Source organism: Saccharopolyspora sp. NPDC002376, from assembly GCF_053593195.1.
The window spans coordinates 114223-158554 of sequence record NZ_JBSFBZ010000008.1 but is presented as its reverse complement, the minus strand read 5'-3'; the positions used below and the strand labels follow the sequence as shown (position 1 = coordinate 158554).

The 44332-nt window shown below is 68.9% G+C and carries 43 protein-coding genes and 1 pseudogene (1 of these 44 cut by a window edge); 26 read left to right on the top strand and 18 right to left on the bottom strand.

Annotated elements, in window-relative coordinates:
• The first annotated feature begins 245 nt into the window (after positions 1–245).
• Positions 246–584 (top strand): helix-turn-helix domain-containing protein, encoded by a 339-nt coding sequence (locus tag ACWCO2_RS08945; RefSeq protein ID WP_450127146.1) that lies wholly within the window; start codon positions 246–248, stop codon positions 582–584.
• Positions 585–593: 9 nt separating this feature from the next.
• Here the strand turns inward: ACWCO2_RS08945 and ACWCO2_RS08940 are convergent, their stop codons facing one another.
• Together ACWCO2_RS08940 and ACWCO2_RS08935 are read right to left on the bottom strand one after the other, a co-directional pair.
• A complete protein-coding gene (locus tag ACWCO2_RS08940; protein WP_450127145.1) occupies positions 594–1184 on the bottom strand; it encodes a ClpP family protease in 591 nt (196 codons plus the stop codon).
• On the bottom strand, positions 1181–1807 hold the full coding sequence (locus ACWCO2_RS08935; protein ID WP_450127144.1) for a ClpP family protease: 627 nt from the start codon (positions 1805–1807) through the stop codon (positions 1181–1183). The genes ACWCO2_RS08940 and ACWCO2_RS08935 overlap by 4 nt, the downstream gene beginning before the upstream one ends.
• Positions 1808–2027: 220 nt before the next feature.
• On the opposite strand from ACWCO2_RS08935, the gene lspA reads away from it, so the two are divergent.
• Genes lspA through ACWCO2_RS08920 form a run of 3 tightly spaced genes read left to right on the top strand, consistent with a single transcriptional unit; the run spans position 2028 to position 3976 of the window.
• Positions 2028–2702 (top strand): signal peptidase II, encoded by a 675-nt coding sequence (gene lspA / locus ACWCO2_RS08930; protein ID WP_450127143.1) that lies wholly within the window; start codon positions 2028–2030, stop codon positions 2700–2702.
• A gap of 41 nt (positions 2703–2743) precedes the next feature.
• Positions 2744–3628, top strand: coding sequence for an RluA family pseudouridine synthase (locus ACWCO2_RS08925; protein ID WP_450127154.1), 885 nt, complete (start codon positions 2744–2746; stop codon positions 3626–3628).
• A 45-nt stretch (positions 3629–3673) separates the two neighbouring features.
• Entirely contained in the window at positions 3674–3976 is a 303-nt protein-coding gene (locus ACWCO2_RS08920; protein ID WP_450127142.1) for a hypothetical protein, read from the top strand.
• Positions 3977–4205: 229 nt separating this feature from the next.
• On the opposite strand, the gene ACWCO2_RS08915 is transcribed toward ACWCO2_RS08920, so the two are convergent.
• The 4 genes from ACWCO2_RS08915 to ACWCO2_RS08900 form a co-directional block, all read right to left on the bottom strand.
• Positions 4206–5585, bottom strand: coding sequence for an NAD(P)(+) transhydrogenase (Re/Si-specific) subunit beta (locus tag ACWCO2_RS08915; protein WP_450127141.1), 1380 nt, complete (start codon positions 5583–5585; stop codon positions 4206–4208).
• The gene (locus ACWCO2_RS08910) at positions 5582–5887 is read right to left on the bottom strand and encodes an NAD(P) transhydrogenase subunit alpha (protein ID WP_270947017.1); all 306 of its coding nucleotides are present in this window, start codon (positions 5885–5887) and stop codon (positions 5582–5584) included. The genes ACWCO2_RS08915 and ACWCO2_RS08910 overlap by 4 nt, the downstream gene beginning before the upstream one ends.
• 57 nt (positions 5888–5944) lie before the next feature.
• Positions 5945–7057 carry a Re/Si-specific NAD(P)(+) transhydrogenase subunit alpha gene (locus ACWCO2_RS08905; RefSeq protein ID WP_450127140.1) on the bottom strand — a complete coding sequence of 371 codons (1113 nt, stop codon included), beginning with the start codon at positions 7055–7057 and terminating at the stop codon, positions 5945–5947.
• 191 nt (positions 7058–7248) lie between these two features.
• Complete coding sequence (locus ACWCO2_RS08900) at positions 7249–8223, bottom strand: AsnC family protein (RefSeq protein ID WP_450127139.1); 975 nt, start codon at positions 8221–8223, stop codon at positions 7249–7251.
• A 173-nt stretch (positions 8224–8396) separates the two neighbouring features.
• Here ACWCO2_RS08900 and dnaE point away from each other — a divergent pair, with 173 nt between their 5' ends.
• Entirely contained in the window at positions 8397–11981 is a 3585-nt protein-coding gene (gene dnaE / locus ACWCO2_RS08895) for a DNA polymerase III subunit alpha (RefSeq protein WP_450127138.1), read from the top strand.
• A gap of 39 nt (positions 11982–12020) precedes the next feature.
• Here the strand turns inward: dnaE and ACWCO2_RS08890 are convergent.
• Positions 12021–12239 (bottom strand): annotated as a pseudogene (locus ACWCO2_RS08890) (multicopper oxidase domain-containing protein); the annotation flags it as partial.
• A gap of 310 nt (positions 12240–12549) precedes the next feature.
• On the opposite strand from ACWCO2_RS08890, the gene ACWCO2_RS08885 reads away from it, so the two are divergent.
• Entirely contained in the window at positions 12550–13776 is a 1227-nt protein-coding gene (locus tag ACWCO2_RS08885) for a cytochrome P450 family protein (protein ID WP_450127137.1), read from the top strand.
• Here the strand turns inward: ACWCO2_RS08885 and ACWCO2_RS08880 are convergent.
• Positions 13773–15266 carry a potassium/proton antiporter gene (locus tag ACWCO2_RS08880; RefSeq protein ID WP_450127153.1) on the bottom strand — a complete coding sequence of 498 codons (1494 nt, stop codon included), beginning with the start codon at positions 15264–15266 and terminating at the stop codon, positions 13773–13775. The genes ACWCO2_RS08885 and ACWCO2_RS08880 overlap by 4 nt on opposite strands.
• A gap of 1211 nt (positions 15267–16477) precedes the next feature.
• Here ACWCO2_RS08880 and ACWCO2_RS08875 point away from each other — a divergent pair.
• Positions 16478–16810: a hypothetical protein gene (locus tag ACWCO2_RS08875; RefSeq protein WP_450127136.1), complete on the top strand. Its 333-nt coding sequence runs from the start codon at positions 16478–16480 to the stop codon at positions 16808–16810.
• 13 nt (positions 16811–16823) lie between these two features.
• On the opposite strand, the gene ACWCO2_RS08870 is transcribed toward ACWCO2_RS08875, so the two are convergent.
• Positions 16824–17060: a zinc finger protein gene (locus tag ACWCO2_RS08870; RefSeq protein WP_450127135.1), complete on the bottom strand. Its 237-nt coding sequence runs from the start codon at positions 17058–17060 to the stop codon at positions 16824–16826.
• A gap of 179 nt (positions 17061–17239) precedes the next feature.
• On the opposite strand from ACWCO2_RS08870, the gene ACWCO2_RS08865 reads away from it, so the two are divergent.
• From ACWCO2_RS08865 to ACWCO2_RS08845, 5 genes are all read left to right on the top strand, one after another.
• Positions 17240–18088 (top strand): helix-turn-helix domain-containing protein, encoded by an 849-nt coding sequence (locus tag ACWCO2_RS08865; RefSeq protein ID WP_450127134.1) that lies wholly within the window; start codon positions 17240–17242, stop codon positions 18086–18088.
• A complete protein-coding gene (locus ACWCO2_RS08860) occupies positions 18085–18276 on the top strand; it encodes a DUF397 domain-containing protein (protein ID WP_450127133.1) in 192 nt (63 codons plus the stop codon). Before ACWCO2_RS08865 ends, ACWCO2_RS08860 begins: the two co-directional genes overlap by 4 nt.
• Before the next feature lie 189 nt (positions 18277–18465).
• The gene (locus tag ACWCO2_RS08855; RefSeq protein ID WP_450127132.1) at positions 18466–19644 is read left to right on the top strand and encodes a histidine kinase; all 1179 of its coding nucleotides are present in this window, start codon (positions 18466–18468) and stop codon (positions 19642–19644) included.
• Entirely contained in the window at positions 19641–20288 is a 648-nt protein-coding gene (locus tag ACWCO2_RS08850) for a response regulator transcription factor (protein ID WP_450127131.1), read from the top strand. Before ACWCO2_RS08855 ends, ACWCO2_RS08850 begins: the two co-directional genes overlap by 4 nt.
• A gap of 76 nt (positions 20289–20364) precedes the next feature.
• The gene (locus ACWCO2_RS08845; protein WP_450127130.1) at positions 20365–21297 is read left to right on the top strand and encodes a hypothetical protein; all 933 of its coding nucleotides are present in this window, start codon (positions 20365–20367) and stop codon (positions 21295–21297) included.
• Here the strand turns inward: ACWCO2_RS08845 and ACWCO2_RS08840 are convergent.
• Positions 21273–23264 carry an arabinofuranosyltransferase gene (locus tag ACWCO2_RS08840; protein ID WP_450127129.1) on the bottom strand — a complete coding sequence of 664 codons (1992 nt, stop codon included), beginning with the start codon at positions 23262–23264 and terminating at the stop codon, positions 21273–21275. The genes ACWCO2_RS08845 and ACWCO2_RS08840 overlap by 25 nt on opposite strands.
• A gap of 229 nt (positions 23265–23493) precedes the next feature.
• On the opposite strand from ACWCO2_RS08840, the gene ACWCO2_RS08835 reads away from it, so the two are divergent.
• A complete protein-coding gene (locus tag ACWCO2_RS08835; protein WP_450127128.1) occupies positions 23494–24117 on the top strand; it encodes a DUF2567 domain-containing protein in 624 nt (207 codons plus the stop codon).
• A 137-nt stretch (positions 24118–24254) separates the two neighbouring features.
• Here ACWCO2_RS08835 and ACWCO2_RS08830 read toward each other — a convergent pair whose 3' ends face one another.
• From ACWCO2_RS08830 to ACWCO2_RS08820, 3 genes are all read right to left on the bottom strand, one after another.
• Positions 24255–25247, bottom strand: a complete 993-nt coding sequence (locus ACWCO2_RS08830; RefSeq protein ID WP_450127127.1) for an EGFR-like transmembrane domain-containing protein — start codon at positions 25245–25247, stop codon at positions 24255–24257.
• Between the two features lie 250 nt (positions 25248–25497).
• Positions 25498–26175: an LON peptidase substrate-binding domain-containing protein gene (locus tag ACWCO2_RS08825; protein WP_450127152.1), complete on the bottom strand. Its 678-nt coding sequence runs from the start codon at positions 26173–26175 to the stop codon at positions 25498–25500.
• Positions 26176–26254: 79 nt separating this feature from the next.
• A complete protein-coding gene (locus ACWCO2_RS08820; RefSeq protein ID WP_450127151.1) occupies positions 26255–26905 on the bottom strand; it encodes an NUDIX hydrolase in 651 nt (216 codons plus the stop codon).
• A 152-nt stretch (positions 26906–27057) separates the two neighbouring features.
• Here ACWCO2_RS08820 and nadA point away from each other — a divergent pair, with 152 nt between their 5' ends.
• From nadA to nadC, 3 genes are read left to right on the top strand one after another with little or no spacing between them, the layout of a single operon-like run.
• Positions 27058–28074, top strand: a complete 1017-nt coding sequence (gene nadA, locus ACWCO2_RS08815) for a quinolinate synthase NadA (RefSeq protein ID WP_450127126.1) — start codon at positions 27058–27060, stop codon at positions 28072–28074.
• A complete protein-coding gene (locus ACWCO2_RS08810; protein ID WP_450127125.1) occupies positions 28071–29675 on the top strand; it encodes an L-aspartate oxidase in 1605 nt (534 codons plus the stop codon). Before nadA ends, ACWCO2_RS08810 begins: the two co-directional genes overlap by 4 nt.
• A complete protein-coding gene (gene nadC, locus ACWCO2_RS08805; RefSeq protein WP_450127124.1) occupies positions 29672–30520 on the top strand; it encodes a carboxylating nicotinate-nucleotide diphosphorylase in 849 nt (282 codons plus the stop codon). Before ACWCO2_RS08810 ends, nadC begins: the two co-directional genes overlap by 4 nt.
• Positions 30521–30596: 76 nt before the next feature.
• Here the strand turns inward: nadC and ACWCO2_RS08800 are convergent, their stop codons facing one another.
• On the bottom strand, positions 30597–31172 hold the full coding sequence (locus ACWCO2_RS08800; RefSeq protein ID WP_450127123.1) for a Uma2 family endonuclease: 576 nt from the start codon (positions 31170–31172) through the stop codon (positions 30597–30599).
• Positions 31173–31343: 171 nt separating this feature from the next.
• On the opposite strand from ACWCO2_RS08800, the gene ACWCO2_RS08795 reads away from it, so the two are divergent.
• Entirely contained in the window at positions 31344–32291 is a 948-nt protein-coding gene (locus tag ACWCO2_RS08795) for a CPBP family intramembrane glutamic endopeptidase (protein ID WP_450127122.1), read from the top strand.
• Positions 32292–32380: 89 nt separating this feature from the next.
• Here ACWCO2_RS08795 and ACWCO2_RS08790 read toward each other — a convergent pair whose 3' ends face one another.
• Positions 32381–33172: a carbon-nitrogen hydrolase family protein gene (locus ACWCO2_RS08790; RefSeq protein ID WP_450127121.1), complete on the bottom strand. Its 792-nt coding sequence runs from the start codon at positions 33170–33172 to the stop codon at positions 32381–32383.
• 61 nt (positions 33173–33233) lie between these two features.
• Between ACWCO2_RS08790 and ACWCO2_RS08785 the strand changes: the two genes are divergently transcribed.
• Positions 33234–33860 carry a GntR family transcriptional regulator gene (locus ACWCO2_RS08785; protein ID WP_450127120.1) on the top strand — a complete coding sequence of 209 codons (627 nt, stop codon included), beginning with the start codon at positions 33234–33236 and terminating at the stop codon, positions 33858–33860.
• A 178-nt stretch (positions 33861–34038) separates the two neighbouring features.
• Here the strand turns inward: ACWCO2_RS08785 and ACWCO2_RS08780 are convergent, their stop codons facing one another.
• On the bottom strand, positions 34039–35328 hold the full coding sequence (locus ACWCO2_RS08780) for an MFS transporter (protein ID WP_450127119.1): 1290 nt from the start codon (positions 35326–35328) through the stop codon (positions 34039–34041).
• A 100-nt stretch (positions 35329–35428) separates the two neighbouring features.
• Between ACWCO2_RS08780 and ACWCO2_RS08775 the strand changes: the two genes are divergently transcribed.
• From ACWCO2_RS08775 to ACWCO2_RS08745, 7 genes are all read left to right on the top strand, one after another.
• Positions 35429–36106, top strand: a complete 678-nt coding sequence (locus tag ACWCO2_RS08775; RefSeq protein ID WP_450127118.1) for a DUF2848 domain-containing protein — start codon at positions 35429–35431, stop codon at positions 36104–36106.
• Positions 36107–36255: 149 nt separating this feature from the next.
• On the top strand, positions 36256–37845 hold the full coding sequence (locus tag ACWCO2_RS08770; protein WP_450127117.1) for an ABC transporter substrate-binding protein: 1590 nt from the start codon (positions 36256–36258) through the stop codon (positions 37843–37845).
• Positions 37842–38816 (top strand): ABC transporter permease, encoded by a 975-nt coding sequence (locus tag ACWCO2_RS08765; protein WP_450127116.1) that lies wholly within the window; start codon positions 37842–37844, stop codon positions 38814–38816. Before ACWCO2_RS08770 ends, ACWCO2_RS08765 begins: the two co-directional genes overlap by 4 nt.
• Complete coding sequence (locus ACWCO2_RS08760) at positions 38809–39699, top strand: ABC transporter permease (RefSeq protein ID WP_450127115.1); 891 nt, start codon at positions 38809–38811, stop codon at positions 39697–39699. Before ACWCO2_RS08765 ends, ACWCO2_RS08760 begins: the two co-directional genes overlap by 8 nt.
• 199 nt (positions 39700–39898) lie before the next feature.
• Positions 39899–40831, top strand: a complete 933-nt coding sequence (locus ACWCO2_RS08755; RefSeq protein ID WP_450127114.1) for an ABC transporter ATP-binding protein — start codon at positions 39899–39901, stop codon at positions 40829–40831.
• Positions 40825–41469 carry an ABC transporter ATP-binding protein gene (locus ACWCO2_RS08750; RefSeq protein WP_450127113.1) on the top strand — a complete coding sequence of 215 codons (645 nt, stop codon included), beginning with the start codon at positions 40825–40827 and terminating at the stop codon, positions 41467–41469. Before ACWCO2_RS08755 ends, ACWCO2_RS08750 begins: the two co-directional genes overlap by 7 nt.
• A 67-nt stretch (positions 41470–41536) precedes the next feature.
• Positions 41537–41695 (top strand): hypothetical protein, encoded by a 159-nt coding sequence (locus tag ACWCO2_RS08745; protein ID WP_450127112.1) that lies wholly within the window; start codon positions 41537–41539, stop codon positions 41693–41695.
• A gap of 297 nt (positions 41696–41992) precedes the next feature.
• On the opposite strand, the gene ACWCO2_RS08740 is transcribed toward ACWCO2_RS08745, so the two are convergent.
• Complete coding sequence (locus ACWCO2_RS08740) at positions 41993–43264, bottom strand: hemolysin family protein (RefSeq protein WP_450127111.1); 1272 nt, start codon at positions 43262–43264, stop codon at positions 41993–41995.
• 121 nt (positions 43265–43385) lie between these two features.
• On the opposite strand from ACWCO2_RS08740, the gene ACWCO2_RS08735 reads away from it, so the two are divergent.
• Positions 43386–43772: a VOC family protein gene (locus ACWCO2_RS08735; RefSeq protein ID WP_450127110.1), complete on the top strand. Its 387-nt coding sequence runs from the start codon at positions 43386–43388 to the stop codon at positions 43770–43772.
• Positions 43773–43970: 198 nt separating this feature from the next.
• Here ACWCO2_RS08735 and ACWCO2_RS08730 read toward each other — a convergent pair whose 3' ends face one another.
• Positions 43971–44332 carry the 3' portion of a YqeB family protein gene (locus tag ACWCO2_RS08730; protein WP_450127109.1) on the bottom strand. 316 nt of this gene lie beyond the right edge of the window, so the window shows 362 of its 678 coding nt (coding positions 317–678); the start codon falls outside the window, past its right edge; its stop codon occupies positions 43971–43973.

Below are 44332 nucleotides of genomic sequence, written 5' to 3'. Positions count from 1 at the left end.
CCGCCAGCCCCCGCAAAACCGGCGACATCGTCCAAGCCGCACTCGTGCTCACCCACCACGAACACGGCTACACATAAACCACTGAGATCACCTCATTGGAAATTGGACGTCTGATTTCCATTGAAATTGCGGGCGGGAACCCCGGTCGGGTGTCGACAGTTGCGGTGAAGGAGCTGCGGGCCGGGGGAGTTCCGCTGGGAGCGGAACCTGTGACGCCTGGGAACGGGCAGTGTCAGGATGAGCAGATGGCCGACATTCTGCCGTTCCACAAGAAGCGCAGGCCGACGCCGGACAGCGAGCCGGAACCGTTGTGGCGTGAGGCGCTGGGCCGGAGTCTGCGCGCGGCGCGGGAGGAGCAGGGCGGCCGCCTCGTCGACGTCGCCGAGCGGGCCGGTATTTCTCCGCAGTACCTGTCGGAGATGGAACGCGGCCGCAAGGAGCCTTCGAGCGAGATGATCGCCGCGGTCACGGGTGCGCTGGGTGTCGGGCTGGCCGATCTGCTCACCGGTATCGCGGGCGATGTCCGGCGCGCAGGCCCCGCATTCGGTCGCCGTCCTGCGGGACCCGTGCTCATGGCCGCGTGAAACCCCGCCTCAGGCGCGGTGGTCGAGGACGCGGTCCGCGAGCCCGTAGTCGACGGCTCCCGCCGCGTCGAACACGCGGTCCCGGTCGGTGTCGTGCCGCAGGCCCTCGACGTCGCGACCGGTGTGCGCCGAGAGGATCTCCTCCAGCTGGGTGCGCACCCGCACCACCTCGTCGGCCTGGATGATGAGGTCCGGGATGGTGCCCCGGCCCTGCGCCGCGGGCTGGTGCAGCACCACCCGGGTGTGGGGCAGCACGGATCGACGCCCGGCCTCCCCCGCGGCCAGCAGCACCGCGCCGGCCGCAACCGCCTGGCCGACGCACGTCGTGGCCACCGGCGCCTTGATGTAGCGAATGGTGTCGTACAACGCGAGCATCGCGGACGGGTCGCCGCCCTCGGAATTGATGTACAGGTTGATCTCCCGGTCCGGGTTGTCGGCCTCCAGGTGCAGGAACTGGGCGATCAACGCGTTCGCCACCCCGGAATCGATCGCGGTGCCCAGGTAGACGATCCGCTCCGACAGCAGGTGCGAGTAGACGTCCATGATCCGCTCGCCACCCGTGTTGCGGGTGATGACGTTGGGAATGGTGTAGGTGCTCATGCGCGTGCTCCCGTCTCCGAGCCGATCCCCATCTGGTGCGTGCGCACCGGCACCACTTGGCCGAGGCTGTCGACGACGTGGTCGATGAAGCCGTACTCGCGTGCCTGCTCGGTGGTGAACCAGCGGTCGTGCAGCGAGTCGGTGAAGATCCGTTCGACCGGCTGGCCGGTGTCCTCCGCGATGAGCCCGAGCACCGTGTCCCGGGTGTGCCGCAGGTCGTCGGCCTGCACTTCCACTTCGACCGCCGAGCCGCTGATCCCGGACGACCCCTGGTGCATCAGGATCCGGGCGTGCGGAAGCGCGAACCGCTTGCCCGGTGTTCCCGCCGACAGCAGGAATTGTCCCGCGCTGCACGCGAGTCCCAGTGCGAGCGTGGCCACGTCGCACGGGACGAGCCGCATCACGTCCCGGATGGCGAGCATCGCCGGGACCGAGCCACCCGGCGAGTGGATCCACAGCGCGATGTCCTTGTTGGGATCTTCGCCGGCGAGGGACAGCAGCTGGGTGGTGAGCGCCGTCCCGTTGTCGTCGTCGAGCGCACCGTCGAGGACCAGTACCCGCTGGCTGAAGAACCGTTCCCGGAGCCGGTGGTCGAACAGCGGCTGCTTCTCGTTGTTCGTCATGCCCTGACGATCCCGCCGCCCCGGCGTCTTTCGCCGGTTTCTCTGCTGTGAGCAGATCAGCTCCCAGCAGTGCGCAATCGGCCGGTCCATTCGTGCGAGCACGGTTTCCATCGAAATTGCGGGTCGTTCCCGGCGGCGGAATCACAGTTCCAATTGAAACTGTGGCGAGGGCGGTGGGACTGCTGGAATCCGGTCGGGGGCGTTCAGGGACAATAAGAGTGTGAGCACCGAGCAGTCTTCTTCAGAGCGACCGTCCGAGGAACCGGCGGACCGCGAGAACGTCGACGCCGAACAGGCACCCGACGAGATCCCCGCCGCTGAGACCCCCGCCGACGCGCCCTCAGGCGAGACCGGCGAGAAGCCGCGCACGTCGCCCAAACTACTGGCGCTGGTGTTCGGGGTGGCAGTGGTCGCGCTGGGGCTCGACGTCCTCACCAAGATCATCGTGGTCGACGAGCTGGAGGGCGAACCGCCGGTCGAGGTGTTCGGCGGGCTGCTCTACCTCGACGTGCTGCGCAACCCGGGCGCCGCGTTCTCGCTGGCCAGCGGCATGACCTGGTTGCTCGCGCTGCTGGCCATCGCGGTGGTCGGCGCGATCATCTGGCTGGCGCCGAAGCTGCGCTCGCTGGGCTGGGCCATCGGTCTCGGCCTGATGCTCGGCGGTGCGTGCGGCAACCTCGCCGACCGCATCTTCCGCGCCCCTGGACCGCTGCAAGGCCACGTCGTGGACTTCCTGTCTCTGCTGGCCCCCGGCGGCGCGGTGTGGCCGGTGTTCAACATCGCTGACAGCTGCATCGTCGTCGGTGGTGTGCTGATCGTGCTGCTCTCGCTGTTCGGCCGCGACTACGACGGCACGGTGCACCGGCGAAAGAAGACGGCGGAGAACAACTCGTGAGCGATCTTCGAAACTTGCCGGTGCCCGAGGGGCTCGACGGCATGCGGGTGGACGCCGGACTGGCGAAGCTGCTGGGCCTGTCCCGCAACGCGGTGGCCACGCTGGCCGAATCCGGTGACGTGCTGCTCGACGGCAACCCCGTCGGCAAGTCCGACCGGCTCATGGCCGGATCGTGGCTGGAGGTGACGCTGCCCCCGGCGCAGCAGCCGCTGCAGGTCGTCGCGGTGCCGGTGGACGGGCTGAAGATCATCCACCAGGACGACGACATCGTGGTGGTCGACAAGCCGATCGGCGTCGCGGTGCACCCGAGCCCGGGCTGGGAAGGCCCGACGGTGGTCGGCGGACTGGCCGCGGCGGGCGTGAGCATCGCGACCTCCGGGGCCGCCGAGCGGCAGGGCGTCGTGCACCGGCTCGACGCGGGCACCACCGGGGTCATGGTCGTCGCCAAGAGCGAGCACGCGTACTCGGTGCTCAAGCGGGCGTTCAAGGAGCGCACCGTGGACAAGCGTTACCACGCGGTCGTGCAGGGGCACCCGGATCCCAGCCGCGGCACGATCGACGCGCCGATCGACCGGCACCCCCGCCACGACTACAAGTTCGCGGTGGTCACCGGCGGCAAGCCGAGCATCACGCACTACGAGACGGTGGAGGCGTTCCGCGCCGCCTCGCTGGTCGACGTGAAGCTGGAAACCGGCCGCACGCACCAGATCCGCGTGCACTTCTCGGCGATCAAGCACCCGTGCGTCGGCGACCTGACCTACGGCGCGGACCCGGTCCTGGCGCGTCGTCTGGCGATCACCAGGCAGTGGCTGCACGCTCGGAGCCTCTCGTTCGAGCACCCCGCCGGCGGTTGGGTGACCTTCGAGAGCGAATACCCGGACGACCTGCAGCACGCGCTCGACGAGCTCCGCGATCAGGACAGCTGAACCAGGTACCGTGGCGGAAAGCGAGCTACCTACGAAGGGGGCTTGATGGCACAGTCGAGATCGTTCGAAGGCTCGGATGCGCCGACGCCGCCCACCGGCATCCCGGTGATCGATCCGGCAGCGGACGCCAAAACCCCGGCCAGCGGGTTCAACAGCCTCGGTGACGTGATCAACGCTGAGGACGTGGGCGCAGCAGCGCCGTCGGTCCTCGGCGCGCCGGAACCGACGCACGCCTCAGGCGAGGCGGGGGACTGGCCGACGCTGGAGTACCGCAGCCGGAACCAGCCGGAGCGGCCCAAGCGGTCCAGCCCACTGGACTTCTTCCGCCGGGAGAAGAAGGAGAGCTGAGCTCCCGGGGCCTGATGTTCCGCAATTTCCATTGAGCCTTTTCATCCTGTCCGGCTGGTGACCGCGAAGCACGACCGACACCGCGCGTCGAGGGGCGCATGCGCCGCAGGCGCATAGCCCACCCTCGCAACTTGCACCGCCACCGGCACCGCTACGCAAAACGAGCCTGGAAAAACCTCATTGAAATCGCACGTCTGATTTCAATGGAAATTGCGGAGACCTGGCCGCTTCAGAGGGCTTTGAGCTCTTCGAACACTTCTCGGATCGAGGACTTGGCGTCGCCGAAGAGCATCGCCGTTCTCGGGTCCGCGTAGAGCGGGTTGTCGACTCCGGCGAAGCCTGCGCGCATCGAGCGCTTCAGCACGATCACCGTCTTGGCCTGGTCGACGTTGAGGATCGGCATGCCGTAGATCGGCGAGTTCGGGTCGGTGCGGGCCGCCGGGTTGGTGACGTCGTTGGCGCCGATCACCAGCGCGACGTCGGTGCGGGCGAACTCGTCGTTGATCTCGTCCATCTCCTTGAGCTGCTCGTAGGGCACGTCTGCCTCCGCGAGCAGCACGTTCATGTGACCGGGCATCCGACCCGCCACCGGGTGGATCGCGTAGGACACGCCGACACCCCTGTCCGCCAGCAGCTTCGCCATGTCCTGCACCGCGTGCTGGGCCTGCGCGACCGCCATGCCGTAGCCGGGCACCACGATCACCTGCCCCGCGTAGGCGAGCTGGATGGCCACGTCAGCGGCGCCGATCGAGCGCACCGTCCCGCTGCTGGTCGCCGGGGCTGCCGAGGTGGTTCCGCCGAAGCCGCCAGCGATGATCGACGGGATCGAGCGGTTCATCGCCTTGGCCATCTGGTCGGTCAGGATCGAACCGGAGGCCCCGACGAGCATCCCGGCGACGATCATCGCCGTGTTGCTCAGCGCCAGCCCGGCCGCCGCCGCCGACAGTCCGGTGAAGGCGTTGAGCAGCGACACCACCACCGGCATGTCGGCGCCGCCGATCGGCAGCACCACCGCGATCCCAGCCAGCCCCGCCAGCACCAGCACCGTCACCAGCAGCAGCTCAGCACCGCTGCCCAGACCGATCGCCACCGCGCACGCCACCGCACCGACCAGCAACAACACGTTCAGCGGCAGCTGCAGGCGACCCACCGAGATCGGGCGGCCGGGCACGAGTTCCTGCAGCTTGCCGAAGGCCACCAGCGAACCCCAGAACGAGATCGAGCCGATGATCGCGGCGAACAGAGTCGCGATCGGAACGAACGCCGGTTCGCCCTGGAACCCGGCGCTGTCCCGGAACTCGACCCAGGCGGTCAGCGCCACCGCACCGCCGCCGACGCCGTTGAACAGCGCCACCATCTGCGGCATCGCGGTCATCTTCACCCGCCGCGCCGCCGGGACGCCGATCACCGTGCCGACGACCAAGCCGAGCACGATCAGCCCCCAGTTGGTCAGGCCGGGGGTGAGCAGCGTGGCGACCACCGCGACCACCATGCCCGCGGCCGCGATCGCGTTGCCGCGCACCGCGGTCCGCGGCCCGGTCAGACCCATCAAGCCGTAGATGAACAGGGCGAACGCCAGGATGTAGAGGACCGACCGCAGCGTGATCACTTCTCGGCGTCCTTCCGCGCGGGTTCCGGCTTGCGCTTGAACATGCCCAGCATCCGGTCGGTGACCAGGAATCCGCCGACGACGTTGATCGTGCCGAAGATGATCGCCACCAGAGCCAGCAGCTGCGATCCCAGGTCGCTCACCCCGGACCCGAGCACCAGCACCCCGCCGAGCAGCACGATTCCGTGAATGGCGTTGGTCCCGGACATCAGCGGGGTGTGCAAGGTGTTCGGCACCTTCGAGATCACCGCGAAGCCGACGAACCCGGCCAGCACCAGTACCGCCAGATCAGCCAGGAACATCGCCCCTCCTCCCTGCGTCGGGCCGAGGTGAAGGGCACCTTTTGCCGACTTAGCCGGTCACAGGTGCCCTTCACCGGGTTCTGATCGGGTGATGCAGGTGGCGGCCAGGATCTCGTCGGTGAAGTCGGGGGAGAGACGGCTTTCGACCAGCATCAGGTCGAGCAGTGCTTGGACGTTGCGGGCGTAGAGCTCGCTGGCGTGCTCCGGCATGGTCGCCGGGAGGTTCAGCGGGGCGGCGATGGTGACGTCGTGGTGCACCGCGATCTGGCCTGGTTCGCTGAGCTCGCAGTTTCCGCCCGTCGAACCCGCGAGGTCGACGATCACGCTGCCCGGGCGCATCCGGCGGACCGCCTCGGCAGGTACCAGTCGCGGTGCTGGGCGTCCGGGAACCAAGGCGGTCGTGATCACCACGTCGAAACCGCTGATCGCCGCGTTCAGGCGTTGGGCCTGCTCGGCGCGTTCGTCCTCGGTCAGCTCGCGGGCGTAGCCTCCCTCGCCGACCGCCGAGATGCCCAGGTCCAGCCACTTCGCGCCGACCGAACGAACCTGGTCGGCGACCTCCGGTCGCACGTCGTAACCGGTGGTGCGGGCGCCGAGCCGCTTGGCCGTGGCGAGTGCCTGCAGCCCGGCCACGCCGACGCCGAGCACCAGCGCCGAAGCGGGTTTCACGGTCCCGGCGGCGGTGGTCAACATTGGGAAGAAGCGGGTGCATTGGTCGGCGGCCAGCAGCACCGCGCGGTATCCGGACACGTTGGCCTGGGAGGACAGCGCGTCCATCGACTGGGCGCGGGAGATGCGCGGAACCGACTCCAGCGCGAATCCGGTCACCTCGGCCTCTCGCAGGCGTGGCACCAGGTCAGGGTCGGTCAGCGGGGCGAGGAAGCCGATGAGCGTCGAGCCGCGGGGAAGCTTGCCGATCTCTGCTGTGCTGGGCGGGTTGACCTTCACCACCACGTCGGCCGACCACGGTTCGCCGAGGTTCGCGCCCGCTTTGGTGAACGCGTCATCGGGGATCAGCGCGGCCTGTCCAGCGCCGGGTTCGACGACCACCTCGAGGCCCTGCGCGCACAGCCGCTCGACTACGCCGGGCACGAGCGCGACCCGCCGCTCACCTGCCAGCGACTCGCGCGGGACACCGACACTGGTGCGATCGCCCTCCTGCGAGGTCATGCCTCCAGATGTCCACAACCCGGACCAAACCGCAAGGCCACACGCCCGTTCGGCGGCGGGAACCACTAGGACAGACGTACTGGATGACGCGGAACCTGTCTCCGGTGGTCGTTTTGCGTGGCGGTGCGGGTAGCGAGGGTGGGCTATGCGCCCGGCGGCGCATCAAAGACAAAGACCGAGAGCGCCGGCGATCAGAAGTCGGTGATGTCCCAGGTGAGCGTGCGCTGGGTGTCGCCGGGGCGCGGCGTCCAGCGGACGGTGGTCAGCTCCGTCGACTCCGGTAGGACGTAGACGGTGTGACCGCCGGCCGTTTCGCCCGGCGGGACGCCGATGCGGTGCGGGGGACGGGACGACAGCGACACCGGGGACTTCGTCACCACGGAGCCGTCCGTGGTGATCAGCTCCAGGTACAGGTCCGGCAGGGAAGTGAAGGGCGTTTGGCCGCGGTTGGTCAGCTCGGTGTGCACCACGACCGCGCGCTCGCCGTCCTGCAGCTCGTAACCGGCCGCGGTGAACAGGAAGTCCGCCGGGTCGACGACCTCGACCAGCAGGATCGTGATCCGCTCGCCCTCCAGACCTTCCACGTCGAGCTTGCTGCCGACCTTGCCGGTGCGCGCCGGCTGCTGCTGGGCGGGCTGCTGCGGCTGCTGATCACCGCGCGCCCACGCGGCCGATCCGGGCGGACCCCAGACGTTCATGGGGTCCTGCGGAGCGGCGGGCTGCTGCGGGAACGAGGTCGGCGGCGGGCCGGGCGGGACGAACTGCTGCGGTCCGCTTGGCTGGCCGTAGGCGGGCGCGGGGAAACCGCCGCTGTGCGCCGGGTAGCCGCCCGTCGGCTGAGGGAAGGATCCGGAGTGCTGGACCTGGTACGGACCGGACACCGGGTAGGGGCCGCTGGCCATGTTCTGCTGCGCGGCCCAGTGCTGAGCGGCGGCGACTGCGTTGCGGATGCCCTGAACATCGCACTCGACCCCGACGATCAGCGGGAGACCGGTGGTGGAGAGAGTGGCGAGGCGCGCGGCGACGTCGCGCACGTCCATGCCGAGCCGACCGGCGATCTCGGGTACCGCCGCCCGGCCCATCTCGGCGACGACGCTCAGCAATCGCACATCTACGGGATCAGGGCCAGCCACGCCGAACCACGCTACCTGCTCGGCAATTCCCATGCGTGAACGGCACGTGGTTTCGTCCAGTTCTCGCCCAGGGCGTGACCGACCGCACCCGTTTCCGCGCGTCGCGGCGGAAAACGCTCGCAACGCCGGGGGAATCGGCGATCACACCGGGTGCGCGCGTTAGGCTGGCAGCTCTCCCCGAGGCTGTCGCGAAGGAGGACTTTCCCGTGCCTGTTGACCCCTTCGTCCACCTGCACGTGCATACCGAGTACTCGATGCTCGATGGTGCGGCGAAGGTGGGGGCGTTGTTCGCCGAGGCCCAGCGCCTCGGGATGCCTGCGGTGGGGATGACCGACCACGGGAACATGTTCGGCGCCGACGAGTTCTACCAGCAGGCGAAGAAGACGGGTATCAAGCCGATCATCGGCATCGAGGCCTATCTGGCGCCGACCAACCGCTTCCACAAGAAGCCGGTGTTCTGGGGTGAGGCGAAGCAGCGCGGCGCCGACGAGTTCGGTGAGGGCGGTGACGTCTCGGGCGCGGGTGCGTACACGCACATGACGATGGTGGCGCGCAACGCCACCGGCCTGCGCAACCTGTTCACGCTGTCCAGCCGCGCGAGCTTCGAGGGCATGTACCGCAAGCCGCGGATGGACCGGGAGCTGATCTCGGAGTTCTCCGAGGGCATCATCGCCACGACCGGTTGCCCGTCCGGCGAGGTGCAGACCCGGCTGCGATTGCGGCAGTTCGACGAGGCGCTGCAGGCGGCGGCCGACTACCAGGAGATCTTCGGCAAGGAGAACTTCTTCCTGGAGTTGATGGACCACGGCCTGCCGATCGAGCGGTCGGTGCGTCAGGGTTTGCTGGAGATTTCCAAGAAGCTCGGCATCCCGCCGCTGGCGACCAATGACAGCCATTACGTGACGGTTGACCAGGCCGATTCGCATGGTGCGTTGCTGTGCGTGCAGTCGGGTAAGACGCTCAGTGATGAGTCCCGGTTCAAGTTCGACGGCGATGGTTATTACCTGAAGTCCGCTGAGGAGATGCGGGAGTACTGGGACAAGGAAGTCCCGGGCGCGGCGGACAACACGCTGCGGATCGCGGAGATGGTCGAGTCCTACGAGGACGTCTGGAACTTCCAGGACCGGATGCCGCGCGTCACCGACGGCACTGGCCGCTCCGAGCGCGAGCTGTTGGCCGCCGAGCTCGAGCAGTACCTGCCGTCGCGGTATCCGGACGGTCCGACCGAGGAGTGCCGCAAGCGCATCCAGGTCGAGCTGGACGTGCTGGACACCAAGGGCTACTGCGCGTACTTCCTGGTGGTCGGTGACTTGACGCGGTGGGCGAAGTCGCAGGGCATTCACGTGGGGCCGGGCCGTGGTTCGGCGGCGGGTTCGCTGCTGGCCTACATCCTGCACATCACGAACCTGGATCCGCTGGAGCACGGGCTGATCTTCGAGCGGTTCCTCAACCCGGAGCGCGACTCGCCGCCGGACATCGACCTCGACTTCGACGACCGGCGTCGGGACGAGGTGTTGCAGTACGCGATCAACAAGTACGGTCGGGACAAGGTCGCGCAGGTCATCACCTTCGGCAAGATCAAGACGAAGGCGGCGATCAAGGACTCGGCGCGGGTGCACCACGGCCAGCCGGGGTTCGCGATCGCGGACAAGATCTCCAAGGCGCTGCCGCCGCCGATCGCGGCCAAGGACATCCCGCTGTCGGGGATCGTGGATCCGCAACACGAGCGCTACACCGAGGCCGCTGAGGTCCGCAGCCTGATCGAGACTGACCCGTCGGTGTCGCAGATCTTCGACACCGCGCGCGGTCTGGAAGGCCTGATCCGAAATGCCGGTGTGCACGCGTGCGCGGTGATTCTGTCCTCGCAGCCGCTGCTGGGCACGGTGCCGCTGTGGGCGCGTGACGACGGCTCGATCATCACCGGCTGGGACTACCCGTCGTGCGAGGCCATCGGCCTGCTGAAGATGGACTTCCTGGGTCTGTCCAACCTCACCATCCTCGGCGACGCGCTGCGAATGGTGAAGGAGAACCACGACCGGGAGATCGACCTTTCCAACCTCGGGTTGGACGACAAGGCCACTTACGAGCTGCTCGCCCGCGGGGAGAGCCTGGGAGTGTTCCAGCTCGAAGGTGGCGGCATGCGCGAACTGCTCAAGCGCATGCAACCCACCGAGTTCGCCGACATCGTGGCCTGCAACGCGCTGTACCGGCCGGGCCCGATGGAGGTCAACGCGCACAACGACTACGCGGACCGCAAGAACGGCAAGAAGCCGGTCGAGCCGATCCACCCCGAGCTGGACGAACCGCTCAAGGACATCCTCGCCGAGACCTACGGTCTGATCGTCTACCAAGAGCAGATCATGGCGATCGCGCAGAAGGTCGCGGGTTACAGCCTCGGTCGAGCGGACATCCTGCGCCGCGCGATGGGCAAGAAGAAGAAGTCGGTCCTGGACCAGGAGTTCGAGGGCTTCCGGGACGGGATGCTCGCGCAGGGCTTCTCCGACGAGGCGATCGAGAAGTTGTGGGCGACGGTCCTGCCCTTCGCCGGCTACGCGTTCAACAAGTCGCACGCGGCGGGTTACGCCCTGGTGGCGTACTGGACGGCCTATCTGAAGGCGAATTACCCGGCCGAGTACATGGCGGGCTTGTTGACCTCCAACGGTGACAACAAGGACAAGATGGCCATCTACCTGGCCGAGTGCCGGCGGATGGGCGTCAAGGTGCTCTCGCCGGACGTCAACGACTCCAAGGACACCTTCGCCGCGGTCGGCTCCGACATCCGCTTCGGCATGAGCGCGATCCGCAACGTCGGGTCGAACGTGGTGGCCTCGATCGTCAAGTCCCGCCAGGAGAAGAGCCGCTACACCTCCTTCACCGACTTCCTGGACAAGTCGGAGATCCTGGCCTGCAACAAGCGGGTCATCGAGTCGCTGATCAAGGCCGGTGCGTTCGACTCGCTGGGGCACACCCGCATGTCGCTGGTGCAGCACCACGAGAACGCGGTGGACGCGGTCATCGGGTTGAAGCGGCAGCAGGCGATGGGTCAGTTCGACCTGTTCGGTGCCGACGACTCGGCTGACAGCGCGGACGCCTCGCCGCTGGCGCACTTGACGTTCACGCCGGAGGAGTGGCCGCGCAAGCAGCTGCTGTCCTACGAGCGGGAGATGCTGGGCCTGTACGTCTCCGCGCACCCGCTCGACGGGGCCGAGCGGCTGCTCGCGCCCTATCAGGACACCGGGATCGCCGATCTGGTCGGCGGTGAGCGGGAGTTCGGCGGCGGCAAGGAGCAGATCAAGATCGCCGGGATGATCTCGGGAATCCAGCGCCGCATCAACAAGAACGGCCACCCGTGGGCGATCGTCACCCTCGAGGACCTCGACGCCAGCGTCGAAGTGCTGTTCTTCCCGAAGTCCTACGAGATGTTCGCCGACTGCCTGGTCGAGGACACGGCGCTGGCGGTCAAGGGCCGCATCAACGAGCGCGAGGGCACCATCAGCGTCTTCGCCTCCGACGCGGTACCGGTCGACATCTCCGCGGCCGAAACCGACCCGGGCACCGACCCGGCGTTCGTGATCAAGGTGCCGGTGGGCCGGGTGAACCAGTCCCTGGTGACGGAGCTGAAGCGGACCCTCCAGGCGCACTCGGGCACGACTCCGGTGCACCTCAAGCTCCAGAGCCCCCGAGGCGTGACCCGCCTGGCGCTGTCCAGCGACTACTTCGTCTCCACGGAGAACGGCCTGCAGGGCGAGCTCAAGGGCCTCCTCGGAGCAGGCTGCTTCGAATCCGTCTGACGGTGGTGTGCCGGTCCACAGCGGACCGGCACACCGCACTCAGACTGTTTCGAAGGTGGCCATCATGCCCATGTCCTCGTGTTCCGCGTTGTGGCAGTGGAAGACGTAGCGGCCCCGGTAGCTCTCGAAGCGGGTGATGACCTCCACCGCTCGGCCCGGTTCCAGGTCGACCGTGTCCTTCCAGCCCGCGTCGAGCGGGCGCGGTTCGCCGCTGCCGCGGGACAGGACCTGGAAGTTGGCCAGGTGCAGGTGGATCGGGTCGCGGACGACGTGCAGCCCGGCCAGGCCCCGGTAGACGGCCGGACCGGTGAAGTCATGGACCTGCTGCCGCTGCGCGTGCGGCTCTACTCGTGCTCGGCGGCAGCCCAGCTGATGTGCTCGTGGGGGTTCTCAGATCTGGAATGCATAAAGTTGGGCACCCGCAGTCCAGGCGGGCGCTGAGGTTCCGCTACTCGCACCGCCACGCAAAACGAGTTCGTCAGACAAGAATTCAGAGGCGAGTGACAGGTGGGCGTGAACGGGGTTCACTGGGGAGTAGGGGTCACACTGCCTAGTGCGAAGGAATCTGATGTCCACCACCGAGGCGCATGACGAAGTTCTCTTGTTCGACGCCGCTTTCGTGCAGGACCTGCACGCGCGGTACGCCGAGAGCCGCGACACCACGCCGGTTCAGCGGTTGGTCACGCCGAACGGTCTGCCTGTCTGGGTGATCACCCGGTATGCCGATGCTCGCGCCGCGCTGACGGATCCGCGGCTGAGCAAGGAGTCCGCGCGCATCCACGAGGTGATCACTGCGAACCTACCGCCGGACTCGGACCACCGCGTGTTCGACGACACGCTGTCCTCGCACATGCTCAACATGGATCCGCCGGACCACACCCGGCTGCGCAAGCTGGTGGTCAAGGCCTTCACCAGCCGCCGGGTGGAAGCGCTGCGACCGCGGGTCGAGGAGATCACCGAGCGGTTGCTCGACGAGATGGCGGAACAGTCCGAAGTGGACTTGTTGGACACCTTCGCCTTCCCGTTGCCGATCCAGGTCATCTCCGAGCTGGTCGGTGTCGACGAGAGCCGCCGGGACGACTTCCGGGCCTGGACGAACACCCTGCTGGACGCCTCCGATCGCGAAGCGGCGGGGAACGCGGCGATGGAGATGGCCGAGTACCTCACCGAACTCATCGAGGTCAAGCGCCGCCAGCCCGCCGACGACCTGCTCACCGCGCTGATCGACGCCACCGAGGACCAGGACCGGCTCAGCGACGGGGAACTGATCGCGATGGTGTTCCTGCTGCTGGTGGCCGGGCACGAGACGACGGTCAACCTGATCGGCAACGGGGTGCTGCACCTGCTGCGCAACCCCGACCAGTGGGCGGCGCTGCGAGAGAACCCGGATCTGGTGGCCGGCGCGGTGGAGGAGATGCTGCGCTTCGACGGGCCGGTGATGCACGGGACGTTCCGCTTCACCGCGGAGGCGATGCAGATCGGTGACGTGGAGATCCCGGCCGGGCAGATCGTGTGGGTCGGGCTGGCGGCGGCCAACCGCGACCCAGAGCAGTTCCCCGATTCGGACCGGTTCGACATCACCCGTGACGCGCACGGACACCTGGCCTTCGGCCACGGGATCCACTTCTGCCTCGGAGCCCAGCTCGCCCGCCTGGAGGCGCAGGTCGCGCTGCGCGGCCTCGTCGAACGGTTCCCGAACCTCAGCGCCGCAGGACCGCTGGACGGTGCGGAATGGCGCTTCAGCACCCTGATCCACGGCCTGCGGGCGCTCCCGGTCCGCCCGGCTGGGGGCTAATCCGGTTCGCCGTGCTCGCCGAACCAGTGGGCGAGCTTGCCCCGGCGGCTGACCGCTCGCAGTCGTCGCTCCGCGGCGGCTCGGTGCTCCACGGTGGTGACGACGAGCAGTTCGTCGCCGATCTCCAGGTAGCTGTCCGGGAGCGGGACGAAGGCGCGGCCGCCCCGCACGATCAGCGGGACCACCGCGGGCGCGGGCAGCCGGAGCTCGACGATGGTCGTGTGGTGCAGCCGAGATCCCGGCGGCACGGTCATCGTCAGCAGCTCGGCGTGGGCGACGTTGAGCGGCACCGAGTCGAGCTGGATCTCGCGGGGCGCTTCGCGCGGGATGATGCCCAGCAGCCGGGCCAGCGGGTGCAGGCTCGGCGCCTGCACCAGGATGAACACGACGACCAGCACGAACACGATGTCCAGCACCCGTTGGCTGCCCGGCACGCCTTGCACGATCGGGAAGGTCGCCAGCACGATCGGCACCGCACCGCGCAGGCCCGCCCAGGACAGGAACACCTGTTCCCGCCACGGGACGTGGAAGCCCAGCAGCGGGATCACCACCGACACCGGGCGGGCGACCAGCAGCAGCACCAGGCCGATGACCAGCGCGGGCAGCACTTCGCCGGGCAGCTCGCTCGGCGTCACCAGCAGTCCGAGCAGCACGAACAGCCCGATCTGCGCGATCCAGCCGAGCCCTTCGGCGAAGGACCGCGTCGCCGAGCGGTGCGGCAGCCGACCAGTGTTGCCCAGCGCCAAGCCGGCCAGGTAGGCGGCGAGGAAGCCGCTGGCCTCCACAGCCCCACCGGCGGCGAAAGCGATCACGCAGAGTCCGAAGGTCGCCACCGGGAACAGCCCGGCGGCCGGCAGCGCCAACCGCGGCAGCACCTTGGCTCCGCCCACGCCGATGGCCAGCCCGATCGCCGCACCGATGGTCAGCTGGTAGACCAGGTCGACCGTGATCTCCAGCGGGGAGACTTCCAGCGGGACCGTGCTGAACAGCAGCACGAAGATCACGGTCGGCGCGTCGTTGAACCCGGATTCCGCCTCCAGCAACCCGGCGAGCCGCTTGGGCAGCGGCAGCACCCGGAGCACGGAGAACACCGCTGCCGCGTCCGTGGACGACACGACGGCGCCCACCAGCAGCGACAGCTGCCAGTCGATGCCCAGCAGCAGGTGCGCGCCCAGGGCCGTGACCACCAGGCTGATGCCGACGCCGATCGTTGCGAGCATCGCGGCGGGCGCGAGTAATCGCCGGATGTCGGACCAGCGGGTGGACAGACCACCTTCGATGAGGATGATGGCCAGCGCCGCCGTGCCCAGGTTCTGCGCGATCTGGGCGTCGTGGAACTTGATGCCCAGCACGTCCTCGCCGAGCACCACGCCCAGCCCGAGGTAGATCAGCAGGCTGGGCAGTCCGAGCCGGGAAGCGAGGAGCGCGGCCACCGCACCGGCCAAGAGCACGAGTCCACCTACGAGCAGCACCAGGTACAACTGCTGCAGACTCATCGCATCCTCGCTCGACCGTGTCCTCCGGTCGACCCAGTACAGCAACATCGACCGAGATGCGCGGGCCAGAACGAGCCGTGAGCGGCGATGGTGGCTCTAGCCGCCGACCTTTTGTTGCACCGCTGTTATTCAGCGAGTTTGCTGGTCGAGAGGTCTGAACATGTTTGTTGGCGCTAGGTGGTCTTTACCTGAAAGAAGGGCTGTGCCCTCTTCTCCGTCGATCTGGCGGAGCCCGCTGAGAAGAGGGCAAGCACCGAGCGACCGCAGCGTTGCTACTCCACTCTTCCCGGAAGCCCGCTGGTGATCTGGGGGCGGCGAGCGCCCCAGGTAACCAATGGAGGTATGCGAGGCGGTAGTAGTCCCCTACTCGTGTTGCCTAGTCGGCAACGCCGTACTCATCCAGGTACCGAGTGAGGCGGGGCGGCTTAGAACGGCGTGAGGCATGGCCCTGGACAGCGTGGTTGCGACTTGGTAGCGCCGAAGCCCTTTCCCCGGTTGACCGCTAACAACCGGGGCCGCGCAAGGGGAAGCAGCCTGGCCACGCGATGTGTCTGTGACTAACCGAATACGGCAACCTGCATCGTCCGGTAGCGCGGAACCGGCGTAACGGTGTTGAGGTGTGCCTTGTTCGGCGGCGTATTGTTCGTGTTGCTCACGATTGTTCTTGCGGTCGGAGTACTGGTTGTGGCAGCGCTTTGGGCGCTGGTCCGCATCTTGAAAGCGTGTCACGAGGTCGAGAAGCTGCGTTCAGTGACGTTCCGTCTGAGTTCCCGCCGTGCATCGGTAGAGCTCGAGGTCAACAAAGACATTTGTAGAGAGAAATTCGGCAGCCTTGCTTGTCCGTGTCTGTTCGACACAGCCGGATGCGACTCGGCGGCTACCGTCATTTTCGGGCGGAGCTCTGGCGTTTGAGTGGATGGTCGGGCGATGCGGGGAGGACGCACCGCCCGGCCATCCTGGTGCCTGGTCGCCGCTGGGGGCTGGTCGGCGGGCACCTGGGGACGGCGGGAGCACCGGCCTGGGAGGGGATTTCGGCCACGGTGCTCCCGCCGAGCTCTATATCCGGTGGAATCCGGCGAGAACCTGCCGGATCACTTCCGGGTCGCGGGTGAAGCCGCTGCGATTTGGCGTCGATGCCGTTTCGACGCGGGGGAGTTCCCGTGTTTCTGCCAACGCGAGTTCGTCGGTCTTGGCCTTGTGAGCAGGTGCTCAACCGTCAGCGCGCCCTCGCCTGCTCCGGCGTGTTTGCCGAATTCGCCGAAGTAGCGCACAGTCCACCATCCCGCCAGCGCGACAACGGTCGCTGCTGCGATCAGCAACAACGTGATCATCGGTCTGCCCTCTCCGAGGTGATCACAACCCGACCGCTGGATTGCCCTTCCGCGCTGTCGCGCAGCTGCACCACCAACACGTCCATGGCGTTGGCCAAGGTCAGCAACTCGGCTGGAGACCAACGGCCTGCTTCGATGTCGTCGACCGCATACCCGAGCGCCAAGATCGCGCATCGGATCCTCGACGCGACGCCCGGAAATTTCTGACCTTCTGGTGCGTTCATCCCGCACCCGCAATCGGTGGCACTCCGGCCAGCTCACGCGCGGATTCGTTGCAGTCCAGGCAGGTGCTCCACAGCCAAGCGGTGTCGCTGGATTCGGGGTTGACGGTCCGCTCGCAAAGAGTCGTGACCTCGGTGCCATCTGGGTAGATCGACGCGCCTGGCGGATGCGGATCGGTGCTCGCGTGCCGCTGGCCGTCAGCGGGCACCCAATGGAACGGATGCGGGCGGTACATCAGACACGCCCCAAACTCGTCACACAGAGCAACATGTCGTACCCTCCGTGAATTTCTGACGTCCGCGACGGATCGTGTCGCAAGTCCTATGCTTGTCGCAAACGACGATATCTGTCGCGCGCGACAGGTCAACTGAGGCGAATAGGTGATGGTTTATGAGCCGTCGTTATGCTCGTCGCATGGCCAGCACCAGCAGCGGATCACCGCGGCTACGCGCATTGGGCGCTGAACTGCGCGAATACCGCGAACAAGCCGGGCTGACCGTGCGCGAAGTGGCGCAAAAGCTCGGCGGCCACCACTCGAAGTACGCCCGGATTGAGACCGGCGAGCGCGCAGCTTCACCCGAAGAGGTCGCCGCCATGCTGGCCACCTACGGCGTGTCGGAAGAAGAACGCGAGCGGCTCGCCGACATGGCGCGCGACGACCGGGCCGACTGGTTGTCGACCAGCAAGACCGGAGTACGCAAAGAGCTGACCACGCTGATCGAGTTCGAGCGCACCGCGACCCGCATCACCGACGTCGCCACGGGCGTAATCCCTGGCCTGCTGCAAACCTCCGAGTACGCCCGCGCGATCATGCACGGGCTACCGCCGAATGAGGTCGAGACGATGGTGCTCATGCGCGTGGGCCGTCGCGAAATCCTGACGTCGAAGAACGCGCCTGAGTTCGTGGCCTTCATCGCCGAGGCCGCCCTCAACGAGCGGATCGGAGGCGCGGAAGTGATGGCCGAGCAACTGCGCCACCTGGTCAAGATGGCCGATTGGTCAACCGTCGAGATTCGAGTTCTGCCAGCAGGCGCGGAACGGTGGCATCCCGCGCACATGGGCGCATTCATCGTTTTCGAGTTTCCGAAGGCGACACCGATCGTGCACCTGGAGCACTACCGGTCGTCGGTGTCGCTGCACAACGTAGGTATCGCACGAGCGTACCTCGAAGCGATAACAGGCCTACGAGAGTTGGCCATGAGCCCGCACGACTCTGTGCGGTTCATCGCTGAATGCGCTGACAAGTTGGAGGCAGCCATATGACAGAGCCGACCGGATGGCGGAAGTCGAGCCGATCGGGTCAGCAGACCAGTTGCGTCGAGGTTGGCCGCCTCGGTGATGGTGCAGCGGTGCGCGACACGAAGAACCGGGCTGCTGGGTACTTAACCGCCGACCGTGGACAGTGGTCGGCGTTCGTTGCTGCGGTCAAGTCTGGAAGGTTTGAAGACTGAGGTAGCGCAACGAGCCCCAACAGCGCTCGCATGGTGAAGGTGCCACTGTGCGGGCGCTGTCGCATGTTCAGCCGAGCCGTGAGCAGCGACGGTTGCTCTTGCGAGCATCGCCGCTCACGACTGATCTCCACTGTGGACCTCGTTCTCGAGGAGGAGGTCTGAGCGCCCTCGGGTGGATAAGTTGACGCAGTGCGGACTGCAACGAATCGGCTGGTCATCGACGGCCCGCTAGCCGTGCTCTGCGGGGCGATCGGGGCTGCGGTATCGCTGAGCGCTGTGCGCGGGTCGAGCCTTCCGGCGTGGGTGGCGGTGGTTTCGATCCTGGTCGGGCTCACCGCGTGCCTGGCCGTGCGCCGCATCTGGCCGACGGCGGCGTTCGTCGTCGGTTCGGGCCTGATGCTGGTGCTGGTCGCGCTGCCGAACGTCGGTGAGCAGGGCGTTCCGCCGATCCTGCTGCCGTTCTCGCTGATCCACCCGGTCCTGTTGCACGCGGTCGTCGCCCACACCGAGCGCTCCGCGCTGCCGGTCGCCTGCGGTCTGCTCGGCGCGGCGATCGCCGTGGTGCGCGGGGTGATCGGCTTCCCGGTCGATCCGCTGGGTACGGCCGGGGTGCTGGCGGCTGCGGCGTTCGGGTCCGTGCTCGCGGCGTGGGCGCTCGGCCGCTACTCGCGGATCAGCGTCGCCTACGTGCGGTCCCTCGAGGAGCGGGCGGCTCAGGCCGAGCTGTTGCGCGAGCAGCAGGTGCGCGAGGCCACCGCCGCGGAACGCCGGTTGATCGCCCGCGAGATCCACGACGTGGCCGCGCATTCGCTCGCGGTCGTGCTGGCCCAGGCCGACACCGCGCGCCTGGTCTTCGACCGCGATCGGGACAAGGCGCGGGAGATGATCGGCACGGCGGTCGAGGTGGGGCGGCAGGCGATGGGGGAGTTGCGCAGCATGCTCGGCGTTCTGCGCACCGGCGACGAGACCGTGCCAGCGGGCCAGGACCTCGCCGAACTGGTCGAGACGTTCCGCCGAGCCGGCGCCGACGTCGAGCTGGTCAACGAGGGCGAGCCGCAGGAGATCGACACCGCGCAGCGGCACGCCGTCTACCGGATCGTGCAGGAGTCGGTGACCAACGCGCTCAAGCACGTCGGGCCGGACGTGACCTGCCGGGTCGTGTTGGGCTGGGCGCAAGATCGGCTTATCGTGACCGTCGCGGACGACGGTCCGGGCACCTCGGCGGACCTGACCGCCGCCGGTGGGTTCGGCATCGTGGGGATGGCCGAGCGGATGCGGCAGATCGGAGGCGATTTCACAGTGCGCAGCGCACCGGGTGCGGGAACCGAGGTGCGGGCCGGGTTCGGCCTGCTGGAGGCGCCGCGATGACGATCCGCGTGGTGGTTGCCGACGACCAGCAGCTCATCCGCTCGGCGCTGACCACCGTGCTCGGGCTGCACGACGATCTGACCTGCGTCGCCGAGGTCGCGACCGGGCGGGAAGCGCTGGCGGTGTGCCGGGCGAGCCGGGTGGACGTGGTGCTGATGGACATCCGGATGCCCGATCTGGACGGCATCGCGGCGACCGAGCTGATCACCGCCGAGCTGCCGAGCACCCGGGTGCTGGTGCTGACCACCTTCGACCTGGACGAGAACCTGTTCGCCGCGCTGCGGGCCGGGGCCAGCGGTTTCCTGACCAAGGACACGCCGGGAGAGGAGGTCGTAGCCGCGGTGCGGACTGTCCACGAGGGGCATTCGATCGTTTCCCCGCGCGCCACCCGCAGCCTGCTGGAGCTGGCCCGCACGTCCGCGCCGCAGCCGCCGGAGCCCGCGTGGGAGGTGCTGACCGGGCGTGAACGCGACGTGCTCGTGGAGCTGGCGCGCGGTTGCTCCAACGTCGAGATCGGCGCCGCCCTGCACCTGGCGGAGACCACGGTGAAGACGCACGTGGGCAGCATCCTGCGCAAACTCGGCGTCCGGGATCGGCTGCACGCGGTGATCTGGGCCTACGAGAACGGCGTCGTGCGGGGCTGATCTCCTCCTCGCGGAGGAGGCAGTCGGTCCGCCGCGGAGGAGGTTCGAAACTGGCGTTCCGGCCAGCATTTCGGGCATGACTGAACACCGATTTTCCGACTTCGCAGCCGGGAGCGTCGGGCTGGCGCTGCTGGTGATCCCGCCGGTGTGCTGGGCGACCGGCGCACCCAACCCGCTGGCCGCACCGGGCGACAGCTCCGGCCGATCGCTGGCCCTGCTGCCCCAGCCGATGGCGCACCTGGTCATGGCCGTGTGCGGGGTGGTCGTCGTCGCCGCTGCTGCGTGGCAGAACCGCGCAGTCCAGATCGCCGCGCTCGGCGCGTTCGCGCTACTCCTGGACGCTGGTGCGCTGGCGGCGATCGGCTATCTGCCGTTCATGGCCGTCTCAGCCGTGACGGGTCACGCCGACAACCTCAGCGCTTATCTCTCGGTCTCACTGCTGATGCAGCTCGGCATGGCCGTGGCTGCCGCGAGTCTGCTGTGGACGTTGGTGGACCGGCCGGTGTCCCCATCCGAAACCCACGAGCGCGCACGGATCCGCACCGCGCGGTGGACGAAGATCGCGATGATCGCGCCCCTGGTCTACGCGGCGACGCGGGTGCTGATGGTACTGGACGTGCCGGGGTTCGCCATTCCGTCGATGGACGTGTCGGGCAAGGCGGCCGGCCTCGGGCTGGCCGTGGCCTCGGTCGGCGGTGCCGTGCTCACCTGGGGCCTGATCCGGCCGTGGGGCGAGCGTTGGCCGCGCTGGATCCCGTTCGCCGCGGGCCGCGAGGTTCCGGTCAACTTCCCCGCCGCGACCGCGCTGGCGGTGTCGGTGCTGGTGATGGCGGCGGGCAAGGCGATCCTGGCGCTGGCGTTCACCACCAACACCGAGATCGCCGCCCACCCGATGGCATGGCTGCCGATGCTGCTCTGGCCGCTGTGGTCGGTCGCGTTGGCGCTGGCCGCGCTCAACTACCGAACCCGCCGCACCACCAGTCCTCAGCGCAGCGCGATGACCGTGTAGGGGCCGACGTCGCGCTTGACGAACGCTGGCGAGTCGAACACCGCGCGGTCGAAGTAGACGTCGTAGTCGCGGACGTTCGGCACCTGCGGGAACGCGTCGGCCTTGAGCTGCAGCACCAGCTTGCCCTCCTCGCCCTCGGGCAGCTCCACGGTCGAGTGCGGGCTGTCCGGGTTGCTCAGGATGAACACGTTGGGCGTGCGGAACTTGCTGTCGCGCAGCATGCCGAGGAATTCGTCGCTGGTCTTGGCCGTGGTCCACCGCTGGATCTCGGCGATGCGCTGGTCGTAGTCGCCGAGCGGGTTGGCGTAGTGCGGAGTCTCCTGCTGGAAGCCCCAGTAGGGCATGAAGGACATCAACTTGTAGTCGGTGCTCATCAGCAGGTTCTGCTCCGGAGGACGACCGGTCAGCTCGGCGACCGCGCGGATCTCTTCCGCGTTCCACGAACCGAGCTGCGCCGGGTCGCGCTGCCCCATCGCGTTGTCCCCGGTGGGGTAGTAGTCCTGGTAGGCGGCCTGGATCGACCCCTGCAACTTGTCCCCGATCGCGCTCTGGCTGATCGAGATCGCGCCGAGCAGCCCGAGTGCGCAGGCGACCATGCTGATCTGCAGCGAGTGCCGGGTGTCGAGCTTGCGCCGCAGGTAGCCGATCAGCTCCAGGAGGCCGAACACCCCGGCCACGGCCAGCGTCACGTCGAGGATCACGTTCAGCCGGAACGCCAGCAGCGTGGTCTTGGCGACCAGCGCCAGCGTCGAGAGCAGGAACCAGCAGTAGACCGTGATCACGATGGTGAGCATCGAAGCCGCGACCTCGTTGCGGCGGCAGCGCACCAGCAGCCACACCAGACCCGCCAGGCACAGCACGCCGAACGCGGTGCCCTCCAGCATCGGGGTGGGCAGGAGGGCGCTCTCCTCCGGCAGGTAGTGCTGGGCCGCGCTGCGCGGGTTGTTCAGCAGGAAGTCCGTGGCCAGCAGGTAGGGCCCCCAGGACACCAGCGCGATGACCAGGCTGACCAGGCCGATCGGCAGCAACCGCAGGAACAGCTGGCGAACCGTCGGCCACAGGCGTTCCCCCTGGTGCACCCGGAACGCGCCGATGACCACCGCCATCGTCAGCACCATCAGCACCGCGAAACCGAAGTGCAGGGTGTAGGTGATGGAGGTGAATCCGACGTAGCCGCCGATGCACACCAACGTCCACTTGGGAGCCGGGTCCCGGCGCCGCAGCGCGTGCCAGGCCAGCACCGCGACCGGGGCCAGCCAGGCCGCCGACGGCCACGCGTAGGGCTCCTCGATGCCGTGCAGCATCCCCGCCAGCGCGGTGGCGATCGCGGCCAGCAGCGCGACGCGGCGCCGCACCACCACGCTCCACAGCGTGAACGCCACGACGGTGGTCACCGCGACCCAGGCCAGCGCGTACGGCTTGTACGCCGCCCAGCCCTCCCAGCCGAGGAGGTTCGAGAACCGGCCGCCCAGCCAGAACCAGCCGCTCGGGTAGTAGGGCGGGAGGTCGACGTAGTTCATGTCGGCCAGGCCCGGGGTGCTGGCCATCCGCGTCATGTACTGCATGCGGAAGCCGTTGTCCACAGAGGACCCGCCGTAGTAGAACCTGGTGTTCTGCAGCGGAAGGGCCAGCGCGAGCGTGCTGAACGCGCTCAGCGACACCCAGGTCCCGAACAGCCGCAGCCAGCGCGGCGAGCGGTGGTGCCGGAGTGCCAGCAGCACGAACAGCACGATCAGCACCAGTCCGCTGCCGGTGGCGGCGAGCGCCTCGGGGGCGAAGCTGGGTTCGCTGATGCTCACGTGGGCGGCTGCGAATTGCAGCACCATGCTCACCACGGCGGCGACCGCAGCGCCCAGCAGCAGCTCGGCGATCGTGTTGCGCAGCGGCAGGCGGACCGCTGAGTCCCGCCGCGGTTCGTCGATCGGGCTCGGTCCGGTCAACTTGATGCTCGGCAGGATTCCCGCCACTTCACGCGTCCTTCGGCGTAGCTGACATGGGGGCTCGCGCAGAATAGTTGACGTGCTCCGCGCACCCGGGCATCGGGTGATGCGAGCATCGCGCGCTGTAGCGCTAGGGTGACCGCGACGGCCGGTCGCCGTTGCGGGATCGCAGTTCCAGTTGGCACTGCGACCTGACACCCGGAAGAACTGCGGTTCCGCTCGGAACTGCGGTCTGGCGCCGCTAGGAGGTCGGCGAGTGGCGGACAGCCCCCAAGCACCCCGAGGGGAGTCCCACGGCACTCGTGCCGTCCCGGAGCGGATCGAGGACGAGGTGGATCACCTGATCCCGTACCTCACCGAGCCGCCGGTGCCGCGCGTGGTGGTCAAAGCCGACCTGCTGCCCGCGATCAGCGCGATGTCGCTGATCGCGCTGATCGGGTTGCCCGTGGGGTGGGTGTGGTCCCGGCTGGCGCCGCCGCAGCAGAGCGTGCTCGGACCGAAGGGTTCGCTGACCCCGTTGCTGGTGGAGAGCTACCACGGCTTCGATGCGATCGCGATCTTCATGCTGCTGACGTTCGGCGCCGGTCTGCTGACCGCCTCGGTGCTCTGGCAGATGCGTCGTCGACGTGGCCCGGTGTTGCTCATCGGCGGTGTGCTGGGGTCGCTGCTGGCGGCTTGGCTGGGCATGCAGATGGGTGCCTCGTTCGCCGCCGGGATGTACGAGATGCCGCCGAACCCGCAGCTGGGCGACTTGATCACGGTGGCACCTGAGATCAGCACCGGCTGGGTGATGCTGGCGCAGCCGCTCGCGGTGGCGCTCGGCTACGGCCTCGCGGCTTCCTGGAACGGCCTCGACGACCTCGGTCGCCGCCTCAGCTGAACTTCCTGAGTGTCTGTTTGAAACGTGGCGGTGCGGGTAGCGGAAGCGAGGGTGGGCTGAACGCCTCCGGCGTTTCAAAGACAGGCTCTGAGAAACGACGCACCCCGGCTCTTGAACAGAGCCGGGGTGCGGTTTCGTCAGGGGGCTGCGCGGAGGGATCCGGTCAGCTGGTCGAGCTGGTCGCCGGTGAAGGCGCCTTCCACGTCCTGGTCCGCGGCGGCGATGAGGACCACCGAGCTCTGCCCGTCGCTGTTCGTCGCCACCACGCTGGCCAGCGCCTTCGCCGAGTCGCACGGCCCCGGCTGGGGCAGCGTCACCCGCGCCGTGACGCGGACCGCGGGAATGTTGCCGGGCAGCTGGATCTGCTCCGGTGGGCCGGTTTCGACCACCGGCTTGACGCCGTCGGGGGAGTAGGCCAGGTCGACGAGCTTGGCCAGCGTCTCGTTGGCCACCGTGGTGTCGTCCGGACCCTTGCGGGCGCTCACGCCCGAGGTCGCGCGGTAGCTGCGGGGGTCACCGGGGCAGAAACCGACCTGGTAGTCGGCCACCCCGGTCATGGTCACCGGGTCGTCCGGCGGGCCGTAGGCCTGGATGTTCTCCGGGTTGGGGTCCAGCTCCCAGCCCAGCGGCACGTCGTAGAGCGCGGTGCGCTTGGGCGCCCGCACCACCTGCCACCCCGGGACCACCGGCTGCAAGTCGGGGTTGGCTGCGGTCGGCTGCGTGGTCGGGGCCTGGGTGGGAGTGTTCTGGCTGGTGGTCGGCTTCGCGGGCGGCGGCGTCGGTGCTGCTTCGTTGCCGCTGGGGATGAGCACGACGATCGTGGTGACGATGGCGATCACGGCCACTGCGCCGAGCGCGATCGCGGCGATCATCGGACCCCGGCTCTTCTTCGGCGGGGGCGGGAAACCGCTGATCATGCCCGGGTACTGCGGCTGCTGCTGGTACTGGGGCTGCTGCTGGTACTGGGGCTGCTGGAACTGCGGTGGCTGCTGCGGCTGGCCGAACGCGCCGAATCCCTGGTACTGCCCGCCGGGCTGCTGACCCTGCGCACCGCCCATCGGCTGGCCGGTCAGCGGGTCGTACTGCTGACCGTTTGGATCGGAACCCCATGGACCACCAGGTGAGGACATGAGCTGATCTTATCCAGCGCTCCGACGGTGATCAGGCGCTAGGGATTCGCTGGTCGTGGTTTTGGTTTCTGTTTTTGAGACGCCGGAGGCGGTTAGCCCACCCTCGCAGCTTGCGCCGCCGCGGGTTCTCAGCGTTCGTCCTGGCGAGGACGGCCCCATTGCCGTGCATTTGGCATACATCAAGTGGGGTACCGGACGCTGAGGTTCCGCTACCCGCACCGCCACGCAAAACGACCACCGGAGACAGATTTCAGTTGACGCTGGTGCCTTGGGTGAACTCGGTGAGCGGGGCTGGCACTGCGCGCAGTTCGCGGAGGAATTCCGCTTCGCGCAGCAGCAACCGGCGGACCATGCGAAGCCGTGCCAGCGGATCGGTTTCGGCGAGCAGGTCCTGCCGGTCCTCCACGGTCAGCACGCAGTCGTCGGCCAGCAAGTAGGACAGATCGGCGATATCGGCGTCCGCACCAGGGGTTTCGCGGCGTCCGCCGCGCAGGCCGGTGAAGTGGTAGCGCTGGTGCGCTGCGCGGGCCGTGGTCGTCAGGTGCTCGCGGCGGCCGGGGGAGTCGCTGGCCGGTTCGGTGTCCGGCAACCACTGGACGTGCGCGACGAGGTAAGGCGCGGTGGTGCTGTCGATCTGCAGCAGCCGGAACCGCCGCTCGCCGGCGGCGCTGACGTCGTAGCGCCCACCGGGAAGCTGGCGGACGTCGTCCAGCACCGCGGAGCACCCGACGTCGTACATCGAGTCCACGTTGTCCTCGCCGACCTCCCAGCCCTGCTTGATGGCGATCACGCCGAACCTTCGGTCGGGCACGGCTTCGCCGACGAGGTCGTCGACCAGCTGCCGGTAGCGCGGTTCGAAGACGTGCAGCGGCAGCTGGCCGCCCGGCAGCAACACCGACCCCAGCGGGAACAACGGCAAGACGTCCAACACGCCCCTAAACCTACTTGTCCACCACCGTTCCTGGCTCGTTTTGCGTGGCGGTGCGGGTGCTCACCCCGATGTATGCCTAACTCGGTGGGCGGAAGACCGCGAAGGGGTCGGTGACCTGGAGATCGCGGCTGGTGAAGCGGAACAGGGCCGGGGGGCGACCGCCGGAGGGGCCGGCTGGGACCGTGTGACCGGTGGGTTCCAGGGCGCCGCGGCGGGTGAGGACGCGCTGCAGGTTGGTCGACGCGACCTGGTAGCCGAGCGCGGCGGAGTAGATGTCGCGCAGTTCGGAGACGGTGAACTCGGCGGGGGCCAACGCGAAGCCGATGTTGGTGTAGGACAGCTTGGCGCGCAGCCGGTCCTGGACGGCGAGCACGATCTGCTCGTGGTCGAAGGCCGTCGGCGGCAGGGCTTCGACCGGGTGCCACTGGGTGTCGGCGGGGACCTCGGGGTCGACGTCGGAGGGCACCAGGCCGAGGAACGCGGTGGCCACGACGCGGCGGTCGGGGACCCGGTTCGGGGCGCTGAACACCGACAGCTGCTCGACGTGGGACAGCTTGTGCACGTCGACCTTCTCGGCCAGCTGGCGGCGGATCGAGGTCTCCACGCCCTCAGTGGCCGACAGCCGTCCACCGGGCAGTGACCAGCGGTGCAGGTCCGGTTCCTGAGCGCGCTGCCAGAGCATCACCTGCAGTTGGCCGTCGCGGACTTGGAGCACTCCGGCCAGCACTTCGTGACCAGCGTCGCTCTCATTCGGATGACCAGCGGTGTTAATATGTGGCACGTTTTCGATTCTAAGGCGAAAACCTCGGGGTGGTTGAGCCGGGGTGTTGAAGGGACCTTCCGGACGAGCCGCCCGGGGGATCCGGCGAGGAGGACGAGATGGCCGCCACTGGCATTTGGGAGCGGACCGACGCCGGTTACACGGGAGTCCGGCCTGACGCCGACTGGGCGCGCGAAGTGCGCGCGCTGGCCGACGAGCGCGATGCGGTGCTGCTGGCGCACAACTACCAGCTACCGGAGATCCAGGACGTCGCCGACCACACCGGGGACTCGCTGGCGCTGAGCCGGATCGCGGCCAGCAGCAGCGCGAGCACGATCGTCTTCTGCGGCGTGCACTTCATGGCCGAGACCGCCAAGATCCTCGGTCCGGAGAAGACGGTGCTCATCCCGGACGAGCGCGCGGGCTGCTCGCTGGCCGACTCGATCACCGCCGAGCAGCTGCGCGCCTGGAAGGCCGAGCACCCGGGCGCGGTCGTGGTGTCCTACGTGAACACCACCGCCGACGTGAAGGCGGAGACCGACATCTGCTGCACCTCGTCCAACGCGGTCGACGTGGTGCGCTCCATCCCGGCCGACCGCGAGGTGCTGTTCTGCCCGGACCAGTTCCTCGGCGCGCACGTCAAGCGCGAGACCGGCCGGGACAACCTGCACATCTGGGCCGGGGAGTGCCACGTGCACGCTGGCATCAACGGCCCGGAGCTGGCCGAACGGGCGGCGGCGAACCCGGACGCGGACCTGTTCATCCACCCGGAGTGCGGCTGCGCGACCTCGGCGCTGTACCTGGCGGGGGAGGGCATCGTCGCCTCGGAGCGGGTGAAGATCCTGTCCACCGGCGACATGCTGACCGCGGCGCGTGACACCGGTGCGCGCTCGGTGCTGGTCGCCACCGAGGTCGGGATGCTGCATCAGCTGCGCAAGGCCGCGCCGGAGATCGACTTCCGCGCGGTCAACGACCGGGCCTCCTGCCGGTACATGAAGATGATCACCCCGGCCGCGCTGCTGCGCTGCCTGCGTGAGGGCGCCGACGAGGTGCACGTGCCCACCGACGTCGCCGATCGCGCGCGGGCCTCGGTGGAACGGATGATCGCCATCGGCAAGCCCGGAGGCGGCGAATGACCTGGGAAGCGGGCGCTGACCTGCTCGTCGTCGGCACCGGTGTCGCGGGCATGACCGCGGCGCTGCGGGCCCGCGAGCTGGGACTTCGGGTGCTGGTGGTCAGCAAGGACTCGGTGTCGGCGGGCAACACGAGCTGGGCGCAGGGCGGTATCGCCGTGGTCCGGACCGACGAGCTCGACCCGGGCGACAGCCTGAACAAGCACGTCGAGGACACGCTGACCGCGGGCGTCGGGCTGTGCTCGCGCCCGGCGGTGCGGGAGATCTTGTCCAACGGCGCGGCGGCAATCGCGCGGCTGCGCACGGCCGGTGCTCGCTTCGACGTCGGAGCGGACGGCGAGCTGGCGCGGACCCGCGAAGGCGGGCACAGCGCGTTCCGCGTGATCCACGCGGGCGGCGACGCCACCGGTGCGGAGGTCCAGCGTGCGCTGACCGACGCGGTGCGCGGTGGCGGAATCCCGGTGCTGGAGCAGCATTGCCTGGTCGAGCTGCTGCGCGGCGAGGACGGTTCTGTTGCGGGCGCGCTCGCGATGGACTCCGAGAGCCGACCGGGAGTGCTACGCGCACCTGCGGTTTTGCTGGCCACTGGCGGTCTCGGGCAGCTCTACGCCGCCACGACGAATCCCGAGGTGTCCACTGCGGACGGTGTGGCGCTGGCTTTGCGGGCCGGTGCCACCGTGGCAGATCTGGAGTTTGTGCAGTTCCACCCGACGGTGCTCTACACGCCGGGCGGGCCGCGCGGTCGACGTCCGCTGATCACCGAGGCGGTACGTGGCGAGGGTGCAGTGCTGGTCGACGTGAACGGCCAGCGCGTCATGGCTGGTGAACACCCGCTGGAGGACCTCGCGCCGCGTGACGTGGTGTCGGCGATGATCAACCGTCGTGCCGCGGAAACCGGTTCGGAGCACGTGCTCCTGGACGCGACCAGCATCGGCGCCGGGTTCGCCGAGCGGTTCCCGACGGTGCACGCGGCCTGCCGGGCGGCCGGCATCGACCCGGTGCGCGAACCGATCCCGGTGGCCAGCGCCGCGCACTACTCCTGCGGCGGCGTGATGTCCAGTGTGGACGGCCGTACCTCGGTGACGGGTCTCTACGCGGCGGGTGAGGTGGCCTGCACCGGGTTGCACGGCGCGAACCGGCTGGCGTCCAACAGCCTGCTGGAAGGTCTCGTCGTCGGGGCGCGTGCGGCTGAGGCGGTGGCCAAGGATCTGTGCTGCGGCCTGCTGAACCGCAAGTCGGTCGGCGAATTCGTCCAGCCGGCGCTCGCCGTGGCCGACCGCGAGTTGTTGCAGTCCATCATGAGTCGTCACGCGGGTATCGGGCGCTCCGAAGAGGGGTTGGCCGCTGCCACGAAGGCGCTGGACGACGCTGCGGTGGTTCGTCCACTTCGGACCCGCGAGGCGGTCGAGGACGCGTCGTTGCTGATGACGGCGCAGGCGTTGCTGGCCGCGGCCCGGCAGCGTGCGGAGTCGCGCGGCTGTCACCGGCGCACGGACTTCCTGGACACCGACGACCTGCGCTGGCGGCGCAGCACGGTGTTCCGGCTGGACGCCTCGGGTTGGCTCATCCACACCACGGCGGGGATTGCGAGGACCGCGGCATGACCATCGACATCGACGACGCGCGCGAAGTGGTGCGCACGGCGCTGGCTGAAGACCTGCGCTACGGACCGGACGCGACCACCGAGGCGACGGTCCCGGCCGACGCGATCGCTGAAGCCGGGTTCAACACCCGCCGGGCCGGGGTGGTCGCCGGGCTGCCGCTGGTGCGGCTGGTGCTCGACGAAGTGCTGGGCGCGGACGCCTACGCGGTGCTGTCCGAGCGCGTCGACGGCGACGTGCTGGCGCCGGGCGACTGCGTGCTGCGGGTTAAAGCCCCGGTCCGCGGCCTGCTCACGGCCGAGCGCACGGCGCTGAACCTGCTGTGCCACCTGTCCGGTATCGCCACCGCGACCGCGGCGTGGGTCGAGGCGGTGGAGGGCACCGGCTGCCGCATCCGCGACAGCCGCAAGACCCTGCCCGGCATGCGCGTGCTGCAGAAGTACGCGGTCCGCTGCGGCGGTGGCGTGAACCACCGCATGGGCCTGGGCGATGCGGTGCTGATCAAGGACAACCACGTGGTGGCGGCGGGCTCGGTGGTGGCCGCGGTGCGAGCCTGCCGCGAGCACGCCCCGAACCTCCCGATGGAGGTCGAAGTGTCCACACTGGACGAACTGGACGCGGTCCTGGCCGAAGAGGTGTCCCTGGTCCTCCTGGACAACTTCACCCCAGACCAGTGCGCAGAAGCGGTCCGCCGAGTCCGCTCGGTCTCTCCGGCGACGGAGCTGGAAGCCTCCGGCGGCCTGACCCTCGACGTGGCCAACGCTTACGCCCGAACCGGAGTCCAGTACCTGGCGGTGGGCGGCCTGACCCACTCCTCCCCAGCCCTCGACCTCGGCCTGGACATGTGAGCCAGATTCCGCTCGGCGAGCTCCAGGCGACACCGGAGTGCCCTGAGCGAGCACCGCGGCTCACCGTGGTGCTCGCTCAGAACAAGGCGTCGAAGTCGATGGTGAGGTCAACGGGATCGGATACCGCCAGCTTGTCGACATCCACACCAGCAGGCGCGTAGCGCCTCGTTGCGGGATCCAAGCAGTAGCGGAACACGGCCAAGCGCCGATCGTCCTGGGCATCACTTTCGATGCGCCAGAAGTGTTTGATGCCGGCGGCGGCGTACTCGGCTGGCTTGTCGGTTCGATCGGCGGTGACCGAGTCCGGTGACATCACCTCGACGACCAGCAGGCAATGCTGCGGTCGGAGGATCACGTCGTCGGGGAGTGCGGAGTCGTAGATGACGACGTCCGGACGGCGGTTGAGCAGCGGCACGTCCCGTAGTCGGAGGTCGACGTCGGTGTCAACAGTCAGTTCGGGGCCTGCGGTCTGCTCGAATTCGCCTGCGAGTCGGCGAGCGATCCGCTGGTGCAAGCGTCGGGGGGCGGGGGGCACGACGATGGCTCCATCGACAATCTCGATGCCGCGGCACACTTCTTCGGGCAGCGCCTCGTACTCCGCTGCGCTCAGCCCTTCAGGCGGAAGTGCCATCCAGTCGGGAAGCGCGATCATTGTCGAGCCCCTCTCCCTACGAGTACTGGACCAGCGTAGCCATACGCCCCGTCGCCGGGGATCTCGTGCGGCAGACCCTTCACCTGTGGTAGCGAGACGTTGCCCGTCGTGACGAAGGTTTGGGTGTTCGGGGATGATCCGAGAATGGTGAACGGTCGGGGAGAACCTCTTGTGAGCACTGCGCAGCCTGATCAAGGCCTGCCGTCGCCGTTGTTGGGCGGGATCTACCGGGCTCGGCGGCCCAGCGGGCCGATCGTCGGGTTGGCCGTCGTCGTGGGGTTCCTGGTGGTCGGGCAGACCGCCGGGGCGATGGTGCTGGCCTCGGTGTTCGGGGTGCCGGTCGGGGCTCTGGTCGGTGGGCCGGCGGACCTGACCGTCCAGCTCATCATGTTGTTCAGCTTCCTCGGCATCGTCGGGTTGCTGGCGCTGTGGATCTGGTTCAAGGAGCAGCGGCCGTTCGGCAGCGTCGGGTTCTTCCCGGCTTCGCGCATCGGCCCGCACCTGGCGATCGGCGCTGCGGCCGCGGTGGTGCTGGTGTCCGTGCCCGTCGGCGTGAACCTCCTCAGTGGACAGTTCGATCTCGCCGCGGTGCACACCGCGCAGGTGGGCGGCGCTTTCATCGCGCTCATCGGGTTTGCAGTGCAGGCCAGCACCGAGGAGGTCATCACCCGCGGTTACCTGATGCAGGTCACCTACCGGAAGTGGGGGCTGACGGCCGCGATCGCCTTCCAAGCGGTGGTGTTCGCGCTGCTGCACGGCATCAACCCGAACGTGAGCGTGGTGGCCCTGATCAACATCCTGCTGATCGCGCTGCTGCTGGCGTTCTGGGCGCTGGCCGAGGGTGGCCTGTGGGGAGTGTGCGCCTTCCACACGATGTGGAACTGGTTCCAGGGCAACGTCTACGGCATCGAGGTGTCCGGCATGGGCGTCCAGACGACGATGCTCAGCATCGGCGGCACCCCAGGAAGCGCAGACCTCCTGACGGGCGGCAGCTTCGGCATCGAAGCCAGCCTCCTCGTCACCGCGGTCCTGACGATCGGCGCCGTCCTCGCAGCCCTCACCTTCCGTCGCCGCACCCGACCGGAGACCGGAGAGGGTGCCAATTTCGCGAGAAATTGACATCCCCAGGCGTGGCGGCGGGTCGCTCGAGTGGGGGGTTGGTGCCAATTTCTCTCGAAATTGGCACCAACCCGGGTGACTCGGCTGGGTCAGAAGCGGCGGTTGGTGAGGACCGGGATCGCTTGGCGGGCCTGGTCGACCGCGTCGGTATCCACGTCGACGACCAGGACGTCCGGGGCGTCGGCGAGCTGGGCGTGGATCTTGCCGAAGGGCGAGGCGGCGAGGCTGTAGCCGATGCCCGTGGGGGCCTTGCCGGTTGGTTCGCGGCCGATGCTGCGGGGGTCGGCTTGGCCGCAGGCCACCACCCAGGACGTCGAGTCCAGGGCGCGGGCTCGGACCAGGAGTTCCCACTGCTCGCGCTTGCCTTCGCCTGAACCCCAAGAGGCCGAGGTGACGATGACTGACGCGCCGCGGTCGGCCAGTGCGGTGTAGAGGCCGGGGAAACGGACGTCGTAGCAGGTCGTGAAGCCGACCTTGGTGCCGTCGAGGTCCACAACGACCGGTTCCGCGCCGGGGGCGACGGTGTCGGACTCGGCGAAGCCGAAGGCGTCGAAGAGGTGGATCTTGTCGTAGGCGGTGTCGATGCCGCGGCCGGTGATCAGCAGCGTGTTGGTGACCCGGCCGTCGTCAGCGGGGGTGAACATGCCGGCCACCACCGCGATGCCGGCCTCGTCGGCCAGGCGCCGCACCTCGGTGGCCCACGGCCCGTCCAGCGGTTCGGCCAGCGGGCCGAGCTTGACGCCGAAGCAGGCCATCGTCGCTTCCGGGAACACCGCGAGGTCCGCCCCGGCCTCGGCGGCCCGGCGCACGCCGTCGGCCACCAGCTCGAGGTTCGCCTTCGGATCCGGGCCGGTCACGATCTGGCACAACGCAATCCGCATAACCATCCTCCACAACCGTTACCATGTTTGTATACCAGCGATATGCAAGAAGGGGTACTCGTTGCCGTCCGGACGCGAACTCGCCTACGACCACCTCAAGGACACCGTCCTCAGCGACCCGTCGATGCAGGGGCAGTTCGTCAACGAACAGGCCCTGGCCGACGAGATCGGAGTGTCCCGCACGCCGATCCGAGAGGCGCTGCTCCTGCTCGCCGCCGAGGAGCTGGTGCAACTGGTGCCCAAGCGCGGCGCCTACATCGCGCCGGTCGGCGGGCGCGAGATCCGCGAGCTGTTCGAGATCCGCGCCATGATCGAGTGCTACGTCGCTCGTCGCGCCGTCGAGCTCGACGCGGTGCCGGTGGCCGAGATGCGCGCCGAGATCGACGGTCAGCGCGAGCTGGTCGGCGATGATGAGGCCCGCGCGTTCATCGACCGGGACCACCGCTTCCACTCGGCTCTGGTCCGCGCGGTCGGCAACGACATGCTGAGCAAGACCTACGACGGACTGCGCGCTCGGCAGATCCGCGCCGGCATCGTGGCCCTGTTCTCCCACGGCGGCCGCCGCAAGGCGGTGCTGGTCGAACACGAGGCGATCGTCGACGCCCTCGAAGCCGGCGACGCGGAAGCCGCCACAGCGGCGATCATCGCCCACCTCTCGGCCACCCAGCAGGTCCTCATCGAGGGCTGAGGGGCTCCCGAATTTCCCTAAAATTGGAAACCCCCAGCCTGCGCGGGCACCGCAGGAGTTCCCAAGTTTAGGGAAATTTGGGAACTCACGTGCCGTCGGGGGTGCGGAGAGCTCCCAAGTTTAGGGAAATTTGGAACCCCTCCCGGGTGACCAGGAGGGGTTCCGGTGTCGGGGGACTTCACTGCGCGTCGCGGCGTCCGAGGGTGAGGCCGATGAGGGTCACCACGCAGGTCGCCAGCAGGTAGATGGCCGGGGCGACCCAGGTCTCGAAGTAGGCGAACAGCGACGTGAACAGCAGCGGCGCCAGCGCACCACCGATCACACCGGCCAGCGTGTAGGCCAGCGACGATCCGGTCGAGCGCAGAGCCGGGCTGAACTGCTCGGACACGAACGCCGCCTGCGGGCCGTACATGAGCGCGTGCCACACCAGGCCGACGACCACGCCGATGATCAGCAGCGGCGCCGAACCGCCCTGGACCATCGGGAAGAACACGAACGGCCACACTGCCGCCCCGATTGCGCCCACCGTGTAGACCCGCCGACGGCCGAGCCGGTCGGACAGCGCACCGGCCAGCGGCATCAGGAAGAGCTGCAGCGTCGAGCCGAGCATGACGCCGGTGACCGCCCAGCTCTTGGGCACGTCCAGCTGCTGCGTCGCGTAGGTGAGCACGAAGACCGTGAACAGCGCGTAGAGCACGTCCGGGCCGACGCGGGAGAGGATCGCCGACACCAGCGCCCGCGGTTCGCGGGTGAAGACCTCGCGCACCGGCGCGCCGGCCTGCTCGCCCTTCTCCTGGAGTTCCTTGAAGACCGGGGTTTCCTCCAGCTTCACCCGGATCCACATGCCGAAGATCACCAGCACGGCCGAGAGCAGGAACGCCACTCGCCAGCCCCAGGACATGAACTGCTCCTGGGTGAGCGTCGCGGCCAGCACCGCCAGCACGCCGTTGGCCATCAGGTTGCCCGCAGGCGGGCCGATCTGCGCCGCCGATGCCCAGAAGCCGCGGTGCTTCTCGCTGCCGAACTCGCTGGACAGCAGCACCGCGCCGCCCCACTCGCCGCCGATGCCGACGCCCTGGGCGAACCGCAGGATCACCAGCAGCACCGCGCCGAGCGAGCCGACCTGCTCGTGCGTGGGCAGCAGGCCGATGAACACCGTCGAGATGCCGGTGACCAGCAGCGTGATGACCAGGACTTGCTTGCGGCCGAGGACGTCGCCGAGGCGGCCGAAGACGAAGCCGCCCAGCGGGCGGGAGACGTAGCCGACGGCGTAGGTGGAGAACGCCAGCAGCGTGCCCGAGAGCGGGTCGTGGCTGGGGAAGAACAGCTGGCCGAACACCAGCGCCGAGGCCACCGAGTAGGCGGCGAAGTCGTACCACTCCAAGGACGTTCCGCTCAGCGACGCGACGAACGCCTTGATCAGGTCCTTGCGGGGTGGCCGTGCGGTGGCGGGGAGGGCTTGAGTCATCGAGGTCCTTGTCGTCCCGACTGGTCGGCTTCCCGCGCCGCAGCGCGGGAAGTTGTGATACGAAATGTATACAACAAGTATGCCGGTCTTGGAGGGGATTGTGTTTCCACTGCGTTTCGATGTCAACGGCGAGATCGTCGAGGTGTCGGTGACGACGCTGCTCAACGGCGGCTACGCCGGTCGCAGCCAGGACGACGTGGCCGCGCACGTCGCCGAGCTGGCCGAGCTCGGGGTGCCCGCGCCGACCAGCACGCCCTGCCTGTACCCGGTCGCGCCGTACCTGGCGATGCAGCCCGAGCAGGTCCCGGTGCAGCACGAACGCACCTCCGGTGAGGCGGAGTGGGCGCTGATCGTCGCCGGGCCGGAGGAGCGCGACGTGCTGCTCACGGTGGCCTGCGACCACACCGACCGGGCGCTGGAGGTGCACGGCGTCGCGTGGAGCAAGCAGGCCGGGCCGGACGTGCTGGGGCGCCAGGCGTGGCGGCTGGTCGACGTCGCCGACCGCATCGACGAGCTCACCCTGACCGCTTGGGCGGGCGGCGAGCAGATCCAGCGGGGCACCCTGGCCGAGCTGCACTCGCCGCAGTACTGGCTCGACGACCTGCGGGAACGCGGTCTGCTGAAGCCGGGCACCGTGCTGCTGTCCGGCACGATCCCGATGGACTCGGCGGTCGACCAGTTCGCCGACTCCTGGCGCGTGGAGCTCGGCGACCCGAAGACCGGTGCCACCATCGCCTGCGAGTACCGCCTCGACCGCATGCCCGACCCGGTCGCCTGAGATCCGTGCAGGCCCGTGAGCACTTCGTGGCGTCACAATCCCCGAAAGTGCTCACGGGACTACCTGCCGGAGTTGTTCCGGAAGGGAGTTTGGCGAGGAACGTCTCAGCCTTGTTGATAAAGATTTGCAGCAGTGCTTAAAGTTCAGCAGTGCTGAATCGTCGAGGCTTTCTGGTTGCCGTTCCTGCCGCGTTGACCCTCGTCGGTGCCGGCTGCGCCGCGCCGACCTCGCCGGGGTCCGGCGATCCCGGTTCGATTCTGCTCGCCGACGGCTTCGAGCCGGAGAGCCTGAACCCGCTGCTCGGCTACGGGGTGGAAGGCGCGGCCAAGTTCTACGACGGTCTGCTGGCCTTCGACGGCCGCTCCGAGCTGCGCCCCGCGCTGGCCGCTGAGGCGCCGCAGTCCTCCCCGGACGCCAAGACCTGGACCGTGAAGCTGCGCGAGGGCGTGCGCTTCCACGACGGCACCCCGTTCGACGCCGAGGACGTGGTGGCCACCTACAAGGCGGCGATCGATCCCGCCTACGCCTCCACCATCAGCTCGGACTACAGCATGCTCGCCGACGTGCGCGCGATCGATCCGCACACCGTGCGGTTCGAGCTGAACATCCCGTACTCGGCGTGGCCGTCGAAGCTGGTGCTGGGCATCGTGCCCAACGAGAAGCTGGCCGAGCCGAAGTCGCAGGAGAACTCGGAGCTCAACACCAAACCCGTCGGCACCGGGCCGTACAAACTGGTCGCCTGGCGGCAGGGCGACCAGATGACCTGGGAGGGCAACGCCGACTACTGGGGCGGCGCCCCGGCCATCAACAAGGTCACCGTGGTCTTCGCCAAGGACGACAACACCCGCGCCCAGCGCCTGGCCGCCGGTGAGTTCGACGGCACGGTTCTGCCGCCGGTGCTCGCCGAGAGCGTTGCCCGCGACGGGTTCCGCACCGTGCACCACAACACCGCCGACTACCGCAGCATCGCGCTGCCCAACACCCACCCGGCCGCCGGTGACCCCGCGGTGCGGAGCGCGCTGAACCTCGCCGTCAACCGCGAGGGAATGATCAAGGCGCTGCTGGGCGGGCACGGCAAGCCCGCGTACGCGCCGATCCCGGAGTCGATGGGCGCCAACTTCGAGCCCGCCGCCCGGTTCGACTTCGACCCGGAGCGCGCCAAGAAGCTGCTGGACGACGCCGGCTGGCGGCCGGGCGCCGACGGCATCCGCGAGCGAAACGGCGTGCGCGCCCAGTTCACCGTCATGTACTTCGCCGATGACAGCCTGCGCAAGGACCTGGCCGTCGCGTTCGCCTCGGACGCCAAGGCGATCGGCATCCAGGTCGACCCCGCCGGGGTGGACGACTCCGCGGTCGCCGCGCGGATCGGCAACGAGGGCATCGTGCTCGGCGGCGGCAACCCGATCGACCCCGACCCGCAGGCATACAACAGCATCCACTCGTCGGTGATCGGTACCGGCACCTACAACAACCCCGGCCAGTACCGCAACGCCGAGGTGGACACCGCGCTCGACGGTGCCCGCCAGGAGCTCGACCCGGGCAAGCGCGCGGAGCTCTACCGGCAGGCGCAGCGCGCCTACGTCGCCGATCCCGGCCTGGTCTACCTGGCCTTCATCGACCACAGCTACGTGATGCGCGATGGCGGCTGGACCGGCTACCAGCCGTCGATCGAGCCGCACGTGCACGGCACCACCTGGGGCCCGTGGTGGAACGTCGAGACCTGGAAGCCGAACGCATGAGCCGTGCGATCGGCCGCCTGGTGCTGCGGAGGATCGGGTTCGCGGTACCGGTGCTGGTGATCGTGGCGCTCGGGGTGTTCCTGCTCGCCGCGGCCTCCCCGTTCGACCCGATCTACCAGTACTACGGCGTGGAGATCTACGGCGCCTCGGCCGCCGACGTCGCGAGGGTGCGCGCTGAGCTCGGACTCGACGATCCCGTGCTGGTGCAGTTCTGGCACTGGCTGAGCGGGGTGTTCGGCGGTGACCTCGGGGTGTCCCGGTCGTTCCGGCAGCCAGTGGCGCAGGTGCTCGCCGAGCGGCTGCCGTGGACGATCCTGCTGGCCGTGACCGGGTTGGCGCTGGCAGTGGTGATCGCGCTGGTGCTGGGCACGGTCGCGGCGTGGCGGCAGGGCGGCTGGGTCGACCGGTTCGTCACCGCCATCGGACACGCGCTGGAGGGCCTGCCGCCGTTCGTGCTGGCGCTGCTGTCCATCGCGGTGTTCTCGCTGGGCCTGGGCTGGTTGCCGGTGGCCGGGCTGACCGACGCGGGGCAAGCCGCCTCGATCGGCCAGGTCACCAAGCACCTGGTGCTGCCCGCGTTGGTGCTGGGCATCTCGCAGTCGCCGTGGCTGGTGCTGCACGTCCGGCAGTCGATGCTGACCTCGCTGTCCGAGGACCACGTCACCGGCGCGCGGGCCCGAGGGCTCGCCGAGCCGGTGGTGGTCCTGCGGCACGCGTTGCCGACCGCGCTGCTGCCGTTCGTGACGCTGATCGGCGCGCGGATCCCGGAGCTGGTCACCGGTGCGGTGCTGGTCGAGGAGGTCTTCTCCTGGCCGGGGCTGGCCGCCGCCTTGGTCACCGCCGCGACCGCGGTGGACTATCCGCTGCTGGCGATCCTGACCCTGGTCGCGACCGCGGCGGTGCTGATCGGATCGCTGCTGGCCGACGTCGCCGCGATCCTGCTCGACCCGAGGGTGGCCGCCGATGGCTGAGACGACAGTGCAGACAGCCGAGGCAGGGCAGTGGCGGCCCGCCGGTCGCTCCCGGACGGGCCGGGCGCATCCGCGAGCCCGGTTCTGGGGCTCGCTGGTGGCGCTGGCAGTGCTCGTGCTCGCTGCGCTCGCGGTGCCGGTGCTGTTCGGCAGCGAGTCCGTGCGCTACGACTCGATCCGGCTCGCGCCGAGCCCGGCGCACCCGTTCGGCACCGACTCCAGCGGCCGGGACCTGTTCGTGCAGTCGCTGACCGGCCTGCGGATCTCCTTGCTGGTGGCCGGATTCAGCGCCCTGGTGTCCACTGTGCTCGGTTCGCTGGTGGGGGCGATCGCCGGATCCGCCGGCGGATGGCCGGACCGGTTGCTGATGCGCCTGGTGGACACCGTCAATTCGGTTCCGCACCTGCTGCTGGGCATCGTGATCGTCGCGCTGTACCGGGGGAGCCTGACCGCGGTGATCCTGTCGATCTCGCTGACGCACTGGACGACGGTGGCGCGCATCGTGCGCTCCGAAGTCCTGTCCCTGCGCAGCCGCCCGTACATCGACGCGGCGATCGCTGGCGGCTCGTCGCGTTGGCGGATCCTGATGCGCCACCTGCTGCCGGCGATCGTGCCGCAGGCGGCGCTCTCCGCGGTTCTGCTCGTCCCGCACGCGGTGTGGCACGAAACCGCGCTGAGCTTCCTGGGCCTCGGCCTGCCTCCGCACCTGGCCAGCATCGGCAACATCCTCGGCGAAGGCCGCGAGGCGGTCCTGCTGGGCGCCTGGTGGATCGTCCTGTTCCCCTCGCTGCTCCTCGTGGCCACCACCTTGGCGGTCTCCGGCCTCGCGGCGACCTGGCGCGACCGCGTCGTCCCCCGCCGCCGATCGGAGCTGGCCCTGTGACCGGCGCGGGGCGGCGATTTCGCGAGAAATCAGCGTTCCGCCGGTTCGGGACCGGCCCGCATGCCACCCCTTGTGTCAACCGGAGTACTGCTCAACCGCACCTCAGGGGACCGTGATGCAACCCAGCCACAAGAAAGCGCGAAACGCGAGATCGATTCCGGGCGCGACCACCACTGAAAATCGCGGAGAGGCGGGACAGTTGCTCGAACTGGAGCGGTTGTCCGTTCGGTTCCAGCTGGGGCGGGGGACGCAGGTGCGCGCGGTGACCGACGCGACGCTGCAGCTCCGGCCCGGCCGGGTGCTGGCGCTGGTCGGAGAGTCCGGTTGTGGCAAGTCCGTGCTGGCCTCGGCGCTGCTGGGACTGCTGCCCGGCAACGCCGAGGTGCGCGGAAAAGCGTTGCTGCGCAACGGGGTTGAGCTGCTGTCCGCGCCGGAGTCGGTGCTGGCCGGGCAGGTCCGCGGGCGCGAGGTCGGGCTGGTTCCGCAGTCGGCGAGCACTCATCTGACCCCGGTGCGCACCGCGCGCAGCCAGCTCGTCGAGACCATCCGGGCCCTGGGCGGCGAGACCGACGCCGATGCCCTCGCCGAACGCGTCGGCCTGGACCCCGCCGCCCTCGACCGGTATCCGCACGAGCTGTCCGGGGGCATGGCCCAGCGGGTCGCGCTCGCGCTGGCACTGGCAGGGAATCCGCAGGTCATCCTGGCCGACGAGCCGACCACCGGGCTCGACCGGCCGCTGGTGCACCGCACCGTGGACCTGCTCGCCGAGGCCGCCACCGACGACCGCGCGGTGCTGCTGATCACCCACGACCTGGCCGCGGCCCGACGGGTCGCCACCGACGTCGCGGTGATGTACGCCAGCCGCGTCGTGGAGGCCGGACCGGCCGCTGAAGTGCTGGCCGAGCCCTGGCACCCCTACACCGCGGGGCTGCTCGCCGCGCTGCCCGACGGCGGGTTCCGGCCGATCCCCGGCCACCCGCCGGTTCTGACCGAACTGGACCGCATCGAACAGGAATGGGGTTGCGTGTTCTGCCAACGTTGTCCGGACGTGCCCGGCTTCGCGCCGTGCACGGGTGATCCGGAGCTGATCGCCCACGGCGGCCGCTGGGTCGCCGCGCACCCGCCGTGCTGAGCGCGACCGGCGTCGTCGCCGGCTACAAGCGCGGCGAACCGGTGCTCGACGGCGTCGGCCTGGACGTGCTCGGCGGCGAGGTGGTCGGCCTGGCCGGACCCAGCGGCTGCGGCAAGTCGACCCTGGCAAGGGTGCTCGGGCTCCTGCACGAGCCGTGGGACGGGCGGGTCTCGCTCGATGGCGAGCTCGTCGGCGGGTTCCGGCACGCCACGCCGAAGGAGCAGCGCGCGGCCATCGGCATCGTCTTCCAGCACCCTCGTCCCGCCGTCGACCCGCGGTTCACCTTGCGCGAGGTCGTCGCCGAACCCCTGCGTGCCACCGGAACCGACGGCGACGTCGACGAGCTGGCCGAGGAGGTCGGGCTGACCCCGGAGCTGCTCACGCGGCGTCCGCACGAGGTCAGCGACGGTCAGCTGCAGCGGGCCTGCCTGGCGCGAGCCCTGGCGCTGCGGCCGGAGTACCTGATCTGCGACGAGATGACCGCGATGCTCGACGCCTCCACCACGGCAGCGTTGGTGCAGGTCGTGGATCGGCGGGTGCGCGAGAGCGGGACCGGTGTGCTGGCGATCAGCCACGACGAGGACCTGCTCGAGCACTGGGCGGCGCACGTGGTTCGCCTCAGTGGTGAGCAGATGTGAAAAGGTGGAGCAGTGCGCGGTTGCGGGGGACCGCTCGGCAAGTGACGACGGACCCTAGGAGTCGACGGTGAGCGAGGGCGAAGGCACCACCTTCATGCAGTGGCGCGAGCGGGCCCAGACCGAGGTGCGCGAGGACCGGCCGAAGATGCGCGCGGTCATGGTGACCGCCGCGATCGTGGTGGTCATCGGCATCGTGGTCGGAACTCTGTTCCTGCTGCTGGCCTGACCACGAGGTCTTAGAACCTGCTTGAACTCGTTTTGCGTGGCGGTGCGGGTAGCGCAACCTCAGCGCCCGCCTGGACTGCGGGTGCCCACCCTCATGTATGGCCAATACACGGCGGATGGGCCGTCCTCGCCAGGCGAACGCTGAGAACCCGCGGCGGTGCGAGTGCCGAGGGTGGGCTATGCGCCTTCGGCGCATCAAAGGCAGAGGATCAAAAACAGGCACTTCTGCCTACCGGGGCGTGCGTGCGGAATCCGGCTGAGATCGGCTTTCGCGCTCACGACCCGCGGTAGCACGCGGTCAATCGTCGAGCCTGGTGATCAGTAGCCGGGACACGCGGTGGCCGTCCATGGCGCGGACCGTGAAGCGGTGGCCGAGCGCGGTCAGGGAATCGCCTTCCGCCGGAACCCGGCCGAGGCAGCTGACCACGAAACCCGCCACCGTGTCGAACGGTCCCTCCGGCAGATCGATGCCGGTCTGCTGCTCGAAATCGCTGCGGTGCAGCATGCCGTCGACCTCGACGCTGCCGTCTCCCTTCGCGCGCACGGGCACCGCGCTCGCGTCGTACTCGTCCCAGATCTCGCCGACGACCTCCTCCACCAGGTCCTCGACGGTCACGATGCCCGCAGTCCCGCCGTACTCGTCGACCACCACCGCCAGGTGCCCGCCGCGGCGCCGCATCTGCGAGAGCGCGGCCAGCACCGGTTTGCTCGCGGGCAGCGCCGTCACCGGCCGGGTCAGGTCGCCGACCGTGCGGCCGTGCGCCGTGGTCAGCAGGTCGCGGACGTGGATGAAGCCCACGACGTCGTCGGCGGTGTCGCGGATGACGGGGTAGCGGGAGTGCGGTTTGCCCGCGATCTCCTCGATCGCCTCGGCCACCGGCGTGGTCACGTCCAGGAAGTCCACGTCGGTGCGCGGCACCATCACCTCGCCGAGCACCCGGTCGGTGGCCCGGAACGCGTCGCTGAGCAGGCGGCGCTCCTCCACTGTCAGCTGCTCGTTGGTGCGCACCATGTCGCGCAGCTCCTCCTCGCTGACCTGCTGCTCGGACGCGCGCGGGTCGATGCCCAGCAGTCGCACCACGGCGTTGGTCGACTTCGACAGCAGCCAGATCACCGGTCGCGACAGGCTCGCGAGCCGGTCCAAGACGCTGGCGGTGGCCAGCGAGACCGCCTCTGACTTCTGCAGCGCGAGGCGCTTGGGCACCAGCTCGCCGAGCACCAGCGACAGGTAGGACACGAACAGGGTCACCACGATCAGCGCCAGCGAAGCGGCCAGTCCGATCGGCAGCCCCCACCCGGCCAGCACTGGTTCCAGGCGCACCGCGATGGTCGCGCCGCCGTAGCTGGAGGCGAAGAACCCGGCGAAGGTGACGCCGATCTGGACCGAGGAGAGGAACCGGGTGGAGTCGCCCCGCAGCTTCGCGACTCGAGCACCGCGCCGGTCGTGCTCGGCGAGCCTGCGCACCTGGCTTTCGCGCAGCGAGACCAGGGCGATCTCCGCCGCCGCGAAGTACCCGCCGACCAGCACGAACACCAGCACCAGCACGATGTTCCAGACGACGCCGTCCACGCCCCGATTCTCACACCGGCGACGCATCCGCACCGCCAGGAGGAAAGCTGCCGGAAAGCGCTGTGCTCGGCGCTGAGGTCGTGGATGATGTGCCCGAACCGGACGGAGAGGAGCACGTGCCATGGCCATCCGCGGCATCAGCAAGGCCGTCGTCCCAGTGAGCGACCAGGAGCGCGCGAAGCGGTTCTGGAGCGAGACCGTGGGCTTCGCGGTCACCACCGACGCGCCCTACGACGACCAGGGCAACCGCTGGGTGGAGGTGACCGCGCCGAATGGCAGCTCCGTGCTGATCCTGAGCGCGAGCGACTCCGACCAGGCGATCTTCCCGGCGCACGGCGGAGTTCCGACCGCCACGTTCTTCCTCTACGCCGACGACGTCGAGCAGACCTACCGAGAACTGTCGGCGAAGGGCGTGGAGTTCCCCGAGCCGCCGGTGCAGCAGCCGTGGGGCTGGTGGTCCGTGTTCCTGGACAGCGAGGGAAACCGCTTCACCCTCCAGCAGGGTTGAAGGCCTGTTTCCAGACACGCTTTGCGTGGCGGTGCGGGTAGCGGAACCTCAGACGCCGTCTGGTCTGCGGGTGCCCCACTTGATGTATGCCAAATACACGGCAGTGGGGCCGTCCTCGCCAGGCGACGTCTGAGAACCCGCGGCGGTGCGAGTTGCGAGGGTGGGCTATGTGCCTGACGGAGCATCAAAGCCAGGTGGTCAGCCGACCGAGCGCCAGTACTGACGGCGCTTCGCGTCGCGCACCACGTAGCCGCGCTCGGCCAGTTCGGCGCGCAGCAGGGCGGCTTCCTTGTGGTCGCGTTTGCGCAGCGCGCGTGCGCGTTCGGTCAGCAGCGCGTTGATCCGCAGCGGCAGCTCGGAGCTGTCCTCGTCCCACAGCTGGTACGGGTGCGGATCCTTGTCGCGCCACGGGTAACCGTGCTTGGTGAAGGCCAGCCGCAGTTCCTTGCGGTCCAAATCGGACTTCCGGCGGGCGAGCTCGGCGCCGGCGCCGTCCAGCACCACGAAGTCCTTGCCCTCGATGAAGACGGCGTCGACGTCGCCGCGCTCGAGGTGCCGCT

Bases quoted from the DNA above. Each gene is read 5' to 3' on its own strand.
- ACWCO2_RS08945 (WP_450127146.1), top strand. From the start codon at position 246: ATGGCCGACATTCTGCCGTTCCACAAGAAGCGCAGGCCGACGCCGGAC.
- ACWCO2_RS08940 (WP_450127145.1), bottom strand. From the start codon at position 1,184: ATGAGCACCTACACCATTCCCAACGTCATCACCCGCAACACGGGTGGC.
- ACWCO2_RS08935 (WP_450127144.1), bottom strand. From the start codon at position 1,807: ATGACGAACAACGAGAAGCAGCCGCTGTTCGACCACCGGCTCCGGGAA.
- ACWCO2_RS08925 (WP_450127154.1), top strand. From the start codon at position 2,744: ATGCGGGTGGACGCCGGACTGGCGAAGCTGCTGGGCCTGTCCCGCAAC.
- ACWCO2_RS08920 (WP_450127142.1), top strand. From the start codon at position 3,674: ATGGCACAGTCGAGATCGTTCGAAGGCTCGGATGCGCCGACGCCGCCC.
- ACWCO2_RS08910 (WP_270947017.1), bottom strand. From the start codon at position 5,887: ATGTTCCTGGCTGATCTGGCGGTACTGGTGCTGGCCGGGTTCGTCGGC.
- ACWCO2_RS08905 (WP_450127140.1), bottom strand. From the start codon at position 7,057: ATGACCTCGCAGGAGGGCGATCGCACCAGTGTCGGTGTCCCGCGCGAG.
- ACWCO2_RS08900 (WP_450127139.1), bottom strand. From the start codon at position 8,223: ATGGGAATTGCCGAGCAGGTAGCGTGGTTCGGCGTGGCTGGCCCTGAT.
- ACWCO2_RS08885 (WP_450127137.1), top strand. From the start codon at position 12,550: ATGTCCACCACCGAGGCGCATGACGAAGTTCTCTTGTTCGACGCCGCT.
- ACWCO2_RS08870 (WP_450127135.1), bottom strand. From the start codon at position 17,060: ATGTACCGCCCGCATCCGTTCCATTGGGTGCCCGCTGACGGCCAGCGG.
- ACWCO2_RS08865 (WP_450127134.1), top strand. From the start codon at position 17,240: ATGGCCAGCACCAGCAGCGGATCACCGCGGCTACGCGCATTGGGCGCT.
- ACWCO2_RS08860 (WP_450127133.1), top strand. From the start codon at position 18,085: ATGACAGAGCCGACCGGATGGCGGAAGTCGAGCCGATCGGGTCAGCAG.
- ACWCO2_RS08850 (WP_450127131.1), top strand. From the start codon at position 19,641: ATGACGATCCGCGTGGTGGTTGCCGACGACCAGCAGCTCATCCGCTCG.
- ACWCO2_RS08845 (WP_450127130.1), top strand. From the start codon at position 20,365: ATGACTGAACACCGATTTTCCGACTTCGCAGCCGGGAGCGTCGGGCTG.
- ACWCO2_RS08830 (WP_450127127.1), bottom strand. From the start codon at position 25,247: ATGTCCTCACCTGGTGGTCCATGGGGTTCCGATCCAAACGGTCAGCAG.
- nadA (WP_450127126.1), top strand. From the start codon at position 27,058: ATGGCCGCCACTGGCATTTGGGAGCGGACCGACGCCGGTTACACGGGA.
- ACWCO2_RS08810 (WP_450127125.1), top strand. From the start codon at position 28,071: ATGACCTGGGAAGCGGGCGCTGACCTGCTCGTCGTCGGCACCGGTGTC.
- nadC (WP_450127124.1), top strand. From the start codon at position 29,672: ATGACCATCGACATCGACGACGCGCGCGAAGTGGTGCGCACGGCGCTG.
- ACWCO2_RS08800 (WP_450127123.1), bottom strand. From the start codon at position 31,172: ATGATCGCGCTTCCCGACTGGATGGCACTTCCGCCTGAAGGGCTGAGC.
- ACWCO2_RS08790 (WP_450127121.1), bottom strand. From the start codon at position 33,172: ATGCGGATTGCGTTGTGCCAGATCGTGACCGGCCCGGATCCGAAGGCG.
- ACWCO2_RS08780 (WP_450127119.1), bottom strand. From the start codon at position 35,328: ATGACTCAAGCCCTCCCCGCCACCGCACGGCCACCCCGCAAGGACCTG.
- ACWCO2_RS08765 (WP_450127116.1), top strand. From the start codon at position 37,842: ATGAGCCGTGCGATCGGCCGCCTGGTGCTGCGGAGGATCGGGTTCGCG.
- ACWCO2_RS08760 (WP_450127115.1), top strand. From the start codon at position 38,809: ATGGCTGAGACGACAGTGCAGACAGCCGAGGCAGGGCAGTGGCGGCCC.
- ACWCO2_RS08735 (WP_450127110.1), top strand. From the start codon at position 43,386: ATGGCCATCCGCGGCATCAGCAAGGCCGTCGTCCCAGTGAGCGACCAG.